This is a genomic window from Leptospira kmetyi serovar Malaysia str. Bejo-Iso9, assembly GCF_000243735.2.
Classification (GTDB): domain Bacteria; phylum Spirochaetota; class Leptospiria; order Leptospirales; family Leptospiraceae; genus Leptospira; species Leptospira kmetyi.
On record NZ_AHMP02000003.1, the window covers coordinates 2165001 to 2222671 of the forward strand.

Annotated in this window: 54 protein-coding genes and 1 pseudogene (2 of these 55 cut by a window edge); 28 read left to right on the forward strand and 27 right to left on the reverse strand. The window is 45.0% G+C overall.

From position 1 onward, the window contains the following. Positions 1–607 carry the 3' portion of a DsbA family protein gene (locus LEP1GSC052_RS12450; RefSeq protein ID WP_010573909.1) on the forward strand. The gene continues 44 nt to the left of window position 1, outside the view, so only the last 607 of its 651 coding nucleotides appear in the window; its start codon lies beyond the left edge, outside the window; the stop codon is at positions 605–607. 51 nt (positions 608–658) lie between these two features. On the opposite strand, the gene LEP1GSC052_RS12455 is transcribed toward LEP1GSC052_RS12450, so the two are convergent. Then, positions 659–1045, reverse strand: a complete 387-nt coding sequence (locus tag LEP1GSC052_RS12455; RefSeq protein ID WP_010573908.1) for a phage holin family protein — start codon at positions 1043–1045, stop codon at positions 659–661. A gap of 12 nt (positions 1046–1057) precedes the next feature. Continuing rightward, positions 1058–1246, reverse strand: a complete 189-nt coding sequence (locus LEP1GSC052_RS12460) for a hypothetical protein (RefSeq protein WP_010573907.1) — start codon at positions 1244–1246, stop codon at positions 1058–1060. 137 nt (positions 1247–1383) lie between these two features. Between LEP1GSC052_RS12460 and LEP1GSC052_RS12465 the strand changes: the two genes are divergently transcribed. Further along, positions 1384–1989, forward strand: a complete 606-nt coding sequence (locus LEP1GSC052_RS12465; RefSeq protein WP_040913533.1) for a tetratricopeptide repeat protein — start codon at positions 1384–1386, stop codon at positions 1987–1989. A gap of 242 nt (positions 1990–2231) precedes the next feature. Then, on the forward strand, positions 2232–3563 hold the full coding sequence (leuA2, locus tag LEP1GSC052_RS12470; RefSeq protein ID WP_010573905.1) for a 2-isopropylmalate synthase LeuA2: 1332 nt from the start codon (positions 2232–2234) through the stop codon (positions 3561–3563). A 175-nt stretch (positions 3564–3738) separates the two neighbouring features. On the opposite strand, the gene LEP1GSC052_RS12475 is transcribed toward leuA2, so the two are convergent. The 4 genes from LEP1GSC052_RS12475 to LEP1GSC052_RS12490 all read right to left on the reverse strand — a co-directional run bounded on the left by LEP1GSC052_RS12475 (position 3739) and on the right by LEP1GSC052_RS12490 (position 9315). Next, positions 3739–4347 carry a TetR/AcrR family transcriptional regulator gene (locus LEP1GSC052_RS12475; protein ID WP_010573904.1) on the reverse strand — a complete coding sequence of 203 codons (609 nt, stop codon included), beginning with the start codon at positions 4345–4347 and terminating at the stop codon, positions 3739–3741. A gap of 42 nt (positions 4348–4389) precedes the next feature. Then, complete coding sequence (locus LEP1GSC052_RS12480) at positions 4390–7662, reverse strand: efflux RND transporter permease subunit (RefSeq protein WP_010573903.1); 3273 nt, start codon at positions 7660–7662, stop codon at positions 4390–4392. A 183-nt stretch (positions 7663–7845) separates the two neighbouring features. Next, positions 7846–8544, reverse strand: a complete 699-nt coding sequence (locus tag LEP1GSC052_RS12485; RefSeq protein WP_020985860.1) for an Lcl C-terminal domain-containing protein — start codon at positions 8542–8544, stop codon at positions 7846–7848. Between the two features lie 18 nt (positions 8545–8562). Then, positions 8563–9315, reverse strand: coding sequence for an LIC_13076 family protein (locus LEP1GSC052_RS12490; RefSeq protein ID WP_010573900.1), 753 nt, complete (start codon positions 9313–9315; stop codon positions 8563–8565). 199 nt (positions 9316–9514) lie between these two features. Between LEP1GSC052_RS12490 and LEP1GSC052_RS12495 the strand changes: the two genes are divergently transcribed. From LEP1GSC052_RS12495 to LEP1GSC052_RS12505, 4 genes are all read left to right on the forward strand, one after another. After that, on the forward strand, positions 9515–10504 hold the full coding sequence (locus LEP1GSC052_RS12495) for a YheT family hydrolase (protein ID WP_010573899.1): 990 nt from the start codon (positions 9515–9517) through the stop codon (positions 10502–10504). Between the two features lie 122 nt (positions 10505–10626). Beyond that, entirely contained in the window at positions 10627–11103 is a 477-nt protein-coding gene (locus tag LEP1GSC052_RS21805) for a DUF1564 family protein (protein WP_084492227.1), read from the forward strand. Between the two features lie 376 nt (positions 11104–11479). Next, on the forward strand, positions 11480–12691 hold the full coding sequence (locus LEP1GSC052_RS12500) for an acetyl-CoA C-acetyltransferase (RefSeq protein WP_010573897.1): 1212 nt from the start codon (positions 11480–11482) through the stop codon (positions 12689–12691). 188 nt (positions 12692–12879) lie between these two features. Beyond that, on the forward strand, positions 12880–13812 hold the full coding sequence (locus LEP1GSC052_RS12505; protein WP_010573896.1) for a hypothetical protein: 933 nt from the start codon (positions 12880–12882) through the stop codon (positions 13810–13812). Between the two features lie 74 nt (positions 13813–13886). Here the strand turns inward: LEP1GSC052_RS12505 and LEP1GSC052_RS12510 are convergent, their stop codons facing one another. From LEP1GSC052_RS12510 to LEP1GSC052_RS12520, 3 genes are all read right to left on the reverse strand, one after another. Beyond that, complete coding sequence (locus LEP1GSC052_RS12510) at positions 13887–14987, reverse strand: acyltransferase family protein (protein WP_156892150.1); 1101 nt, start codon at positions 14985–14987, stop codon at positions 13887–13889. An 81-nt stretch (positions 14988–15068) separates the two neighbouring features. Beyond that, a complete protein-coding gene (locus tag LEP1GSC052_RS12515; RefSeq protein ID WP_010573895.1) occupies positions 15069–15296 on the reverse strand; it encodes a hypothetical protein in 228 nt (75 codons plus the stop codon). Between the two features lie 32 nt (positions 15297–15328). Next, positions 15329–16348 (reverse strand): DUF2804 domain-containing protein, encoded by a 1020-nt coding sequence (locus tag LEP1GSC052_RS12520; RefSeq protein ID WP_040913535.1) that lies wholly within the window; start codon positions 16346–16348, stop codon positions 15329–15331. Between the two features lie 126 nt (positions 16349–16474). Between LEP1GSC052_RS12520 and LEP1GSC052_RS12525 the strand changes: the two genes are divergently transcribed. Continuing rightward, positions 16475–17359 (forward strand): LIC_13029 family protein, encoded by an 885-nt coding sequence (locus tag LEP1GSC052_RS12525; RefSeq protein WP_020986481.1) that lies wholly within the window; start codon positions 16475–16477, stop codon positions 17357–17359. A gap of 60 nt (positions 17360–17419) precedes the next feature. On the opposite strand, the gene LEP1GSC052_RS12530 is transcribed toward LEP1GSC052_RS12525, so the two are convergent. Further along, entirely contained in the window at positions 17420–18010 is a 591-nt protein-coding gene (locus tag LEP1GSC052_RS12530) for a hypothetical protein (protein ID WP_010573892.1), read from the reverse strand. 186 nt (positions 18011–18196) lie between these two features. Between LEP1GSC052_RS12530 and LEP1GSC052_RS12535 the strand changes: the two genes are divergently transcribed. After that, a complete protein-coding gene (locus LEP1GSC052_RS12535; protein WP_010573891.1) occupies positions 18197–19027 on the forward strand; it encodes an aldo/keto reductase in 831 nt (276 codons plus the stop codon). An 80-nt stretch (positions 19028–19107) separates the two neighbouring features. On the opposite strand, the gene truD is transcribed toward LEP1GSC052_RS12535, so the two are convergent. After that, a complete protein-coding gene (gene truD, locus LEP1GSC052_RS12540; protein WP_040913536.1) occupies positions 19108–20334 on the reverse strand; it encodes a tRNA pseudouridine(13) synthase TruD in 1227 nt (408 codons plus the stop codon). 104 nt (positions 20335–20438) lie between these two features. On the opposite strand from truD, the gene LEP1GSC052_RS12545 reads away from it, so the two are divergent. Together LEP1GSC052_RS12545 and LEP1GSC052_RS12550 are read left to right on the forward strand one after the other, a co-directional pair. Beyond that, complete coding sequence (locus tag LEP1GSC052_RS12545; RefSeq protein WP_010573889.1) at positions 20439–20888, forward strand: MarR family winged helix-turn-helix transcriptional regulator; 450 nt, start codon at positions 20439–20441, stop codon at positions 20886–20888. Between the two features lie 216 nt (positions 20889–21104). Further along, positions 21105–21551 carry a DoxX family protein gene (locus tag LEP1GSC052_RS12550; protein WP_010573888.1) on the forward strand — a complete coding sequence of 149 codons (447 nt, stop codon included), beginning with the start codon at positions 21105–21107 and terminating at the stop codon, positions 21549–21551. A 76-nt stretch (positions 21552–21627) separates the two neighbouring features. Here LEP1GSC052_RS12550 and LEP1GSC052_RS12555 read toward each other — a convergent pair whose 3' ends face one another. Next, on the reverse strand, positions 21628–23367 hold the full coding sequence (locus LEP1GSC052_RS12555) for a GMC oxidoreductase (RefSeq protein WP_010573887.1): 1740 nt from the start codon (positions 23365–23367) through the stop codon (positions 21628–21630). A 113-nt stretch (positions 23368–23480) separates the two neighbouring features. On the opposite strand from LEP1GSC052_RS12555, the gene LEP1GSC052_RS12560 reads away from it, so the two are divergent. After that, positions 23481–23756: a GNAT family N-acetyltransferase gene (locus LEP1GSC052_RS12560; protein ID WP_010573886.1), complete on the forward strand. Its 276-nt coding sequence runs from the start codon at positions 23481–23483 to the stop codon at positions 23754–23756. Continuing rightward, positions 23756–24091: a VOC family protein gene (locus LEP1GSC052_RS12565; RefSeq protein WP_010573885.1), complete on the forward strand. Its 336-nt coding sequence runs from the start codon at positions 23756–23758 to the stop codon at positions 24089–24091. The genes LEP1GSC052_RS12560 and LEP1GSC052_RS12565 overlap by 1 nt, the downstream gene beginning before the upstream one ends. Here LEP1GSC052_RS12565 and LEP1GSC052_RS12570 read toward each other — a convergent pair. The 3 genes from LEP1GSC052_RS12570 to LEP1GSC052_RS12580 all read right to left on the reverse strand — a co-directional run bounded on the left by LEP1GSC052_RS12570 (position 24088) and on the right by LEP1GSC052_RS12580 (position 26997). Next, positions 24088–25326, reverse strand: a complete 1239-nt coding sequence (locus LEP1GSC052_RS12570) for a BaiN/RdsA family NAD(P)/FAD-dependent oxidoreductase (RefSeq protein ID WP_040913537.1) — start codon at positions 25324–25326, stop codon at positions 24088–24090. The two genes, LEP1GSC052_RS12565 and LEP1GSC052_RS12570, sit on opposite strands and share 4 nt — an antisense overlap. A gap of 195 nt (positions 25327–25521) precedes the next feature. After that, positions 25522–25950, reverse strand: a complete 429-nt coding sequence (locus LEP1GSC052_RS12575) for a DoxX family protein (protein WP_010573883.1) — start codon at positions 25948–25950, stop codon at positions 25522–25524. Positions 25951–26112: 162 nt separating this feature from the next. Continuing rightward, entirely contained in the window at positions 26113–26997 is an 885-nt protein-coding gene (locus LEP1GSC052_RS12580; RefSeq protein ID WP_010573882.1) for a pirin family protein, read from the reverse strand. A gap of 72 nt (positions 26998–27069) precedes the next feature. On the opposite strand from LEP1GSC052_RS12580, the gene LEP1GSC052_RS12585 reads away from it, so the two are divergent. Continuing rightward, complete coding sequence (locus LEP1GSC052_RS12585; RefSeq protein ID WP_040913005.1) at positions 27070–27543, forward strand: LIC13081 family protein; 474 nt, start codon at positions 27070–27072, stop codon at positions 27541–27543. Positions 27544–27584: 41 nt separating this feature from the next. Continuing rightward, the gene (locus tag LEP1GSC052_RS12590) at positions 27585–29297 is read left to right on the forward strand and encodes a GAF domain-containing hybrid sensor histidine kinase/response regulator (protein WP_010573880.1); all 1713 of its coding nucleotides are present in this window, start codon (positions 27585–27587) and stop codon (positions 29295–29297) included. Positions 29298–29305: 8 nt separating this feature from the next. On the opposite strand, the gene LEP1GSC052_RS12595 is transcribed toward LEP1GSC052_RS12590, so the two are convergent. Genes LEP1GSC052_RS12595 through ilvB form a run of 4 tightly spaced genes read right to left on the reverse strand, consistent with a single transcriptional unit; the run spans position 29306 to position 33253 of the window. After that, positions 29306–29911, reverse strand: coding sequence for an anthranilate synthase component II (locus LEP1GSC052_RS12595; protein ID WP_010573879.1), 606 nt, complete (start codon positions 29909–29911; stop codon positions 29306–29308). Next, complete coding sequence (locus tag LEP1GSC052_RS12600; RefSeq protein ID WP_040913007.1) at positions 29908–31290, reverse strand: anthranilate synthase component I family protein; 1383 nt, start codon at positions 31288–31290, stop codon at positions 29908–29910. The genes LEP1GSC052_RS12595 and LEP1GSC052_RS12600 overlap by 4 nt, the downstream gene beginning before the upstream one ends. Then, complete coding sequence (locus tag LEP1GSC052_RS12605) at positions 31208–31534, reverse strand: hypothetical protein (RefSeq protein ID WP_010573877.1); 327 nt, start codon at positions 31532–31534, stop codon at positions 31208–31210. Before LEP1GSC052_RS12605 ends, LEP1GSC052_RS12600 begins: the two co-directional genes overlap by 83 nt. A gap of 36 nt (positions 31535–31570) precedes the next feature. Continuing rightward, positions 31571–33253 (reverse strand): biosynthetic-type acetolactate synthase large subunit, encoded by a 1683-nt coding sequence (gene ilvB / locus LEP1GSC052_RS12610; RefSeq protein WP_010573876.1) that lies wholly within the window; start codon positions 33251–33253, stop codon positions 31571–31573. Between the two features lie 332 nt (positions 33254–33585). Between ilvB and tpx the strand changes: the two genes are divergently transcribed. Further along, positions 33586–34101: a thiol peroxidase gene (gene tpx, locus LEP1GSC052_RS12615; protein ID WP_010573875.1), complete on the forward strand. Its 516-nt coding sequence runs from the start codon at positions 33586–33588 to the stop codon at positions 34099–34101. A gap of 75 nt (positions 34102–34176) precedes the next feature. Here the strand turns inward: tpx and LEP1GSC052_RS12620 are convergent, their stop codons facing one another. Together LEP1GSC052_RS12620 and LEP1GSC052_RS12625 are read right to left on the reverse strand one after the other, a co-directional pair. Beyond that, positions 34177–35082: an alpha/beta hydrolase gene (locus tag LEP1GSC052_RS12620; RefSeq protein ID WP_010573874.1), complete on the reverse strand. Its 906-nt coding sequence runs from the start codon at positions 35080–35082 to the stop codon at positions 34177–34179. Between the two features lie 126 nt (positions 35083–35208). Further along, entirely contained in the window at positions 35209–36690 is a 1482-nt protein-coding gene (locus LEP1GSC052_RS12625; RefSeq protein WP_020985812.1) for an aldehyde dehydrogenase family protein, read from the reverse strand. A 643-nt stretch (positions 36691–37333) separates the two neighbouring features. Between LEP1GSC052_RS12625 and LEP1GSC052_RS12630 the strand changes: the two genes are divergently transcribed. From LEP1GSC052_RS12630 to xrtN, 8 genes and pseudogenes are all read left to right on the forward strand, one after another. Next, entirely contained in the window at positions 37334–38860 is a 1527-nt protein-coding gene (locus LEP1GSC052_RS12630) for an HDOD domain-containing protein (RefSeq protein ID WP_010573871.1), read from the forward strand. A gap of 252 nt (positions 38861–39112) precedes the next feature. After that, a complete protein-coding gene (locus LEP1GSC052_RS12635) occupies positions 39113–40405 on the forward strand; it encodes an LruC domain-containing protein (RefSeq protein WP_020985956.1) in 1293 nt (430 codons plus the stop codon). Between the two features lie 89 nt (positions 40406–40494). Continuing rightward, positions 40495–41590, forward strand: a pseudogene (locus LEP1GSC052_RS12640) (sensor histidine kinase). Continuing rightward, the gene (locus LEP1GSC052_RS12645; protein ID WP_040913009.1) at positions 41553–42221 is read left to right on the forward strand and encodes a response regulator; all 669 of its coding nucleotides are present in this window, start codon (positions 41553–41555) and stop codon (positions 42219–42221) included. The pseudogene LEP1GSC052_RS12640 and the gene LEP1GSC052_RS12645 overlap by 38 nt, the downstream one beginning before the upstream one ends. 263 nt (positions 42222–42484) lie before the next feature. Further along, positions 42485–42940: a MarR family winged helix-turn-helix transcriptional regulator gene (locus LEP1GSC052_RS12650; RefSeq protein ID WP_040913010.1), complete on the forward strand. Its 456-nt coding sequence runs from the start codon at positions 42485–42487 to the stop codon at positions 42938–42940. Between the two features lie 12 nt (positions 42941–42952). Next, a complete protein-coding gene (locus LEP1GSC052_RS12655; RefSeq protein ID WP_010573866.1) occupies positions 42953–43618 on the forward strand; it encodes a hypothetical protein in 666 nt (221 codons plus the stop codon). A gap of 282 nt (positions 43619–43900) precedes the next feature. Then, positions 43901–46534, forward strand: a complete 2634-nt coding sequence (locus LEP1GSC052_RS12660; protein WP_010573865.1) for an XrtN system VIT domain-containing protein — start codon at positions 43901–43903, stop codon at positions 46532–46534. Between the two features lie 65 nt (positions 46535–46599). After that, positions 46600–47988 carry an exosortase N gene (gene xrtN, locus LEP1GSC052_RS20960; RefSeq protein WP_020986634.1) on the forward strand — a complete coding sequence of 463 codons (1389 nt, stop codon included), beginning with the start codon at positions 46600–46602 and terminating at the stop codon, positions 47986–47988. A gap of 68 nt (positions 47989–48056) precedes the next feature. Here the strand turns inward: xrtN and LEP1GSC052_RS12670 are convergent, their stop codons facing one another. The 5 genes from LEP1GSC052_RS12670 to LEP1GSC052_RS12690 all read right to left on the reverse strand — a co-directional run bounded on the left by LEP1GSC052_RS12670 (position 48057) and on the right by LEP1GSC052_RS12690 (position 54096). Further along, positions 48057–48794, reverse strand: coding sequence for a DUF1554 domain-containing protein (locus tag LEP1GSC052_RS12670; RefSeq protein WP_244265297.1), 738 nt, complete (start codon positions 48792–48794; stop codon positions 48057–48059). Between the two features lie 17 nt (positions 48795–48811). Then, complete coding sequence (locus LEP1GSC052_RS12675) at positions 48812–49630, reverse strand: fibronectin type III domain-containing protein (protein WP_020985909.1); 819 nt, start codon at positions 49628–49630, stop codon at positions 48812–48814. A gap of 4 nt (positions 49631–49634) precedes the next feature. Further along, entirely contained in the window at positions 49635–51281 is a 1647-nt protein-coding gene (locus LEP1GSC052_RS12680) for a hypothetical protein (RefSeq protein ID WP_010573861.1), read from the reverse strand. Continuing rightward, a complete protein-coding gene (locus LEP1GSC052_RS12685; RefSeq protein ID WP_010573860.1) occupies positions 51278–53506 on the reverse strand; it encodes an adenylate/guanylate cyclase domain-containing protein in 2229 nt (742 codons plus the stop codon). Before LEP1GSC052_RS12685 ends, LEP1GSC052_RS12680 begins: the two co-directional genes overlap by 4 nt. A 155-nt stretch (positions 53507–53661) precedes the next feature. Continuing rightward, entirely contained in the window at positions 53662–54096 is a 435-nt protein-coding gene (locus LEP1GSC052_RS12690; RefSeq protein ID WP_010573859.1) for a YHS domain-containing (seleno)protein, read from the reverse strand. 104 nt (positions 54097–54200) lie between these two features. On the opposite strand from LEP1GSC052_RS12690, the gene LEP1GSC052_RS12695 reads away from it, so the two are divergent. Beyond that, on the forward strand, positions 54201–55238 hold the full coding sequence (locus tag LEP1GSC052_RS12695; RefSeq protein WP_010573858.1) for a mechanosensitive ion channel family protein: 1038 nt from the start codon (positions 54201–54203) through the stop codon (positions 55236–55238). After that, positions 55235–56074, forward strand: a complete 840-nt coding sequence (locus LEP1GSC052_RS12700; RefSeq protein ID WP_010573857.1) for an LA_0991 family prenyltransferase-like protein — start codon at positions 55235–55237, stop codon at positions 56072–56074. Before LEP1GSC052_RS12695 ends, LEP1GSC052_RS12700 begins: the two co-directional genes overlap by 4 nt. Here LEP1GSC052_RS12700 and LEP1GSC052_RS12705 read toward each other — a convergent pair. After that, complete coding sequence (locus LEP1GSC052_RS12705) at positions 56061–56780, reverse strand: fatty acid desaturase CarF family protein (protein WP_010573856.1); 720 nt, start codon at positions 56778–56780, stop codon at positions 56061–56063. The two genes, LEP1GSC052_RS12700 and LEP1GSC052_RS12705, sit on opposite strands and share 14 nt — an antisense overlap. 125 nt (positions 56781–56905) lie before the next feature. On the opposite strand from LEP1GSC052_RS12705, the gene LEP1GSC052_RS12710 reads away from it, so the two are divergent. Then, a complete protein-coding gene (locus tag LEP1GSC052_RS12710; protein ID WP_010573855.1) occupies positions 56906–57304 on the forward strand; it encodes a DUF2721 domain-containing protein in 399 nt (132 codons plus the stop codon). A 166-nt stretch (positions 57305–57470) separates the two neighbouring features. Then, positions 57471–57671, forward strand: partial view of an SDR family oxidoreductase gene (locus LEP1GSC052_RS12715; RefSeq protein WP_010573854.1) — the start only. 606 nt of this gene lie beyond the right edge of the window; the window shows 201 of its 807 coding nt (coding positions 1–201); the start codon lies at positions 57471–57473; its stop codon lies off the right edge, out of view.

Sequence of the window (57671 nt, forward strand, 5' to 3'; positions counted from 1 at the left end):
CGATCCGCTTTGCCCTTGGTGTTACGGATTCGGGCCGGTCGTAGAAAAAATCCGAGAAACCTACAAGGATAAGATTCGATTCTCCCTCGTCCTGGGAGGTCTTCGGTTTGAGGACAGCTCCGAATTCTTAACACCGGAACTTGCAAGAATCTTAAAACACGAATGGAAGGACGCGGAATCGATCACAAAACAACCCTTCAACACGGACTTCCTCAACCGAAAAGATTTCAAATACGATTCTTTTCCTTCTTGTAAGGCGGTGATCAGCGTCCAAAAAATCGATCCGCTGATCGCATTCAATTATTTGAATGCACTTTCCAAGGCTTTTTATCTCGAGAATTCTGATCCGACTTCGTACGAAACCTTCGAAAATCTCGCCGAAAAATTCGGAATTCCCGCGGCGACATTCAAAACGGTTTTCGAAGACAAAGACACCGATCTGGAAACGAGAAACGATTTTTATTTCGGTTTTTCTTTGGGAGTGGGAGCGTTTCCGAGTTTGGTTTTTTCGGACGGAACGGAGAACGGAATCCTAACCAGAGGTTATTGCACTTACGAGGAAGTGGATTCCATTCTTAAGGATTATTTCAGGGCCGCGAGAACTTAAATTAGAATTCTCAAATATTCCAATTTACGCAAGAACTGTCGCGCGCACCCCTTACGTGTTTGCCTTTTCCTTTTTTCTATCCTTGGCTTCGGTCTTACCTACGTAATTCGCGAGAACCAAAAGAACTCCTCCCAAAAACGCGGACCAAAAACCGGGAACGGATAAGGTTCCGGGAAACCAATCTCCGATGATGAGAATCACCCAAGCGTTGATGATCAGACCGATCAAACCCAAACTCAGATAATAAAAGACGATTCCGATTCCGAGCGTCATGATGATCAGAATCAAACGCATCACCGCGTTGATGATTACGAACGCGACTACCACGATGATCGAATTGATCCAGCCGCCTACTACGTGAAAATCGGGATGAATCAAGGGAAAGATAAACTCGACGACAAGGGACATCAATATTAAGGAAAATAAAAAATGGGTCATAGCGCTCCCGCGTTAAACGTATACGTCGATATTATTTCCGATCGAAGGCGGAGGAGAACCCGGAGAAACCACCTGTGTATCCGGACTTTTGGTTTGGTTGTCCTGAGCGGCTACGATTTCCCTCGGAGAGGAACCGGTCGATACCGGCGCAATCGAATCTGAAAACAGAATTTGTCTGGATCCCACCGCCATGTAAGACATTGCCTTCCTCCTTTACGGATCGGAACGATTCTTTCGGTTATTTTATCGAGACGCGTCGAATGTTAAAGGTAAAAATAATCGGACTCAGGAAAAAACTTTCCAAAATCGGTGAATCCGATTTCATTGAAGTAGATCCCATGACACTGCAACAAGCGCTTGAATTCGTTAAAAAGGGAGATCTTCCCGGAGCCAAAGCGGCTCTTATACAATATCTTCAAAACGATCCGGAAGATCCGATCGGAAACTATCATTTAGGGATGTGCCATTCTCACTTGAACGAATTGGAACCCGCCGAGGAAAAACTGCTCAAGGCGATTTCCTTAAACGAAAGTTTTGTGGCCGCGAGAGTCGGGCTCGGCGTTTTATACGCGAAGAAAAAGGACAAACCCAAGGCGGAGATTCAATTCACGAAGGTCTTGGAAATCGACGAGAACAACGTAAACGCAAAAAAGAATCTGGCCTCTCTTTATACGGGAACCGGCAATTATAAAAAGGCGATCGATCTTTATTTGTCCGTTTCGATCGAAGAACGAAAGGACATCGTATCTTTGTATGCAATTTCGTTTTGTTATCTCAAATCGGAAAAACTTGCCGAAGCCAGGGAATTCTTTCGCGAATTGGAAAAACTTCCCGTTCCGGAACCTATGAAAAAAGAAGTCGCAGAACTCAAAACCCTGATCGAGGATAAGAATATCGAGTCCGAAGGAATTTGGACCCTGATCCAAAAACCGGAACAGAATTGATAAACGAATTAAAAAATTCTTGTATTTTTTCGGATTCGTTCCGAGTCTGATAGTATATGTTTCGCAACGTAACTCTACTACCGCTCTCATCAGAGCTAATTCTCCTCCTTAGTTAGGGGGAGCCGGTAGAGTTGTAATAAAAACACACGAGCCTGCTCCTCCTGGAGTGGGCTTTTTTGTTTCCGGGGAATTCTCCCCGCTCGGAAACCCACTCCTGAAGCCGGCCGGTTAAGGAGAAAACAATGAAACAAGATTCGGAATCGGGAAACGTGCAAGCGGCGCATAACGCGATCGCTTTCGGCAATTCAAAAGAAATACAATCATTTTCTGATATTCTTCAGAACCCTCTCCCCAAACATCCGCCCTTTTTTATGGACGTGACTTTGAGAGACGGAAACCAAGCGCTTCGCAAACCTTGGAACCTCGATCAAAAGGAAACGATCTTTAAACAACTTTTGAAACTCGGTGTTCAAGGAATCGAAGTTGGTTTCGCTTCTTCGAACGATCAGGAATTCGAAGCCTGCAGTTATCTTTCTTCCATCGCTCCGGAGAATGTTGTGATCTCTTCCCTTTCTCGCGCGGTTGAAAAGGAAATCGAAATTTCTTGGAAGGCGATTCAACGAGCGCCTAAGCCGAGAATTCATATCGTATATCCGATCTCCGCGTTTACGATTCAAAACGTTTTGAAAACGACCGAGGAAAAAGTTTTGGAAAGAATTTCCGAATCGGTCGCGTATGCGAAAAGTCTCGTCGGTTCGAGAGGAGAGGTTCAATTCTCCGGTGAACATTTCGGAGATTCTCTGGAGAATTTGGACTTTGCCGTCGAAGCGTTCCGAACTGCGTTGAATTACGGAGCCGACGTCGTCAATCTTCCGAACACAGTGGAACGTTATCGTCCTTGGTTGTTCGTTTCCATGGTCAAGGCGGTGACGAACGCGTTGCCGGAAGATTCTAAGATTTCGATTCATACGCATAACGATTTGGGAATGGCGACAGCGACGACCGTTGAATCTTATTTTTCAGGCGCCGTTCAACTCGAGACCGCATTAAACGGACTTGGTGAAAGAGCGGGTAACACGAACACTTACGAGGTTGCGATCGCTCTTCATAACTGCGGAGTCAACGTTCCTCTGAACTTTTCCGCGATCTATGAAACGTCCCGTTTGGTTTCTTATCTTTCGGATATTCCTATTTACGAAAAGGCTCCTCTGATCGGCGAAGACGTGATTTCTCATCGATCCGGAATTCATCAGGACGGCGTCGCTAAAACGCGCCATTTACAAAAGGGCGCCTATCGCGCGTTTGACGCCGCGTTGATCGGTAGACCCGAAGGAGATCGAATCGAGTTTACGAGTCAATCGGGTAGAAGCGCGGTGTTTTGTATTCTCCGAGACGCGGGCGAAGACATCAGCTTGGAACAAGCGGGAAGACTACAACCGATCTTGAAAAAAATCTCCGAAGAATCCGGAAGGGGAGAATTGTCTCTGGATGAAATTCAAATCGAGTGGAACAAGATGAAAGCGATTTCCGTTGCAAGCGATTTTCATTCGAAAGATTTGTCGGAACAAGTTTAGAAGGGGAAAGTTCTTTTCGGATGTGGGGACCGGGTATGGAAGGCAAGGTTTTCCGGTGAGGCCCGGCCTTCGAGGGGGAATTTGCGGGAACTCTTGCGTTTGAGATCAGGATGGAACGGAAAAAAGCCCGGTGTTCCGACAAGACTTCCAGGAAATTGCGGGAACTCCCCAATCTTCAGGATGATTTAGAGGACATCGGGCAGGTCATGATTCCATAAAACAGAATTTCATGAATCTCGCCCTGCAACTGCGCCATCGACAACGGAGAATTCAAAAGAAGTTCCGGAGTCGCGGTCATCTCGATCGCGGAATTGAGAAGCGCGGCGAAAATCGTAGGATTGAGCTCCTTACGAATTTCACCCTTTTCGATTCCTTGTTTGATCAAGGCCTGCACCGATTTGGAAACGGATTCCATTCTCACTTCCTTGATATACGCGTAGTGATCGGGGGCCTGATCCCGGATTTCCAAAATGAATTCGTTGGCGCCCGAAGGGAACTGGCAGATCTTAAACTCGTTGATCGCTTGGATCTTTTCGTGAACGGAAAGAGAATCGTCCTCGCTGATCTCCTGAATTTTAGAACTCATGATTCCGTGTTTGCGGGTGAGAATTTCGAAAAGAAGATGATTCTTATTTTCGAAATGTTTATACAAAGTTTTGCGCGAGATTTTCAGGATTCTTGCGATCTCCTCCATCTTGGTTTTCGCATAACCGTATTTTAGAAAAAGCTCAAGCGCTTTATCCATAATCCGATGTTTTACATCATCCTGATCCATCGCACTCATTCTCACCCGCTTACTCTATTTACGAAACTCTTTTTTGATCCCTTATGCGTCCGGATTCGGAGAATTTCTTCTCACGAACTGATTCAATCTTTCTATATAAGAGAAAGCCGCCGGAACCACCACTAAGGTAAGAATGGTGGAAGAAATCAAACCTCCGATGATCGCAACCCCCATACTCGTTCTTTGACGGGAAGCCTCGTTGAGACCGATCGCGATCGGAAGCATACCGGCGATCAGAGCAAAGGAAGTCATAAGAATCGGCCTAAGTCTTTCTCTGCCCGCTTCGACGATCGCTTCCTTCATCTCCTTGCCTTGATCCAAAAGCTGATTGGTAAAATCCACGAGAAGAATGGAGTTCTTCGTCGCGACCCCGATCAACATGATCAAACCGATCATCGAAAAGATGTCCAAGGATTTTTGGGTCAAGAAAAGCGCGATAAAGGCGCCGCAAAGCGCGAGAGGCAATACGAGCATGATCGCGATCGGAGTGATAAAACTTTCATAAAGAGAAGCTAACACCATGTAGATGAATAGAACTCCGAGTCCCATCGCGATCGCCATGGACGTTCCCATCTCCTTAAAGCTTTCCGCTTGTCCGGAATATCCGATCTTAACGCCGGGAGGCAAAGGAAGTTCGGATTGACTGATCTTTGCGACCTCTTCCATCGCACCGCCCATACCGGGACCTTTCGGATTCACGTCCGCATAGATCTCCACGGATTTGTTTCGATTGAGACGATTGATCGTGGCAAGACCGGTTGTTTCTTCCGCCTTCGCTACGTTTTGAATCGGAATCAAACGGTTGTTGAAGTTCGGAACGAAGGAGTTGTAAAAGTTATCCTTCAAATCTCTTTGAGAATCCTTGAGTCGAACGCGGATATCATACTCGACTCCATTCTCCCTATAAACCGCGGGCGTGGTTCCTTCGACAAGAGTTCGGAGCTCCGTTCCGATCGTAGTTCCCGGAACGCCGAGCAAAACTTCTCTTTCACGATCGGGAACCACTCTAAACTCGGGAGCTCCCGCTCTGTAACTCGTATCCACGTCGAGAAGCGCGGGGGATTTTTGAAGACGTGCGAACAACTTCTTCGCATAGTCTTCCACAACGTCTCCCCTTTGTCCGCTCACGGTAAGAGTAAACGGTCTTTGACCGCCGCCCACGTTGTCGATGTCCTTCACGATCGGATTCGCAAAGGAGAATTCGGTCAGCTCCTTACGAAGAAACGCTTTGAACTGAGTCGTGTTCATCGTTCTGTTTTTAGAAGGCACCATCTCCACGAACATATTCGTGTTGCGGTTCGTGTTGAACATCGCGACGAGTTTGATTTCCTTATAAGAACGGATTTTTTGATCCACTTGTTGCGCGACCTGTGCCATCTTTTCCACGGAAGTTCCCGGAGGCATATCCAAGGTTACGGAGAATTTTCCCTCGTCCTGCGCGGGAAGAAACGTTTTCGGAATGAACTTGGTAAGAACCAAACTCACTACGAAGATCAAAACCGCGCTGGAAAGAATAAACATCGGTCTTTTTAAGGTGAACTTGAGAATAGAAGCGTATTTCTCCTCCAGCCAAGATTGAAACACATTAAATATGCTTAATATAGAATCCAGACCGCTTTCCAGTTTTCCGAGAACGGTAAGGATCGGAGAGAAGATTTTGGAAAGAATACCTTTGGAAGCGTTATTCTGAGAACGAATTTTGGAATATGCGATTTCCTCCAAAGCCGTAGTCGCCGCCGCACCTTTTGTCTTTGTTTTTCCTTTTGCGGACTGTGTCGTGATTTCCGGAATTGCATCGTGTCCGTGACCGGGTTTATTTCCGTGATTTCCGATCTTTCCCCCGAAATACGCGGACAACATCGGAGCGATCGTAAGAGCGTCGTAGAGGGAAATCAAAAGAGCGAAACAAACGGTCAAACCGAATTCTCTTAAAAACTGTCCCACTACCCCGCTGATGAACGCGATCGGCATAAACACTGCGATCACCGTCATCGTGGTTGCGATTACGGCTAACGTTACCTCTTTGGTTCCTTCGATGGACGCTTCTCTCGCCGTTTTTCCCATCTCCCTATGTCTGAAGATATTCTCCCGAACCACAATCGCGTCGTCGATCAGAAGACCTACCGCAAGACTTAGCGCGAGAAGAGTCATCACGTTCACGGTGAAACCCGCGATCGCCATAAGAATAAACGCGCCTAAAAGAGAGTTCGGAAGTGCGAGTCCGGTGATCAACGTGGATCTTACGCTTCCTAAGAATAATAATACGACAATGATCGTGAGAATGATTCCGATGATGATCGTTTCCTTAACGTCGTAGATATTGTTGTCGATCGTTATGGAAGAATCGTTCGCCGCAGTCAGCTCGGGAGATCCTTTTCTTTTCGCAAGATCAAGATTGATTTCAGAAACCTTCTTCTTAACCGCTTGTGCGACCGCGACCGTGTTCGATCCGGATTGTTTATAGACTAAAAGGAAGACCGCCTTCTTACCGTTAAAGTATGCGCGAGAAGTTTCGTCTTCCACTGTGTCCTTCACTTCTCCGAGTTGTCCGATCTTGATCGGAACCTCGTTTCCGAAAAGCGATATAGGGGTATCTCTGATTTCTTGTGGAGATTGGAATTCGTTGATCGTTCTATATACGAGTTCTTTATCGGTCTTACTTACTTTTCCCGCGGGGATGTTCATTCCTCCCGATGCGAGTCTGTTCGCCACGACAAAAGCGGGAATCATGTGTTCTTTGAGTTTGTTTCGATCCAACTCTACGTGAATTTCTCTTTTGCGTCCTCCGTAGATGTTTACGTTTCCAACGTCCTTAGTCGTAAGGAGAATTTGTTTTACTTCTTCGTTTGCGATGTCGTAAAGTTCCGCTTCCGGTAGATCGGCTCTCAAAGCGATGATTAAAATCGGTTGATCGGCAGGATCGATTCTTCGAATGACCGGTTCTTTTGCGTCGTCCGGTAGTTTCGGTTTTACGCTGGAGACTTTGTCACGAACTTGTTGCTCGGCGTATTTGACGTCGGTTTCGAGTGTGAACTCTACGACAACGGTTCCCACGCCTTCGTTACAGATCGACTTGACTCTTTTTACTCCGGAGATTGTGGAGAGTTCGTCTTCGACCGGCTTGGCGACAAGGGTTTCGATTTCGTTGGGGGCCGCTCCCGGATAAGGAACGGTCACCGTTACGACCGGAATCGTTACGTTGGGGAATAAATCGACCCCGAGTTTGTTTAATGAAAGATATCCCGCAACTAGGATGAGCAAGACCGTACAGGTAATAAAGATGGGTCTTTTGATCGAAAGCGATGCTAGGTTCATTTTAGAATCTCCTGCTTTTGGGTCGGTTTGTTTGAGCCCGGAAACAGTAATGGTATTTATTGTTTCCTATTAGGAAACAATTTTTGATTTAGCTGTTTCCTGTCAAGAGAGAATTTTTAGAAATAAGGAAGTTTCGCGGGGAGTTCCCGCGATTTTCAAGTCATTGGCTGGGAGACTGTGTTTTTAGCGGGAACTCACGCAACGGATATTGCCGGACGAAACCTTCACGATACTCGTATTTGTGATCCCGGTGGTAAAATTAACTCTCCAAGCGATCGTTGGGTCCACAGGATCGCTCGTGCTCGACCAAAATTCAATTGGGTTATTCGCCGGATTACCGGGAAACCAATCTTTACGGATTGTCGGAACGTCAAAACCCGCTCCTGTCGAAGAACAAGCCTTCGTATTATCCTTTGAATTCGCTAAGTCCGTTCCATTGGAACAATAAACTAATCCCTTCAATTCCGCATGCGTGGGAACTCTCCATGTCATGGTTCTACCAGCAATGCTAAACGTTGAACAAGAATCAAAAGCGGGGCCTGAACTCAAAGTTCCACCAAGCGATCCGTTACACTGATTGTCGGAAGTAGTGCAATATTGAGGAGCAACCAAAGATCCAGAGCAAGAATCAGAAGCCGCATCATAAGTTTGACCTCGAGAACATCGCATCCAAGTAAGACCAGACAAAGGAAAAAATATCGTTTCACCCTGAATCACTGGAGTAGTTCCCGCAATCAAAAGAATCAAAGCGGGAATCGGAGAATCTTCTTCTTTCTCAGGAGAAACAAGATCCTTAAAATATGGATTCAAATAACAAGAAACATTCAAAAAAAGAAAACACAAAAGAAAGATTCTGAAGAAGAGCAATCGAAAACGTATCATACTTAAAATCCTGAACCCTTAATCCTGAAATCGGACTCTCTGAACGTCTGCGCGTCGGAAGATTCTTTCCTTACCCTTAGAGAACAGCTTTACGCCATCGCCGTCGATCCGAGTCACAGTTCCTTTTACAATCTCACCCGATTTCAAAAAAAGAATCGAAAGATTTTTCGAATGTTTAATTTCTTTATTCCAAGCGCTTTCAAGTTCTTCGCTCAATGAAGAATGGATTTTCTCCTGCAATTCTTCCTTCCACTGTTTTTCATTTTGTTTGATAAATTCTTCTTTAATTTTTACAGCATCAGCCTTGGAAAGTTCTTTCTCAGTTTTTTCGACACCATTGGGAGTTGAATTTTTCAACGACGAAGAGTCTCGTAGATCGCAGTTCTCTACATCGATGGTTTTTCGAGTGATTGATGCCGCTATTCCTAAAAATGTGCTGAGGATCCCATCCAGCCAGGAAGTTCTTAAAATCACTCTATAACTGCGATTGCTGTCGGGTAAAAGTTCGACAGTGTCAATTTTGTTGATCGGAACCGATCCGAAAAGGATATACCATTGGTATTTCTTGGCGGTTGGTTTGCAATTTGCGGGAACACTTTCGTTTACGTTAGATTCTTTCTGAGAATTCGACGCAAGATTTAGACTTTCACCTCCTTTTACGGAATTCAATTCCAAAGTTGTGCATGAATAAAATAAGAATGGAATCAAAATGAAGTATCCAAGCCGTGAATTGTTAAAAAATGAATAAAAAAAAGAACGTTGATTCTTCACTTTAAGATAAACTCCTAATTTAAGAAAATATGTGCTGTTCTTATATTTTTTGAAACGTCCTCTAAAAGCCAGTTTTTTTCTCCATTAATTTCAATATAAAAGATCGAGTTATAATTGAGCAGATTCTTTCGAAGAAATTTCTAAGAGTTCCCGCGTTAAAAAGACTTTTCCAGGAAATTCAATCTTGCGAAATGTTATTATGTTCAAGAATCTCACGACCCCCCAATTTAAGCCTGCGGGAATTCTGAAATTTCCTTTTATCCAAACTGCGCTTGCCTCTTTAGCTTGGAATTTACCGGACGAAATGCCTTTTTTAACTAATTCGGAAAGAATGATTTTAGATGCGGGGCGAGGAGTGAAGTTAGAAGGATCTTTGAGTAAACAAAAGAGTCAAAAATCAAAAGGATTTATAGTTTTATTGCACGGTTGGGAAGGAAGCATTAATTCAACTTATATCTTGAGAACTTCTCACTACTTTTATGAAAAGGGCTACGATATTTTTCGTTTAAATTATAGAGACCACGGGGATACCCATCATCTCAATCCTGGGCCATTCAATGGAAGCCTTATAGACGAAACCTATGAAGCAGTTCGAAAGGCAACGTTTCTTGCTGATAAGAATGTTCCGGTTTACGTTGCCGGTTTTTCTTTAGGCGGGAACTTTACACTGAGAGTTGCACGAGTTCATTCTCAATCTAGACCCGAAAAGAAACTCAATCAACTAAAAGAATGCATTGCAATTTCTCCAGCAATCCATCCGAAAGATGCAACAATTCTAATGGATAGTAAATTTATCATCGGCAAATACTTCCTTAAAAAATGGAAACAGTCGATTGAAAAAAAGCAAAAACATTTTCCTACATTAGTTCCTTATGAGAAAATACTTAAGGAAAAATCCGTAATGAAAATGACGGCGAGACTCATAGAATCCACCGACGACTTCAGCGATCTTGATCAGTATTTTGGGACTTATACTCTTGGAGAAAAAGAACTTTCTCAAATTTTAATTCCAACGACCATCGTTACTTCTAAAGATGATCCGATCATTCGAGGTGAGTCTTTTCTATCTCTTCATCCTAACAGGAATGTCCGAGTTTCGATTCAGGAATTCGGTGGCCATAATGGGTTTCTCGAAGATTGGAAAGGCACTTGCTGGTATTTCCGCGTCTTAGATGAGATTTTTTCGTAATTTCAGTGATTGTGGGAACTCTTAAAAAAACAAATATATGATAAAATTTAGAATTTCTTCTCAATCATAAAAAAAGATTACTTTTTCGGCTTTCGCTAACTTCTCGCAGAACTGTACAGAGCATGAGAAGTTCCATATATTCCGTTAATCGTTCCATCGCTTTTTCTTTAAACATTTCTAAAATTACCTGTACATTTTTAGTTCCGCTCAAAATTGTAAGACAACTACCAAATTCAGAGCGAAAGAAAATTGGAAAGAACCTTGGTAGCTTACTCAAAACACATGCGCATCATTTAACCCGCAGGAAGAGATTTAATAATCGAGCACTTACGATTAAGTATCAAAAGCAAGGCAATTCGCTAATCAAATTTAATGCGCGCATTCACGCTGAAGAATGGGCTCAACTAAGTGTTCTCGCGGCTTCGCACGGTATTTCTAGATGTTTGCTCTATTGTTTTCTCATTCAACTACAACTTTCTAGCCTATCTAAACGTTACAAAAAATCGAAAGGAACCTACGGTTATAAAGTTAGATATTATTCTTTTGTATGGAGTTTGAATTTAAAAACCAAAAAAATCCAAAGAATACTGTATGAATAATATTGAATGCTAAGCTGGGTTTGATTTTTAGTAAAGAGGTTCTGTTCATTATAAATTTAAGTATTAAAGAGTTCCCGCAGAGATTGAACATTACTGCCTGGCACGCCGCAGGGATGCGGAGGGTTTAGTCCGAAGGACCGAGCGGGACTCCGCGAGCCCGTAGAAGCCCGACCCTCCTGCGGATAATCCGAATAGTGTTCACTTTACTTTGAAATATGCAGGAGGGTGCGGCCCCCCAAACTGATTCCCACGAAGAGTTCCCGCAAAAAGAATTGCAAACTCCCGTAGATTCCCAAAATAGAAACCGGAACACCCAAATTCACTAAACAGCTGTTCAATTTGATCCTAAAAGACGAATCGACAGCGAGGTAATAAGATGTCAAACGCCTATGTAATCGACGCAGTTAGAACCCCGAGAGGAAAAGGAAAGAAGCGCGGCACACTTGCCAGCATTCACCCGCAGGAACTCTCCGCAGCGACCCTAAACGCAATCCAAGAAAGAAACGGAATCAAACCTGAAATCGTAGAAGAAGTCGTAATGGGATGCGTATCCCAAGTGGACGATCAAGCTGCATGTATCGCGCGTTATGCGGTAATGGCGGCGCTCTGGCCGAATTCAGTGCCTGGATATACCGTGAACCGTTTTTGCGGATCGGGACTTCAAGCGGTAAACAACGCAGCAAATCACGTTCAATCCGGATCCATGCAAATCGCACTCGGAGGCGGAGTGGAATCCATGTCCCGCGTAAAGATGGGAGCCGACATGAACGGAAGGGATTTTAATGTAGGAAATCCGAATATTCAAAAACACTACAACTTGGTTCCTCAAGGAATTTCCGCGGACTTAATCGCGACAAAGTTCGGAATCTCCAGGGAAGAAGCGGATCGTTTCGCGGAATCATCACAGATCAAAGCGGACAAAGCGATCAAAGCCGGTTATTTCAAAAAATCCATCATCCCCGTAAAGACGGAAGACGGAACGTTAGTGGATACCGATGAAAATCCGCGTATCGAATCCACTTTCGAATGGCTTTCCGATCTCGCTCCCGTTTTTAAAACGATCGGAGAAAAAGAATTGGATGCGATCGCACTCAAGTCTTATCCTGAAATCGGTAAAATCAATCACATCCACACGTTAGGCAACTCTTCCGGGATCGTGGACGGAGCGGCTTCCGTTCTTCTCGCATCGGACGAAGGAATCAAAAAATACGGATTAAAACCGCGCGCGAGAATCGTAGCAATGGCTTCCACCGGAGAAGACCCGACGATCATGTTAACGGGACCCGTATCCGCCTCTAAAAAAGCGTTAGCGATGGCAGGATTGAAAGCGGACGATATCGACATTTGGGAAATCAACGAAGCGTTCGCTTCCGTGGTTCTTTACACTCAGAAATCACTCGGAATTCCGAGCGAAAAAATCAACGTAAACGGAGGATCGATTTCTCTCGGACATCCGCTCGGAGCGACCGGAGCGATTCTTCTCGGAACCGCGTTAGACGAACTCGAAAGAACTCAGAAACGTTATGCGTTGATTACCCTTTGTATCGGCGGCGGAATGGGAATCGCAACGATCATAGAAAGAATGTAAATAATTTCCTTTCATCCGGGCCTTCTTTAGGCTCGGATGAATTCAACCTTCCGTTCATTCCTCCTTTTTTACCTTTGGTACTTCGCTTTTTTTAAAAAAATAGTCAATAATTTCCGTCCGCCAACGTTATCCGTTTAGATAGAAAAATTTTACTGAGATTAAGCTCTTTTGTAAAACGGAACAAAACGATGGAAGATATCACTTTAGCGCAAATCATCCTGGACAAAATCAAAAAGGAAAACGAGAATTTTCAGTTACCGACTAACACGGATTTGTTCTACCATTTCCGTTCGACTCTCAACCTCTCGGACAAGAAAGTTGTAAAAATTCTCAACTTCCTCAAAGACTCGAACTGCATCTTCGTATTAAATCTTAAAAAGCAAAACCCGAACTTCTCTTTGCCGGGTTTGGACGCTTATGTGGTCGCCGATTCCTTTTTGGCGGAAAGTCTTTTTTCCAAATTCCAAAAGGATCTCGAACTTCAATACAACGCGATGTATCGCAAATCCTTAGGATATCAACAGATTCTATCGAGAGTTTTGGATGAGATCGCGACGATCCAAAACCAATCCGTTTTGGAACTTTTCTCTTCCTGCATTCTTCTCGAAGACATCCGTAAAATGATGAAGGCTCATCCGGAACGTTACGAAGAATCCAAAAAAATCCAAATTCTCAAAGATACGATCCGCGATTCGGAAACTCCCCTTTCTTTCAACCCGGAACGGAATTATACGACTGCGGAACCGGTTTCGATCTCCACGATTTACGAAGTGGAATCTCATCCTGAAAACGATTCCTACGTCGCAAATGCTGAAACCGTTAAATCGAAGGCAAAGACGAAATGGGAACTGATGGCGGAACTCTATTCCGTGCCGTTTCTTTTGAGAATTCACTTTAGAAAAAAAGAATATTCCGTGATCCAACAGCTTCTTCTTTCTTCTAAGATCAAATCCACGGAAGATCTGAAGATGGTCGCGGTGAATTGCTCGAATCTTCTTTCCAAAACTTCTTTGGAAGGCAGTTTAAGAATGGAATTGAACAATCTCCGCAATCTCGCAATGAAAAAGATCCTGGACGAAGTGAAATCACCCGTATTCAGCGATCTGGAATTGGTGATCTAAAAAAATCCGAACTTCGGGACGGCGATTGCAAGACAAGTCCCGAAGTTTTTTCATGCGTTTCTTTCTTTTCGATTCTATACTTTGAAATAAATTTTCTTTCGATCCAGAAAACTCAAGATTCCCCACCAAACGATCAAATGGAGAATGGCGTAAAACAGTGACGCCAAATACGGATCCGCGATCAACGTCGTCAGTTTTCCGTAAAACCAAACCTTAACGCTGATCGACTTTCCTTTGTCTCCGATCGTGGTCCAAAGATTCAAGGTTCTTGCTACGATTCCCGAACCTACAAAAACCAAAATCGCGTTTTTTCCGAATACGAGAAAGGGCTGAAATACGATTTCCAAAACGGATCGATTCGAATCGTCTTTTTTAAAACCGACGATTACATGCAATAATTCGAATATTCCAACGCATAAAAAAGCGAGCCCCGAAGTATAAACCGCGTAACTTCCGGTCCAAAGACTTTTATTCATCGGTAGGCTTCGATCCCAGAACAAACCGACGAACGCAAACAAGACGCCGAATCCGAACAGAGAAACGATCCGATTCTTGCTCGTCCGTTCTTTCGAAAAAAGAATCAAACCGCAAAGAACTCCGAACAAAGAACTCGCGATCGCGGCAACTCCGCTAAAAAATCCTTCCGGGTCCCAGGTTTTGGAAAATTTCCAAAGATGTTTTTCGCCGAAGATCGTTCGATCGATCCAAGCTCCGATGTCCTTTCCTTCTTCCAAAGAAACGATCGATTCTCCCGGAGGCGGAATCTGAATCAAAAGCCAAGTGTGAACGAAAAGAATCGGAATCAAAAAAAACAAAACCTTCTTTCCCGGAAACAAAAGATACAAAGACGCCGCGGCAAAGTAAACAAAGCCGATTCTTTGCAAAACTCCCGGAATTCTGAGTTCCGAGAGGGACCATTCTCCGAAAAAACTCAGAAACAATCCGATCGCGACGAGCAGAATGCTTCGGATTAAAATTCCGAGAAACACCTTACTTCGATTCATTCCATTTTTAGAATACAATGAAATTGGAATGGATGCCCCCACCGCAAAAAGAAAAAAGGGAAAGACGAGATCAGTCGGAGTACATCCGTTCCACTTCGCGTGTTTTAAGGGAGAATAAATGGACGACCAAGAACCCGGGTTGTTTACGAGAATCATCCCCGCGACGGTCATCCCGCGGAACAAGTCCAAGGATAAAATTCGATTCTTACTTTTGGTTTTTTCGGTTTGCAAAAGAGGTCCGGCGAAATCGTTTTACGATTCTATTTTCAGGATCTTATCCAGTCGTATTTTTTCCCCGCCTTCCAAAACGGCGAATTCTTCCCTGTTAGCCGATACGAGGTCCAAAATTCGGATCTTCGGAGTTCTGACGGGTTGTGTTTCGTTTTCTCCGATCCATTCCAGGGAAACCTTTCTTTTTCTGAGAACGATTTCCTCCAGACGATCGTAAAAATCGCAGGCGACGGGAACATAAACATTCATAAATTATAATATTCTCAACCGATTTCGGGTTTTTACCAAAGCGATCTGTGGAATTCGGTGAAGCCATAGACGTCCTTAAAAACGACGTCCTTTCCGTCCGCGTCGCGGAACTTTCCGGAGAATTTTCCCACAAATTGTCTGAAGTATAACTTGGTCAGGATCAGATTCATCTTATCCTTTCTTTCTCCCTCGGGTTTAAACTCGAGTTCGACCAATCCTTCTTCGTCGTAGATTTTCCAAGGTTTATACGGATCTTTCTGTGAAAAATCGAAAATCAACCGAGGAACCCTTCTTCTTTGATGATTGATCCAATATGCGTTTTCGGAAAAGAACGTTTCGTTTACGAGCGCGGCGAAGTTCGCACCGATCGAAGTTTTATCGGGAAGAATGGCGCTGAACGCCGCCCAATACCAGTTCGTTTCCCTTCTGAGATAACCGCCGGACCAATCGTAAACGATCGTCGTCTTTTTCGGATCGAAAACGAGAGGTCTGTCCTGATACGAAAGTTCAATCGAATTCGGAATCAAAGGAGAACATTTCTCGGTGAACGTCCAGTGAGTCGGCTCGGACGGATTCACTACCCTTAAGGGAGAATGACTTTTTAATGCGAAGTCCGTGTTAAACCGAAATCGAAGTTTTTTTCCCAAAAAGGCGTTCACTTGGAGTTTGCCTTTGGAATGCGATTTATCCACGGTTAAAAAGGAAGAACCGCTTTTGAACTCGATCTTATATTCGTCCGGATCGGCCGGAAACCGCAATCCGCTTCCTATATCGAGCCCTTTCGTGTCGAACTCGTATAAAATCCCGTCCTTATAATGATACAGATACGCGAATACGTTATACACATATCCGAGGCTGACCGCGGCGAATCCGATTAAGAATTCTTCCGTGATAACGCCGATGTAATTGAACCTTTTAAACGCAAAACGCTTCTTTAATCCGCGAATTTCTTTTCCGAAGAAATCGAGCAGTTGAAATTCTTTATAGTTAAATTCAACCGGACCGTCGAAAACCCCATAGTTGACTTTATTTTCGGAACCGATAATTTTCATCTCGATCGGGTAAACTATGAGAGAAGGTTTAAAAAGCAATGTAAATATATGCCTTCCGTCAATTTCGCTTTACTTTTCCTTTTTTCAAATCAGCATTGGCATACCAATTGTTCCAAAAAGAAGCCTATGGCAGAAGCGCAAAGCCAGAACCCGCTCAAATCCACGAATCTCGACGAGTCCGATCTAAAGATTCTTAAATCCAAAAAAACATCGCGTGAACTTTCCGTTCTTCTGTATCGCGTTCTTTATAGAACGGACGAAGTCAGACAAGGAGCCGTTAAGGTTTTAAAGGAAACGTTTTTAAGAACTCATACGAATCATCCCGAGTTGTTTCCGATTCTCGATCGTGCGAAATTCACCAAGGACATGATCAATCTTTATAAGACTTCCACGACTTTATCCCAGGATAAATTGGAAATGTTCTTCAGCGCGATCCACGCTTCGTTTCAAAACGAGATCCGTTACTTGGTCGGTAAGTCCACACAATTCTCATTCGACATCATCTTTCTCGTGATCGAAACGATTTTAAACGAGATGAATCTTCCCGAAAACGAAAGAACCGTGAACATGAAGGATCGGGAAACGATTCTGAAGAATTTCAAGGCTTACAATGACTTATCCAAAATTTTCAACAAGATCGGAAACACAAAAGTTGTGATCGATAAAAAGGACGAGATCATCACGGAGATTTCTATTCTTCATAAGGACATCACGATTATTTCCATAGAAAGTATGTTCCGTCATATTTTGGCTCAGCTTCTGCTTTCCAAAAAATACAACTGCGGAAGTTTGATCGAAAAATGGGCGCAGGAATACGGAATGGAAGAGAACGCGCCTTCCATGAAACGTGTGATCGTGGAAACGACGCCTTTGACGGAATTCAGACTTCAGTTTACGAACGCGGTAAAAATCCTCAAAGACGAAAACGAATTGGATCTTATGTTTTTAAGAACGCTCGCGAACTACTACGCTTCCTGGGTGACCCAGGTTTCGGAACAAATCCCTTCTTAACATTCGAATATTCCAGATACGGAATATTCGAATGTTTTAATCGGATCGCGACTGCGGAGATCAGCCCAATCGTTTGAGAGAAACACTCAGGGAATAAACAGCGACCGCGAGAACCACGTGAAAGATATCCACGTTTAAAATCGGCCCTCTCGAACCGGTCGTTCCGATCACGAGCCCCGCGAGAATAAAAAGAATCGCGCCCAAAATTCCGTAAAGAGCCGCGACCTTCGTTCCTCCCGAATTCTTGCGGATACAAACGAGAATCACGGTGACCATCGCAATTCCGCCTAACGCGGTCGACAGAAGCGGGAAAGGGAAAACGTATCCAAAAATCACATAAAGAAGAAATAATATTCCCGCGATCGGATAAAGGGAATTCTTTTCCAACTTCTTGATTCCGATGTGAAAGAAACCGATTCCGATCAAGGGAACTCCTACAAAGGAAGCGAGCCCCACCGAAAAACGATAAACCGGATCCAAGATTCCGATTCCTAAAAAGTGAATCACGCCTAAACCGGCGGAGACTCCGATCGTTAGAAATCCGAAAAACCCCGCTGTTCTCGCGTAAGAAGCGGCGCTTCTGATTTGAAACGCGACGAAAAGGGCGACAAGACTTAGAATTAAATCGGAAAAAACTGTACTCAATTGCATGGTGGTTGATAGTTCCCAAAGAAATGAATTTTGCAATTCTTTCCCAAAGAGAAATCGAAAAAAGATCCACGTTCGGGGAGCGCATTCTTCCCAAGGTTCGAAAAAGAAGAAAGAATTTATTCCCTATTTTTATCTTTAAGAACTTAGTTCCCGTTTGAGAATCGTCCAAGGATCATAGGAAATTTTATGACAGAAAAAGCTCTCAATCAATCGGTGGTTCTCAACAACGGAATTTCGATGCCGATCTTCGGACTCGGAGTTTGGAAAACCAAATCCGGGAAAGAATGTACGGAAGCCGTTCTAAACGCTTTGGAAGCGGGTTATCGACATATCGATACCGCGAAAATTTATTCCAACGAAGAGGACGTGGGCAAGGCGATTCGGGAAAGCGGAATTCCGAGAAAAGAAATTTTCATCACGACCAAACTCTGGAACGCGGATCAAGGATCGGATAAAGCGAGAAAGGCGCTCGAGTCGAGTCTTGAAAAATTAGGAATCGATCAAGTGGATCTGTATCTCATTCACTTTCCGGTCACTTCCAAAAGAATGGATTCTTGGAAAGAATTGGAAAGAGCGTATCACGATAAACTTTGCAGATCCATCGGTGTTAGTAATTATACGATAACCCATCTTGCGGAGTTGTTGAAAGATTCTCAGATCACTCCCGCGGTCAATCAGGTAGAATATCATCCTTTTCTAAATCAGGTGGACTTATTCGATTATTGCAAAAAACATAAAATTCAACTCGAGGCTTATAGTCCTCTTGCGCACGGTCAAAAGATCGAAGATCCAAAGATCGCCAAAATCGCGAAACAATACGGTAAAACACCGGCGCAAATTTTGATCCGCTGGGCCATAGAACAGGATATAGTCGTGATTCCGAAGTCCGTCAAAAAGGAAAGAATCATCGAAAACTCGAAGGTTTTCGATTTTAAAATTTCGGAAGCGGATATGAAAACCTTAAATTCTTTGGATGAGAATTTTAGAACCTGTTGGGATCCTTCCGAGGTCGCTTAACAATTTAGAATTTCTGCATATTCCAGATCGGAAATTCTCCCCTGATTTCGGAGGCTCCGGCCTCCGAACAAAACGTCTCGTTATATATCGGCTCGGAGAGTCAAACGTTTGACGAGCATGGTTGCATAACAACCGGAAGGAAATCGAAAGGAAATTTTTACTTTTTTTCTTCCGGGATTTCGATCGTCTTCTTCGAAATTTTCCATCTCTAAATTTTCGGGGACGACGTTTATATTTCTCTCGAAAGAATTCATTTTAACTTTCGGAAACGGAGATCGGTCGAAATCCGATTCTTTTAGACCATTGGAGCTCAATACGGATTTTAACGCGTCCATTTCATTTTTAGAATATTCTAACTTTTGAATGCCCGGACTTCCGGGAACGGAAAGGTTGCGAGTAAGGGACAAGGATTTTACCGAAGATTGGCTCGGAAAAAACAAAGGGCCCGTCGTGGTTTTGATCCACACTCCGGAAATTTCTTCCGACGAAATCAAAAGTTCGGATACGAATTCGTTCCAAACGAGGGATTGCATCGAAGACAACAACATCAACAATTCTTCTTCGGGAAATTGTTGGATCATATCGAAGTATGTTTTTGATGTCGGAACCCCTGCCCTTTTGAATGTCGAGAAGATTCGATTCTCCAGTTTACTTCCCGAAAGTTTTTCGCATTGGGACCAATTTCCCCAAGCGGCTTGTAGATTTTTCTTTCGATCGCGGGCTTGTTTTTTTTCTCCCGGATACGGATCGGTCAAAAGAAGCTTAAGACAGGTTTCCGCGTCGCCTTTTAGGAACGGAAAAACGGGAAGTCGGAACTCCGTATGAAATCGACTGAACCTCTGCGAATCGTAGTAGTTGATAAAACCGGTTTCACGGACTTTTTCGAAATTGGTTTGAAGGGCTTTGAGTTCCTTATCGACAAGATTCCTGAGAATGAGAACAAATCGATTTCCTTCGTTTGCTTCCGGGGTGAGCGGTTTGTCGGAAAAACCTGCGGGCTCCAAGTGTAAAACTTGGGAGAGTTCCCGCGGAACCTTCAAAGGTTTTTGACAGCTGAGGAATTGAACCGTGGTCGCGTGCCGGTCCTTTTTCCCTGCGTATCCGATTTCGTTTTGAGAAACCTTGGATTCTTTGGAAATTCTCAAAAGGGCATCGAGTGTATTCCAACCCGATTTTCGAAGTCGGAAGACCATCCATTTTCCTGTTTTTCGAAGGAAATCGGAGGAAAGAATCTCCTCCACTTGAAAATCTTCGGGGTTTTGTTTGAGATCGTAGACCAAAAACCCGCTGAAAGGATGCTCTGACACGATTTCCAAGGTGCGGGAACTCTTCCCAGGAACAATCTTGAAATAAAAAAACTCGTTGACCCAAAATCCTCGTCTAAGAAATAATAGTTCAAGTTTGAAGTATTATGGGAACCCACTACAAAGGAAACAGTAGAGAAACGGCGGTCTTGAACGCATTTATCAAACTAAGCCGTTGTTCCGACTCGATCCGTCAGTTGGAAGAAAAGGTTTTCTCAAAATACGGCCTAACCACGGGCCAATTCGGATGTTTGGAAACGCTTCACCACTTGGGTCCGATGTGCCAAAAGGAAATCGGTCAAAAGATCTTTTCCTGCGAAGGAAACATTACCCAAATCATCGATAACCTCGAAAAACGAAAACTCGTGCAACGGGTGCGGAGTGAAGAGGATCGTCGTTATATCATCATTCACTTAACGCCGGAAGGAAGCGCGATCGTGCAGGAGGCGTTTCCCGACATTCTCAATTCTTTAGTCGATAAGTTCGATCCGTTGTCGGAGAATCAACTTTTAGATCTCGGTGATTATTGTAAGGAGATCGGGTTGAAGACTTTATGAGATTTCTTTTTCGTCTTTATACTTTAAATATAAACTATTTATCGTCGAAACCTGAATCGGCCCTGGATTTGCACCGAGGAGTTCCCGCACTTTCATGAAATCTACAAAATACCCAATCGTTTGGAGTTCATTCCCAAATACTTTAAATTCAAATCATTTAGCATTAAAGATTGTCGAATGATAAATACATTACCGGAATCATTTAGGAGGAAACAAATGCTTCAAAAATTTTTTAAAACGGATTCGGATCTCGGATCCCTCATTCTCAGAGTAGTTGCGGGAGTCGTAATGTTCCCACACGGTGCACAAAAACTTCTCGGTTGGTTCGGCGGTTACGGTTTCACGGGAACCATGGGATATTTGACCGGAGTGGGAATTCCTACACCGATCGCATTCCTTGTAATCATCGGAGAATTTTTCGGCGCAATCGGATTGATCCTCGGATTGTTCACAAGATTATCCGCTTTCGGAATCGGGATCATCATGCTCGGAGCGATTTTTGTCGGCCACTTGGAAAACGGTTTTTTCATGAACTGGGCGGGAACTCAGAAGGGAGAAGGTTACGAATATCACATTCTCTTGATCGCAATTTCGGTCGTTCTTTTTATCAAAGGTGCGGGAAAGGCTTCCGTGGATTCTTTGATCGAAGAAAAACTCGATTAATCAGAGATTCTTCCGGAAATCCGTGGAGCGACAATCCACGGTTTTCCGGAAACATTCGTATTTTAGAATATACTGATTATCTTTTTTTCTTCGCCTTCGCTTTTAGGGAAGTTTTCTTCGAAGCCGGTTTGACGACCGAGCCTTTGAGTTTTCCGAAAAGACCCGTCACTCCCCACTTCTTCTCGAATTTAAAACTATGGATTTCCTTTTCTTTGGGAGGAACAAAAGACATCGCTCGTTCCGAAAGCGCGGTGATCGTCAGACTCGGATTCACCCCCAGGTTGGCGGGAATCATAGAACCGTCGCAGATCGTCAGATTTTGATAACCGAATACCCTGTTTTGAAGATCGATCACTCCCTCGTCCGGGGTTTCTCCAATATTACATCCTCCTAATATATGAGCGGTCGCCGGAATATCGAGCAGAGCTTCGTTGATACTGCTTCTCGCAACGCCGTTCGTGATTTTCGCGAGCCTACGAGCGAACTCGTTCGCGATCGGGATATAAGTCGGAATTTTTTCTCCGTTTTTCTGCGTGGAGGAAAGCGTTCTTTTGAAAGGCCAGATCCATCTTCTTTTACGAACGATCTCTATGCTGTTGTCCACGGTTTGCATCACGAGAAGAATGATCGTCCTTCTCGCAAAACCGATCGGATTCATCAAACCGATGCTATGAACCGGATGTTTTAAAACTTCGATCAAAAATCGAAGTTGTCTCGGAATACTTCCTCCTCCGTCCACAAGAACCCCCGCGGCCAAGCCGTTCATCGCGTCGGCTCCGTCTGAATAACGAACGGGTTCGATATGAGTATGTTCGTCCGGGAAGACGCTGGAAGTGATCGCAACTCCGTGAGAAAGATCGGCCTTCTTATCTTTTAACGTTACTCCGATCAAGGATTCGCTGTTGGTTCGAACGACCTCGCCCAATCGTTTCGAAAGTTTGGGGAGAATTCCCTCTTCCTTCATCTTTAACAAAAGCCCCAAGGTTCCGAGAACTCCCGCAGAAAGAACAACGGACTTCGTTCTATAAATTCTTCGCGGTGATCCGAAAAACGAAGTTGTAGTTTCCGTATGAATCTCGTAACCATCGGAACCGTCTTCACCCATCGGAATCAACTTCGAAACTTTCGTTTCGGGCAGAACGGTCGCGCCCGCTTTTTCGGCAAAGTATAGATAATTCTTATCCAATGTATTCTTCGCGTTGTATCTGCAACCGACCATACAACCGCCGCAGTCGTTGCACGAATTTCTTTCGGGACCTTCTCCTCCGAAGAAAGGATCGATTCCGCTTTTTCCGAAATGAACCCCGACCGGAGTTTTGTTAAACGAATTCTCGATTCCGAATGTCTTTGCGGTCTCCTTCATATATCGATCGGATTCCCAGGTGCGAGGATTCTCCACTACGCCCAACATTCTTTTTGCAAGTTCGTAATAAGGAAGAATTCCCTTCTTACCTCCCATCTTCTGAACGAGCGTTTTTTTCCAAAACGGCTCGGGTGGAACATACAACGTGTTCGCGTAAACGAGACTTCCGCCTCCGACGCCCGCGCCGCTCAACACCATCACGTCGTTTAGAAAGTTGATTCTTTGAATTCCGAAACAGAAAAGTTTCGGGAACCAGAGAAACTTACGCAAATTCCAATTCGTTTTCGGAAATTCGGAACTATTCCAGCGTTTACCGGATTCCAGCACGGCGACTTTATAACCTTTTTGTGAAAGTCGAAGCGCGGATACGCTTCCCCCAAAACCGGAGCCAACGACGATATAATCGTAATCGTATATGATTTCTTTCTTTTTCGAAGTCGTATCTAAGCTCATTTACAGTCCTATCGAAGTTTTTAACGGCTTAGAATTTTTTATTTCCCGGAAATTGAAAGTCAAAATTCTTCCTTTCGTCTTGATTAAATCCTTTCGGATCTTAGAATTGAAGAATGAATACAGAAGTCGTTCACTCGGAACAGGAATCCAAATTCTACGCGGTTCTCGACGGTCACGAATCCCATCTTTACTATAGGGAAGAAGGCGATGTTTGGAATCTTCTTTCGACGTATGTTCCTTCGGAGCTGAGAGGGAAAGGGCTCGCCGCGGATCTGGTCCGCACCGCTTTGGACAAGGCGCGTTCGCTTAACAAAAAGATCATTCCGAGTTGTTCGTATGTGGTGACTTTTTTAAACCGACATCCGAACTACAACGATCTGGTGGCCTAATGATTCATCATATCGCGATCGGATCTCCGAACGTAAGTTCTTTGAGCGGATTTTACGAAACGCTTCCCGGTTTTCAAAAGTTGAAAGAGAATCGAAACGAGGACGGTTCCCTACGTTCGGTTTGGTTTCAAACGGGAGAATCGATTCTTATGCTGGAAACGGACGGAATCGCAAAAGGTCCCAAGGCCTTGATTTTGGACGCGTCGTCTTTGACTTCGGAGAGCGCGAAAATTCTTCCGCAATGGATTCAAGAAACGGAATATACGAAATACTTTAAGGACCCGGACGGGAATCTTTTGGGTTATTCTTCCTTTCCGAAACCCTGGCCGTTTTAAACCGAACTCAGAATTCCACGCGCGGCTATGTAGGACGTGGTCCATGCGTTTTGAAAGTTAAAACCTCCGGTCACTCCGTCCACGTCCAAAACTTCTCCCGCGAAATAAATTCCCGGAACGACTTTACTTTCCATGGTTTTAAAGTTCACTTCTTTGCGGCTGACCCCTCCGCAGGTGACGAACTCGTCCTTAAATTCTCCCTTTCCCGAAATTTTGAACCGGGCGTCCGTGAGTTCTTCCGTGATCGCGTGTAAATCTTTCGAGGACAAACCGGACCATTTTTTGGAAGAATCAATACCATGAATTTCTAATATTCTCTCCCAATATCTTCTGGGAATTCCGAGAACCGGCGTGTTCGAAATCGCTTTGGAAGGATGTAGCTCCTTTTCCTTTTCGATCTTTTTTCGGACCTCGTCCTTTTTCATTCCGAGAACGAGATTCACCTTTAGGATCGTATCGTATTCCTTATCGAAAAGTTCCCTGGCTCCTTTTGCGGAAAGTTTTAGAATCGCGGGTCCGCTCGCTCCCCAATGTGTGATGAGCAAAGGACCGATTTGGGAATATCCGAATTCGACGAGAGAACATTCCGTTTGTTCAAAGGCGAGACCGGACAAGTTTTCAAAGCGGGGATCTTCGATCTTAAACGTAAACAAGGAAGGAACGGGATCGAGAATCGTATGACCCATCGCCTGCAACCAAGTCCAAGCCTTTCTACCGGAACCGGTCGCAAAAAGTATTTTATGATATTCTAATATTTCTCCGGTTTTGAGCCGGATTTGAAAGGTGGAATCCGGCATCGGCGTCACCGAATGGATCTCCGTTTCCGTTCTGAGTTTGACTCCGACCTTTTTCGCTTCCTGAAACAAGGCCTGCAGAATCGTTTCGGATGAATCGGTGATCGGAAACATTCTTCCGTCCGCTTCGGTTTTCAAAAGAACTCCCCGTTCCTCGTACCAACGGATCGTATCCTTGGGCCCGAAGGTCTCGAAGGCCCAGCGCAATTCCCTTTCCCCTCTCGGATAATTCTTACTCAACGTTTCGGGATCGAGGCAATGGTGCGTAACGTTGCATCTTCCTCCGCCCGAAACCTTTACCTTGGAAAGAAATTGTTTTCCTTTTTCCAAAAGGGTAACGGAACAGTTTCCTTCGGATGCGATTTGAATCGCGCCGAAAAATCCGGCGGCTCCCCCTCCGATCACCGCGATTCTTGTTTTTGTTTCCGCTTTGGAACTCATAACGAAAAATTCTTTCCCGAAGTTGCGTGAAAATACATCTCGTTCCATACAAAATACGGCTTCCGATTTTGCACTCTGTAAATAAGGGATTTATAAACGAAAACGGACCGAAGAAATTCTTCGATCCGTCGTTAAGAACTTGCGGCGTTTCCGTTTTTAGATCGTTAAGCCGCGACTTTTACTCGATCTCGAATCTTATATGCTCTTATGAGTTTCGATATAATAATCCGCCGAAATTCTTCCCGATCCGTATAAGGAAAAATGGAAAAGCAGTAAAAGAATCATCGCGGCATAAGGCAGGTTCGATCCCGGCGCCATAAATCCTTCCTTACCGTGGATGAACAACACCGCTCCGATCAAAACGGGAACCTGAAGAAGCGCGGCGAAACGGGTCAACAATCCGGATAAAAGAAGAATTCCTCCGCAGATGTGAGCGATCACGATATAATGAGCGAGTAACGTGGACGCCATAGGCGCGTTGTTCATCTCCATCATACGAATCAACGCATCCGTATCGTATAGGAACTCCAGACCTTTATAGATTAAAACTCCTCCGAGATAAATTCGCAGGAAATCGACCAACCAATCCCGATGTTCTTGTAGCCAATGGTTCAAACGATCCATAGCTCACCTCCAGATTTTTAGGTTTGCAAACTCATCATATCCCTTTCGAAAACTTTTGCAAGGGGAGAATGGGTTTAAATTCCCTAAAAAAGATTCGCCGGCCGGCGTCTTAAACCGAATCGATTCGGTTTAACGAATTCGATAAAAAGAAATCCGCCCCGATTAGGAACGGATTTCCCCCATCTTTCCGGCCTGAAAATCGGTGAAAGCCTGATAGATTTCTTCCTGAGTGTTCATCACGAATGGCCCGTATCGCGCCACGGGTTCTTCCACGGGTTGTCCTCCGATCAGAAGAAATTCCCAAGCGTTCTTCGCGTCTTCCGGCAATGAGAATCGAACGTCTCCGGCGCTTCTTTCGAACCAAACCATATCGCCTTCTTTTACGGCTTGGGTTCCTTGGTCGGTGTGTAAAATTCCGTCACCCGAAAAAGGAAACGCGAACACGTTATAAGAATCGGGAACGGGAATCGTAACGTCCGCGCCCGGCGATAAATGAAAGTGATAGTATAAAATCGGAATCTTAGTTTCGATCACGGCCTTGGTTCCGTACACTTCACCCGCGATCACTCGAACCTTCCCTTTTCCGTCCGGAGTTTCCACTTCGGGAATTCTTTCCGAAGGAGTGTCTTGATAACGTGGGTTGCTCATCTTTTGAGAAGAAGGAAGATTGACCCAAAGTTGAAAGCCGTGCATCCAACCGCCGTTGTTTTGAAATTCTTTCGAAGGCATTTCGGAATGCACCAAACCCGAACCCGCGGTCATCCATTGAACGTCGCCGGATTTTAATTTTCCGTAATTTCCCCAAGAATCGCGGTGTTCCATTTCACCAGTCAATAAATAAGTGACCGTTTCGAACCCCCGATGCGGGTGATCCGGCGCTCCGATCGCTTTTCCGGGTTTGTATTCTACGGGTCCCATCTCGTCTAATAACAAGAACGGATCGAGCTGAATCAAATCTTGAACGGGGAACGGTCTGCGTACCGGAAAACCTCCTCCTTCGATCGCTCTCAGCGAAGGTCTGATCGTTTTAAGTTTTCTAAGATTCATAAATCAAGCGCTCCTCTCGCTCTCTGGTCATGGTGCAGATTCTTTTTTCGAATCGATATAACGGTCGCGACCATGATAACCACTACTGTAACTTTTTTAGTTTCATATTCTTTAGACGATGCATTTCGATTTGTGGCCGATTTTAGAAACTTTGTTTTTTGGGGAGAAGGCATTTGTAGCGTTTCTCCGATCACAACGAACAACGGAAATCATCTGCCCACATTCGAATTACTTTATTCTTTCGGGCCTTTCAAACTCAAGGCGAATTATTTCGCGAAAGAATGGATTCCGAATTCCAGAATGATCATGGAAACTCAGAATTCTTTTTTGGATCAGAGGGACATCTATACGTTTCAAAATTCGGACAAGGGAACGAAAATAACGTTCACGAACCATTCTAAACTTAAATTTCCGTATCATTTCGGAGAATGGGCGTTCGACGCGGGGATTCGCGGAAGAATCTGCAAGGAAATGAGACAGTTGCAGAATTGTTTATATCGAAACGGATGCGGTTCTCCAAAACATTTTCAGATCATACGGATTTAGATTCTCAAATTAATCTTGCCTAAATTTATTTTTTGAGAAGAATGTTCTCGGTCCGTGATTCCGTGGAAGCCGCAGATAAACAATCGTTACCCGTTCCCGCCAACGAAAAGGAAAGGCTCGTCGCATTAAAATCTTACCAAATTTTAGACACGGCCCCCGAGGAAAAATTCGATTCCCTCACTCAGATCGCGGCCTATATCTGCGATAGCTCCATCGCTCTGATTTCTTTGATCGACGTGAACCGTCAGTGGTTCAAATCCAAAGTGGGATTGGACGACGCAGAAACTCCGAGAAGCGATTCCTTCTGTCAATACGCGATCATGCAGGACGAGATTTTTGAAATCGAGGACGCGCACGAAGATCCGAGATTCAAAAACAATCCGAACGTATTGGGTCCGCCTTTCATACGTTTTTACGCCGGAACCCCCTTAAAAACTCCGGACGGATACAACATAGGAACGTTATGCGTCATCGATCAGGCTCCGAAGCGCCTCGATCAGAAACAAAGGGTGATCCTTAAGGTTCTTTCGAATCAGATCATCTCGAATTTCGAACTGATCAAAAAAAATCGGGAGCTGATCGTCATCCGCAAGAAGGAAGAGGAACTTCAAAATTCGAAAAGTCAGTTTTTCGCGAATATGAGTCACGAGATCCGAACGCCGGTCCACGGCATCTTGGGAGTCGCGGGTCTTTTGTCTGAAACGGATCTTCAAAACGAACAAAGGGAATACGTGGACACGATCCGAAGAAGCGGAAGCCTTCTTCTCAGTTTGTTAAACGACATATTAGATTTTTCTAAATTAGAATCCGCTCACATGACGATCGAAATTATCTCCTTCAACCTGATCGATCTTCTGAAGGACGTATTCTTCCTTTTCGAAGCGGACGCCAAACGCAAAAAGATAGAATTCAAACTCAAGGGAGAAATTCCGGAATCCCTGATCGTCTCCACCGATCCGCACCGATTCAAACAAATTCTCGTTAATCTGATCTCGAACGCGTTTAAGTTCACCGAAAAGGGAAGCGTTCACATCGAACTCGAGTTTGAAACGGACTCGGAGCACCACGATATCAGCATTCGAGTTCGGGACACTGGAATCGGAATTCCGGAATTAAAACTCAACGAACTCTTTCAGGCTTATACGCAAGCGGACACTTCCGTCTCCAGAAAATACGGAGGAACCGGACTCGGTCTTGCGATCAGCAAAAGTCTCGCGGAGATGATGAATCTAAAACTGACCGCACAAAGCGTGATCAACAAGGGAAGCGTGTTCGAAATTTCGGGAAAACTTCCGCTCGCCGAAAAACCCGAACTCAGTTTGGAACCTAAGAAGCTGAACTTTACGACGAACGGAAACCCGGTAGAGGATTTGCAAATTTTAGTCGCCGAAGACAACGAGATCAATCAGATGTTGATCCGAAGAATTCTCGAAAAACTCGGATATAAACCGATCGTCGTATCCAACGGGATCGAAGCGTTGCATCATATCGAAACGAACGAAACGGACGTTTTGTTTTTGGATATACAGATGCCGGAGTTGAGCGGAATCGACACCGCGAAAATTCTCACCCAACATACGAACCAATCCCTTCGACCCTACATCATCGCGATGACGGCTAACGCGAGTCCGACGGATCGGGAGAATTGTATCGCGTCCGGCATGGACGAATATATCAGCAAACCGTTTCGCAAAGAACAGATCGCCGATTTAATCAATCACTATCTTTCCAAAAAGAAATCTTCGAAGCGGTAAACGTTTTACTACATCAAAAAATTCTCGATCATCTTTTTACCGCACTCCGTCGCGAAGGATTCCGGATGAAACTGAACTCCTTCGATGGGAAGCGTTTTGTGTCTGACTCCCATAAGAACCGGGTTCTCTCCGTTTGTTTGAACCTTGGCGGTCGCTTCCAAACAATCCGGCAGAGAATTTTCCACACCTTCCAAAGAATGATAACGCATCACTCGGATTCGATCGGGAATCTCCGAAAAAATTCCGAGACGATCGTGCGTGATAGCGGAAGTTTTACCGTGATACGGGACCTTGGATCTTTGCAAACGTCCGCCGAAGGAAGTTACGATTCCCTGCATTCCGAGACAAACTCCGAAAATCTTAATATAAGGATTTCTTAATCTAAGAATCGATTCGGAAACGCCGAAATATTCGGGATCGTCCGGATGTCCCGGACCCGGGGAAAGAAGAACGTGCGTCGGGTTTCGGGAAAGAATCTCGTTCAACCCGACCTCGTCCTGCCTAAAAACGATCAGCTCGAAAAGCCCGGAGGAATTCTCCAGAGTTTCCTCCAGAAGATGTACGAGATTGAACGTAAAGGAATCGTAATGGTCTATCACTATACATCGTTTCATCTTACGAACTCCTCCAAGGATTTTTTTACTGCCTTGAGCTTATTTAGAATTTCTTGATATTCTAATTCTTTCTCTGAGTCCAGAACGATCCCCGAGGCCGCCCTCGAATACGCCTTCGTCCCCGATCTGTAAAGACTTCGGATTAATATGCAGAATTGGGAACTTCCGTCCAATGAGAAATATCCGAGAACCCCTCCGTAAGGCCCGCGATCGTCCCCCTCCGTTTTGCGGATCAGTTTTACGGATTCCACCTTCGGCGCGCCAGTCAACGTTCCGGCGGGAAACACGGATTCGAGACCTCCGAAAGAATCCTCGTTCGTCTTTAAAATTCCGAAAACCTCGCTGGTGATGTGTTGGACGTGCGCGAACTTCAGAATTTCGAATTCTTTTCTGAGTCTTACCGTTCCTCTTTCGCAGACGCGGCTTAGATCGTTTCGATGGAGATCGATCAGCATCGAATGTTCGGCGATTTCCTTTTGGTCGCTTAACAATTTTCCGGTCAGAACCTTGTCTTCTTCGGGACTCGCGCCTCTCGGATACGTTCCGGCAAGCGGATACGTTTCCGCGATTCTATCCTTATGAGAAAACAAAAGCTCGGGACTCGAACCGAACATTTCGATTTCTTCGTCCTTGTAAAAGAAAAGATAAGGGGAAGGGTTTCCCTTTTTTAAATTTCCGTAAATCGGAACGAGACTTCCCTCGATCTCGAACTTTTCCTCGAAACCGATCTGACACTGAAACGTGTTTCCTGAAAGAATCTCCTCGCGCGTTCGATCGAACATATTCAAATATTCTTCTTTTGTTTTGGAGAATCCCAAGGATCGCACCTTCGTATCGCGAGGAATCTCTTCCTTCGATTGCAACAAGAGGGTCAGCTCCTCGATTCGATTTTGGGCATAGTAAAAGTATTCCGCGGAGCCCGTGAGATGATCGATCACGATCCCGTCGAGATACAAACCGAAAGAAAAGAGAGGATAACCTTCGCGTTGTCGCAGATCGGTTACCGGTTCGAAAAGAACCGAAGAATCGTAACCGAGATAACCCACAAGACCGCCCCGGTATTTTTTAGAATCCCGTTTTGCGGGAAATATCTCACGAAGCGTTTTGTACGGATTGGAAACGGGAACGGTTTCTCCGTCGAGGACCAGCTTTCCGGGATAACCCCGAAAACGAAAGGAAGGTTCAAAACCTAAGATCGAATAACGGTAGTTATCCGGATATCCCGGATGACTTTCCAAAAGAAAACATCCGGAATACTTTTTTGTTAAGCGAAATAGAAAGTTTTCGATCTCCTCTTCACATAACGGAAACGGGTTGCTCTCCGGTTTTTCCGGCAGAGAATTTAGGTATTGTTTCAGATTCGAAATCCGATTCGACATAGTGGACCCCTATGATTTCCGGAATACTCCGGAACAGGTTCAGTATTTTTTCCGGTTCCCCGGTTTGAATGACGATAAGAATATCCTGGGTTTTGTTCTCTATGTTGCGCCAGAGGCGCCAATCCTTCCAATCGATCGACTTGCGCGATAAAATCCCGATCAAACGCAGGATCGCTCCCGCGCCTTCTTCGGACGCGATATTATAAGTATAATTCTTTTCCTTTTTGTTTTCCTGAAGCGTCATATAAACTCCTATTCTATGTTTTAATATTCTAATATTTTAATGGATCATTTCTCGATTCGGTTTTCCGGGAGGAACCATGGGAAGAACGTGCAGCTCGGGCGCGACCTGCAACATCACGAAGGAAGGTCCTTTGCGGTTCAAAGCCTCCTCCAAAACTTCGGACGGGGAAAATTCTCCGTTTAAAGAGAACGAAGGAATTCCGAAAGAGGATGCGATCTTCAAGAAGTTGGTCGGCATCAAAAATCGGGACGCGGAGAATCGGGACGAGAAAAACAATTCCTGTTGTTGTCTTACCAAACCCAAATGTCCGTTGTTCACCAGAAGAATCGTAACGTCCAGATCGAGTTCGCGTAACGTGTCGAGTTCCTGAACGTTCATCAGAATCGAACCGTCTCCCGAAATACAAACGATTCTTTTTCCGGGAGAAACAAGAGCCGCTCCGATCGCGGTGGGAAGACCAAAGCCCATCGTTCCGAGTCCGCCCGAGGTCAGCAAGGATCCCTGTTTTTGAAACGGATAATATTGAGCGGCCCACATCTGATGTTGACCTACGTCCGTGGTTACGATCGCCTTATCCTTTAAAATTTCCCCCACTTCCTTCAGAATCTTAAAAGGATGTAAGGAATCTTTTTCTTCGGGCATCGGAAACGCGTATAACGTCTTCAGCGTTTGAACGCGATCCAACCATTCTTCCTTTGCCGCATGTACGGAAGAATACTCCTCTTCCAGAATCTGTCTGATAAAATCCTCGATCTCGTGTTTCAAATATAAATTAGGATTTTTTAATTTACCGATTTCGGTCGCGTCTATGTCCACGTGAACGATCTTTGCGTTCGGACAGAATTCGTTCAATTTGCCGGTGGCGCGATCGTCGAAACGAACTCCGAGCGCGATCAAAAGATCGGCCTCTTCCAAAGCCAGATTCGTGGCTCTGGAACCGTGCATTCCGAGCATTCCCAAAAAGCCGGGATGATCGTCTTTGCAGATTCCCAGTCCCATCAGCGTGGAAACCACGGGAAAGTTCAATCGTTCCTGAAGAACTCCGAATAGCTCCGCGGACAAGGGACGATTGAGACCGCCTCCGATGTAAAAAACGGGTCGTTTCGCTTCGGACAACATTCTCGCGAAATCGGCCTTCCAACTTTTTTCGATCCTCAAAATAAATTCAGTTTTTTGAATATTCCAATATTCTTTTTCTTTTTGCTCGTCCCATTCTATTCTTGCCAAAGCGACATCCTTGGGAACGTCGATCCAAACGGGACCGGGCCGTCCTTCGATCGAGGTTTTCCACGCTTGGGGAAGAATCGTAATCAAATCCTCCGCGTTTTTTACGAGATAACTTCTTTTTGTGATGGGAATCGACAGACTCAAAGTGTCTATCTCTTGGAACGCATCGGTTCCGATTAGGGAAACGGGAACCTGACCTGTGATCGCGATGAGCGGAATCGAATCCATCTTCGCGTCGGCAACCGCCGTAATTAAGTTCGTAACTCCGGGACCGGAAGACGCGATACAAACCGCGGGTTTGCCGCTCGCTCTCGCCATTCCTCCCGCGATAAAACCCGCGCCTTGTTCGTGTCTCGCGAGAATATGACGGATCTTACTTCCGTGTAACGCGTCGTAGATGGGAAGACTGGCGCCTCCGGGAATTCCGGCCACAACTTCGACGCCGGCATATTCCAAAAATCGAATGATCAATTCAGCTCCGTTTAAATCCATATCTCGTTTCCTTCCGAACTTTTTGATTCCGATCTCATTCCAAACGACCGCCTTAAAATAAAAAAGCCTCCCCCGGCTTTACACCGGAGGAGGCTTTTCTTAGGATTGCGCCTGAAGTAAATCTCTACAGCGTAAAGCGGGGTCCCGGTGGCCAGACGACCACCACAAGCACGAGCCACACCACGACGGTGACGCTTAGAGATACTTGTTTTGCGATACGGTTGAGATTCATAAAAATGAGTTCTGCCTCCAACTTGCTGGAAACTTCTTTCCTTTTGCAAGCAATTTTTTAATCTGATGTATTAAATCCAATCTTACTTAGGAAAACCCCCATGGCACAAGTCACTCTCAAAGGCAATCCGATTCCGCTCGAAGGCAAAATTCCTTCTCCAGGCGATAAGGCACCCGACTTCAAAGCGATCAAACAGGATCTTTCCGAATTCGGTCTCAAAGACTATGCGGGAAAAGTGAAGATTCTCGTGGCCGTTCCGAGTTTGGACACTTCCGTATGCGCGATCGAAACCAAAGTATTCAACGAAAAGGCGGCGGGACTTTCCGGCATCGCGACCTTAATCATCTCGGGCGATCTTCCTTTCGCGATGAAACGTTTTTGTTCCACCGAAGGAATCGATTCTCCGAATTTGGTTACCGGTTCACAATACAGGGATTTTTCCTTTTCCAAAGCGTACGGAACTCATATCGCCGACGGTCCGTTAAAAGGACTTTCTGCAAGAGCGGTGTTCGTTGTGGATAAAACCGATACGGTGCGTTATGTGGAATTGGTTCCGGAAATCGGGTCGGAACCGAATTACGCTGCGGCGCTTGCGGCGGCAAACGCGGCGCTTTAAGAACCGTTACAAAAACAGAATTCTCTTTCGAACAAGATTCTCCGCTTCCGATCGGTTGCGGAGAATTTTAGAATATCATAATTTTTGAATTAACTGAAGAATTTTCGAAGATACGAGCTTTTCGTCTTTCTGCCAGAGTTTCGTGTGTTCTCCGCCGACTACCGTCACCAATTCTTTCGGCTCCTTGGCGGCCTTTTCCAAACGAAGTCCGTGTTCGTAAGGAACTCCGTTGTCCGCGGTTCCGTGAAAGATCAACACGGGTCTCGGAGAAATCAAGCCGATCGCTTTTTCGGGAGAAAGATCGTCCGTTTCCAGATTTCCCCTCGTTTCGTAAAAGAAGATCACGAAAGGAAGCAAAGGATATTTCGGTAAACCGAAATCGCGTTTTGCGACAAAGGAAACCACTTCGACGAAATCGGCGAAACCCGAATCGAAAATTCCGATCTTAATCTCGGGTTGTTCCGCCATAAAAAGAACGGAAGTCGCGGCTCCCATGGAAAAACCGAGAATTCCCGTGGACTTCATTCCTTTGCTCTTCACAAAATCCAAAGTCGCTTGCAGATCCTTTCTTTCGTGAAATCCCATCGAACTAAAGGACTTTTGACTTTCTCCGCAGTCTCGGAGATCGGGAAGAATCACGTTTATCCCCTGATCGTGAAACAATTTCACATAACGTAAGCCTTCCCTTCTCGTGGCGCCTCTTCCGTGAATCGAAATCATCACCTTGTCGCTCGGACGGTTCGCGGGAACCCACCAAGCGGAGATTTCCATTCCGTCCGAGGTTTTGTATTTTACGTTTTCGTAATTCAATCCGAGATCCGCTTTCGGATCGTTGCAAAAAATATAATGTTCTAATTTGCATTGATGAGGCGGTCTCGGATGCAGAAGAACTTCCGCGAAATACCAAGCCCCTCCGATACAAACGATCAAAAGAAAGAATATAAATCCTAAAATTCCCTTCAGCAAAAAACGTTTCGACATAAACCTCCGATTCTCCGTTCCAATAAAAAATCCTTTGAAACAAGGCCCGAAGGCAAGGTCTCAAAGGATTTTAAAATCGAGGGAACCCGCTCGAAAACGAAACGAATCCCCGCTGTTCTTATCCGATCAAACGAGAAACTTTTTCGTCAAAGAAACGAGACGTTTCACAAAATTCGTGTAAGGCGGATACATCAGATCGATCGAACTCAAAGCCGCTTGTCTGAGAACGGAACGTTCGTGAGAGAAAGCCTTGAATCCGAAATAACCGTGATAACTTCCGTGACCGGAATGATTCACGCCGCCGAAAGGAAGATTCGGATTGGCGAGGTGAAGAATCACGTCGTTGACCGCGGCTCCTCCGGAAGAGGTTTCCTTGAGAATCTTTTTGATCGCACGATCCTTTTTACCGAAGATGTAAAGAGCCAAAGGTTTCGGTTTTGCGTTGATCTTTTCGATCGCTTCGTCCAGGTTCGTGTAAGGAATCATAGGAAGAACCGGTCCGAAGATTTCATCTTCCATAATATTCGAATTTTCTGGTACGTTGCTGAGAAGAGTCGGTTCGATGTAGTTTTGGGAAGCGTCGGTATCGCCGCCCATTTCGATCTTCGCGCCCTTCTCCACCGCTTCGTGGATATAACCGGAAACGCGGTTGAAGTTACGATCGTTGATGATTCTACAGAAGTCCGCGTTCTCCTTCAGAGGTTTTCCGTCCTTACCGTAAAATTCTTTTACGACTTTCTTCGCTTCGTCCACGAAAGGTTTTACGAGGTCGTTCGGAATCAACAGATAATCGGGAGCGACGCAGGTTTGACCGGCGTTCAACACTTTTCCCCAAACGAGTTTTTTAGCGGCCTTTTTCAGATCCGCGCTTCGATCGATGATCGCTGGAGATTTACCGCCTAACTCGAGAGTAACGGTGGTAAGATGTTTCGCCGCCGCGGTCATCACGATCTTTCCGACCTGAGTGCTTCCGGTAAAAAAGATATGATCCAAAGGAAGTTCCATAAGCGCGCCGGAAACCTGATAGTCTCCCGCAAAAACCGCGACTTCTTCCTTAGGAAAAACTTCGCTGATGATCTTCTGAGTGATTTCGGTCGTAGCCGGAGTGAACTCGGAAGGTTTGATCAGAACCGTATTGCCCGCCGCAATCGCCGCTGCCAAAGGAGCGAACGTAAGATAGAACGGATAATTCCAAGGTCCGATGATCAACACAACTCCGCGGGGTTCGTATAGGATTTGGCTTTTCGCTCCGAACAATGTCATCGGAGTTTTCGCGTTCACGGGTTTCATCCATCTGCGGACGTGTTTGATCGCGTCGTTGATTTCGGAAATCGAAGGCATAATTTCCGTGATGTCCACTTCTCGTTCGTGTTTGCGAAAGTCGGAATTCACCGCTTTTTCGATTTCGGGAGTGTATTTGAAAATCGCCTGTCTCAGTTTTTTCAAACGATCGATCCGCTGGCTTGCGGAGGTGAGTTTCATAACTTTATGGAAGTGCTGTTTTTGAAGTTTGAACACACGTTCAATCTCTGCCTTGTCTAAAGGCGGAAAGTTTGGAGTCTGGTTAGAATTCGGTATTTTTACCGGAGATTCCTGTAAAGTTGGCATCGGAAGTAGCTCCTTAAATCTAGTTACAGAGATTTTTTCGGGAAATGCGCCCGGATCTGGGGCGGCCTCATTCTATCATCGCGGAATCGGAAAGCAATTCTTTTTATAAGGCCGATTTCTCTGTCCCTTAAGAGACCCAAGACGTTTCCAAGGACGTTCCTAAAATCCCTTTTTTAGGGGAGAATCGAAAGTCGTCCAAAGTCTTCGTCGAATCCGTTTAAGAATTCAGCAAATCTCGCATACGTTAGACGGTATTGTACACTTTTTAATGAGACATGAATCGATATAGGAATTTCGAAAGAAGTTCAAGACGTTTTCGGCTTGAATGGAGAACGGGAAACGAACGCCAAAGAAAAACGACCTGAAATCAAGGAAGACAAACGTGTTTGAGTGGAAGTGGTTCGAATCTCTCGGGAAAAGTTAGTTGAGGCGCGAGAACTCGGTAACTCACTTCCTATGGATCGAGAGTTAGAACGCGAATTGAGATTGAAATGAGACGGAATAAAATGTTAAAAATTAAACAAAGAATTTATTTCCTAAATCGAAAAAATAGAATAGAATTGGAAATATTTTTCCAAGATTTTCTACGAAGAATTTCCGATGACTTGACAAGAAAAGAACGCACCCGGAAGAATCAAAGTATATGAGTCAGAGCAAAACGTTAGAGCTCCACCATCATAGAGACCTCGGTCTCTACAGCAATCTGAAAGATCTCAATCATCCCGTACTCGAAAATTCTCCCGTTCATTATAGATTTCACAATCTTACGGAGAACGTAGATTCGATCATCAGCAGAACCTTGGATCGTTATCTGTTACAGCTCGACATCATCTACGTAAGGGATTCCGTTTTCGCGACCTTGAAGGAAACGATCGCAAACTCGATCAAGGCGAACATCAAACGGATTTATTTCCGCGAGTTGGAAGCGGACATTCACAACCCCGAAGTTTATAAACAAAAGATTTTGGGATTTAAAAAGAAGTATATCGACAACAAGGAAAAATACGAGGAACTCCTTTTTAAAAACAACTTCGTAGTTTTGGTTTCCTTTATCCACAACAAGGACATGATTCGGATCCGAGTGATGAACAACGTAAAACTCAGTCCGACCGAAGTGGAAAGAATCAATCAAAGAATCGAGAAGGCCAAAATCTACAACGATCTCGCCGAGGCTTTTTTGGAAGCCGGAGACGAAACCGAAGGCGCGGGACTCGGACTGATCATGTCTCTGATCATGTTGAAGAACGACGGACTCTCCGCGACCTCGTATAAGATCGAAAGCCAAGGAAACAACACCAGCGTAATCATAGATATTCCCCTCAACATCACGAAGGAAAATCTTCAGTTACAAAAAACTCAGGACATCATCAAGAACATAGACGGACTTCCTACGTTTCCGAAGTCGATCCAAGACATCCAAGCGATGATCGAAAGACCGAATTCTTCCATCGGACAAATCGCGGAAACGATCAAAAAGGACGTGGCTCTTTCCGCGAATATTCTAAAACTTGCAAATTCGGCCGCGTTCATCCGCGCGAACAAAGTGGAATCCTTGGACAGAGCGATCCAGCTCATCGGACTCAAGGAACTCAATCAACTTCTTTATTCTCTCGGAACCAAACAGATTCTCGAGGATAAGTTTCCTGCCTTTCTTACCATCTGGGAAAAATCGAATCAGTGCGCGTTCTATTGCAAGTTGATCGCGAACAAGATGAATCTTCCCAAGGATACCGTGAGCAATCTTATGTCCGCGGCTTTGTTGCACGATATCGGAGAAATCATTCTTCTTTCCTTGGAAGAAAGAACGATGAAGAGCATCGGAAAAATCTCCGCGTCCAAGGAAATCGCTTCCGCCGTTTCTATGGAAGAAGCCGCATTAGGAATCACTCATACGAAAGTGGGCGCGCTCATCGCGGAAAAATGGAACTTCCCGGATATCTACGCGAAGGCGATGGAATATCATCACAGACCTTTGATCGTTGATGAAGAATTCGCGCCCTATATATATCCGATCTATATTGCCGATATGATGATCAAGATCAACAACGAGGAAGCGAAGTACAGCGAGATTCCCGAAAAGATTCTTCAGTTCTGCAAGTTCGGAAGTTCGGGAGATTTCCATTCTTTCCGAACTAAGGCGCTCGAAAACTTTCTCGCGAGCACGAGATAAAATCCGCGAACGAGTTGAGTCGACTCAAACGCCGAAGAACAACGACGATATAAAACGTTTTTTGAATACGTTCTTATAAAAAGTCGTATTCATTTTTTCGGAACTAAAAGCCAGCTTTTCGTCAGTTATGAAATAAATTTCTCATTTCGCTTTATACCTGTTCGCTTAACAAAATACACCCTTCGGACTATTGTTGCATCTCGGTCCCCGTGCGAGAATAAAACTCGTTAAGGCGACATGCCGGAGGGATCGATGAAAGGCTTTCGAAAATTAGCGAGTGTGGTTTTGGTGGGGGGAGTTCTTTTTTTCGGAGCGAATGCCTGCACGAACTCGCAGGATCCCAATCTGCTCTGGCTTTTGAGCGCGACGCAGGCGAATCCTTCTCCCGCGCCGGACGGGGAACAACCCTTTAGCATTGTGATCAACGACGAAACCGCTCCCGTGGATTTCGTTTTCGATACGACTAAAACGGTGAACGTCAACATTCAGGTTTTAAGCCCGGAATCTCCGATCTCGGGAAGTTTAGTACAAATCTTTAATATAGATAATACCGCGCAGAAGTCCATCTTCAGAGCGGCCACTTCCGAAAACGGGGAAGTAAAGGGAAGTTTCACCATCGACGAAGCGACTCGTAAGGTTTTTCTGAAAGTGGAAGCCTTCGGACAACTCTACGAAGCGGAAATCGAAATCATCAATTCTTACAGCATTTCCAGAAGAATCACCGTGGTCATCAAGGGAAACAGCAACGTCGCCTTCCCCGATAGCGACGGGGACGGAATCGCGGACAAAGACGACGCCTATCCGACGGATGCGACCCGTGCGTCTACGTTCCGTTATCCGACCGAAGGATATTATACGATTTCTTTCGAGGACTTATATCCCGCACAAGGGGACGCGGACTTTAACGATTACAACGTAAGAGCGGTCTTTGAAGAGGATTGGAACGCAAAAGGAGAAGTTTCGAGAGTACGAGCAAACTTCGTTCACGTTGCGAAAGGCGCGGGTTACAATCATACGCTTCATCTTACGATTCCCGGAATCGTCGCATCTTCGTACGCTTTGACAAGATACGGTTTTGACGGAACCACGGTGGAATCCAATACGAGCGGAAACGGCACCGCGATTTCTTCATTGGAAATTCTTTCCAGATCCAATACCACGATCCAAAACTCGAATTCTTCCCGATCCAATACGGTTTTCAAAAAAGGAAAATCCGCAAATCTCGAAGTGATCTTACAAAACGCGGTCAATCGAGTGGCCCTCGGACCCGCACCGTATGATACGTTCGTAAAAGTCATCAATACCAATAAGGAAATTCACTTTCCGAGAAGATACTTTGACGCAAACGGAAAGGACATCTATTTGGATTCTACCGGATTTCCATGGGCGCTTTTGGTTCCCGGAAATTTCCTCTGGCCTTATGAAAGCACGGATATTCGTAAATCGTATCCTTCTTTCAAACCTTGGTATGAATCCGCGGGCAATACCAACCAAGATTGGTATCTGAGTCCCGTTACTTCCGAAGTTTTTCCTGCCACGAATTGAACTTTGAACTCATTTCCCCGGGATTTTCTTCCCGGGGCTTCTTTTTTTCTTTTCTTTCTTAGCGGCGCATGAGATTGTTTTAACCTCTTATGCGGGATTTGAAACCTAAGAATCGAAAACTTCCTTCCTCTCCGGCAATCTTAGAATCGGGTCTTTCTCCCAAATTCTTTTTGAATCTTCTGAAAGAGATTTCTCCGATCGTTGCGATCGACGACAAACAAACGATTCTTTTTGCGAACGAATCCTTTCGTAAGGAGTTCGCGGGGAGTTCCCGCAATTTAATGGGTAAGAATCTATTTCGAATCTTCGGACTCAATCCGGTCGATCAGGAAGAAATGGAAACCAATATCAATCTTTCCAAAAGAGGAAAGGTTCAAAACCAGGAATTCAGAAAGCAGAAGATCTATTACGGTTATTCCGTGTTCCGTTTCGGAGAAAGCACGGGGATCATTCTCAAGAACATCACCGAAAACAAAAGGTTGGAAAGGAAAATCGCCAATCTTCACACAAAGCTCCTACAATCTCAAGAAGAGGAAAGAATCCGACTTTCGCGGGAACTCCACGACGGCGTGGGACAAACCATTCTCGCGGCCAAACTCAACTTCCAAGCCTACAGTAGAAATCCGAAAATCTACGAAGCTCAGTTCGACACCGGGCTATTGTTGATCGATAAGGCGAGTCAGGAACTTCGAGATATTTATACGAACCTTCACCCTTCCACTTTGCGGGAAATCGGTTTGGAAGCCGCGATCCGAGCGCTGAGTTCCGACTTATTTCCTCCGACCGACGTGATCGCCGATTTGGATCTCAACCTAAAACCGGATCTTCAACCGACGATCGCCAATCAGGTATTTAGAATCGTCCAGGAAATCTTTCAGAACGCGATCAAACATTCTCAAGCGAGAAAGATCTCTTTGAAGATCCACGTCAAAGGAAGGCAATTATCCTTGGACGCAAAGGACGACGGAATCGGTTTTCAAGAACGAAAGGTCAGAGCAAGGTCTTCCGGTTTTGGACTTGAAAATATAAGAAGAAGAGTGGAAGATTTAAACGGAAAATTTAAGATTGATTCTTCCGCCGGAAAAGGTACTAAGTTCATCATTCGAATTCCTTTGGAAAAAAACAAAACAACATCCACCAAAAAAATATGAAACCTGCTGTGACAAAAATATTCTTAGTCGATGATCACGCCATTCTCAGAGAAGGGCTTAAGATGATTCTATCCGGACAAACCGGTTTTGAAATCTGCGGAGAATCCGGAGACGCGGAAAAGGCGTTGGATCAAATCGGCAAATTGAATCCAGACTTGGTGATCACCGATATTTCCATGCCGGGCTTGAGCGGAATCGATCTCGTAAAAAATCTGAGAAAGTATTATCCGAACATTCGAACCATCATTCTTTCCCGCCACGACAACAAAGAATACGTTCAAAAATTATTGGAACTCGGAATCAACGGTTACGTTTTGAAAGACGACGCTGGCAACGATCTTCTTCGCGCGATCGAAGCGGTTCACAAAGGGGAAACGTATTTGAGTCCGGGAATCACCGCTCATTTCTTATCCGGCTTTGTGGGCGGTAAACCGGGAGAAGAAAATCAAGACGCCAAAAAAGCGTTCTCCGTTCTTTCGGATCGTGAAAGAGAAATTTTAAAACTCGTCGCCGAAGGAAATTCCAACGAGTCGATCGGAAAGATCCTGAGAATTTCTCCCGCAACGGTAAAGGTTCACCGCGCGAACATCATGAAAAAATTGGATCTTCATAAGGTGGCCGATCTTGTGATGTATGCGATCCGCGCCGGCTTGATCGAATCCTAACTCGCGATCCATAGAGAGCGAGTTGCTGAGTTCTCGCGACCCATAGGAAGCGAGTTGCTGAGTCTATCCGAACGCGATCCGTAAAGAGCGAGTACTGAGTTTATCGATCGCGACCACGCTCAAACACGATTCCACAAAGAACCCCACTCGCCTCGAGCTCTTTCGAGGTGAGTGACACTTCAGAAAATTTTCGTTTTCGGTTTAAAAAACTCGATAAAAGAATTTGACTGCGTCCCATATAGTTGTATTATACAACTATAAATATGAGCGAGTTTCGAATAGAAAACACTTTGGGATATAGGGTCAATCGTTGCGGAATCGCGATGAGACAGGATTTACGACGTCGGTTTAACGAACAAGGTCATTCGATCACACCGGAAGAATGGATCATATTAAACCGACTTTGGGAAAACGACGGCCTCACCCAAAACGAAATCTCCCAAAAGACCATCAAAGACAAAACTACGGTGACCCGTTTTTTGAGTAAAATGGAAGAGGACGGATTGATCCAAAGAAAATCTTCGAAAGAGGATAAACGGGTCAATCACGTGCATCTTACCGCGAAAGGGAAAAAGCTGAAAGAACTTCTCATTCCGATCGCAAAAGAACTGATGTCGAACGCGGCGGAAGGAATTTCGCATGAACATCTGCGAATCACTCTCGAGACATTGAAGCAAATCGAAACAAATCTATCCAATCTTGATTCTTTACAGGATTGAAGGAGACAAATTATGAATCATGAAAAGAAAATCGGTTTTTTAAACGCGGGAGTAGCCCTCTCGGTTCTTATTTTTGGATGCGTTATGTGCTATCGCACCATTGGAATACCTCCGCTCATCATCATCGGCGGCTCCGGAACCATCGGATTTATCCTATGGTATCGTACATATCTTTGGAATCCGATCGAACCTAAGTTGATCCTTCCCTTATTCGTTTTAACGGTCGCGGGTTTACAGGTTCACTTAGTGGAGGAATTTTTCAGCGGTTTCGGTCCGGCCATGAGCCGATTGTTCAACATACCCTGGACCGAAAGCGGCTTTATGCTGATTTTTATGATGGTCGGTCCGATCATTTACACGTTAACCACATTGGGTCTGTTTTATAAGGTGAGAATCGCTGGTTTCGTCGCTTGGTTTATCTTCATCGGTCCCGGTTTCGCGGAGTTCACACATTTCATCTTTCCTTTGATTCCTCCGGCTATCGAACCCGGAAATTTGGCGAACGTGGATCAGGTGATAAAAGGTACGCTCGTGACGAATATGCCGAACTACTATCTTAAAACCACGGGAGTATATTACTTTTCCGGAATGTGCACCGCGATCCTTCCGATGATCCCCGGAGGTTACGCGATCTATCGTTTGATCCGAGAAAGTAAAAACGCAAAGGTGATCCGATAATTTTCCGCGTAACGACTCGACGAAAAGAATTCGTGATCGGCGATCTTATCGCAGATCGTTCCACGCCGTTTGGACCCGTTTCAAGCGGCGTTTTTTATTCTTTTCTTTTTCTATAAAAACGGGAAAAACTGACTCCGTTCGTACATGCGGAGAATATCTCGTATATACGAACTCCGATCGTCAAGCACCTGAGTGCTTTTCAAAGAACACTTAAGTCGGAGACGAACGCGGATTTTTAGGATACATTCCTGACATCTCCGACCAAGGAAGAACAAAAGAACTATGAGCATACAAAGTAGGATTCAGAATTATTTTTTAAGAAACGTGCAGATTTTTAATTTCGCCGCACCCGCGTGGCTTTGGTTTCTTTCTTTGGTCGGAGCGATCGTCGTATTGGCCGCGTTCGCTTACGCAATCTTGGATCTTGGCATGAGACAAGCCGGGCCCTCAGAGTTTATGGTGTACTTTTTTTTCGGAGGGATCGCGGTTCTATTTCTGCTACTGTTTTCTCTTTTGATCTATTCCCTATTTCCGAATTATAAACCTTTTCTAATATTCACTTTGATTATCTCGGCGATTTGTTTTTCGACGAACTCATACGTTCTCAATCACGAAGTATTTCCTCCGTTTACGGAGAGGACGGTTTGGGTTCTTTGGATATCCTTCTTCGTTCTTACGCTTTCCTTTTTTATGGATAAGATTCCTTCGATCGTATTGCCGTTCTTTCAGCCGATTCTGATTTTGGGAGCATTCGTTTCGACTTCGTTCGCTTTGGTTCTTGCCCCTTTGATGATTTTTAGTTGGGCTCTGGTTTGGATGGCCGGTTTGGGTTTTCTTCCCTACGGTCCGTTGTTCGCGATCACCGCGTTCGGTCGGGCGATTTTTAAAATCCATTCTTCCCTGGAGAACAGTCACAAGAAAATCTCCTCGGTCCTGATCCTGACGACGACCGTTTTGTTTATTAGTTATTCTGCATATTATTTCGTTCAGTGGAATCACGCGGAACAAATTCTTTCCAAACCGGAAACGATCCAAGGAAACAATCGGATCGACGGAGATCTTCCGAGTTGGGTGCAAAAGGCTTCGCGTCTCAGAGTCAATCACGTCACAGAAATGGTTCTTCAACCCGATCGAGGATCACAACTCGGTTTGTTCGCGGCTCAGACTCAGTTCGACCCGCTCGCCTATTTCGCGTCGCAAGGATTCGTTTCGATGTTCCGAACCCGATCCGAAAGAATTTCGGGGGAAGACGCCGGAAAAATGTTGCATCTTCTTTTCGGACAATCACACGCGCACTTGGAACGATTGTGGAGAGGAAACTCTCTGATTACGACGGATATCGATTCTCACGTTCAGATTCATCCGGAACTCAGAGTGTCTTATACCGAAACCACCTTGTCCGTTTATAACGAGAATTCTTCCTCGAACAGACCTTGGATCGGTTTCGGTTCGGCGTTTGCAACGCCCGAAGAGGCGATCTATACGATCACGGTTCCCGAAGGAAGTATCTGCACGAAACTTTCGCTTTGGATCGACGGAGAAGAAAGACCGGCGCGACTTACGTTTCGATCAAAGGCGCATAACGCGTATCGAACGATCGTGGGAACGGAACGAAGAGATCCTTCTTACGTGGAATGGTTGGACGGAAATCGACTTCGTCTTAAAATTTTTCCGGTCGATCCTCAGAACTATAGAATGGTGAGAATCGGAATCGTCTCCCCTCTCAAAGCCGAAAAAAATAAACTCATCTACGAAAGAATCCGTTTCGAAGGTCCTGTCTCCGACTTTGCCGATCAAAACGTAAACGTGGATTTGTTTTCCAAGGCGCCGATCGAGTTGGATACTTCGGGAATTTCCCTCAAAGAAAAAATCGTTTCGGATTCCCAGGTTCGTCAATGGACCGGAAGCGCGGGTTTTAGAGGTTGGTCCTTTTCCATTCCGGCCACGGAACCGTCGGGAACGATTTCGGCCGCAGGTGTGACGTACAACGTGTCTCCCTTGAAAAAACAAGCCGCGCGGTTCGAACCGGATAAAATCGTTGTCGCATTAAATTCCGCGCTTCCCCGATCGGAATGGAAGAACGCGGTTCGTAAGATATATTCTTTCGGAATTCCGGTCACAATCCTGACGAACGAATGGTTTCAGACGAACGACGTCGAAAAAGCGATTCGTTATTTGGACGAATGTGAAATTCCTTCGTTCAATCTTTTTCCGATTCACTTGGAGCAACTTTTGACCGCTAAGGTTTCGGGAAAAAATCCCCTTTGGGTCACGGCCGGGGAAACACAATCGATTCCTTTGGGAGAATTGAGAGGTTCCGAACGTTTTGAAGGAATTCAAACTGCTTCGTCAAAACGATCCGAACCCGTAAAGATCGCCGTATTGAACGGAAAACATTCCGAATACGTAGCGAGCCTCATAGATATCAATCAAGTCGTGTCCGTCGCGGAAAACGAAGAAGAACTTTATAATGTTCTAAAGTATAAAAGCGTAAACATTCCCGTAGACGACGAAAACGAAATCGCGCTTCCCTATTCCGGTTTGACCCTGGAGAAATCGGACAAAACCAAAGAAACGCGACCCGGCTCCGATCTTTTGATCCGAATGGCGATTCAAAGAAAAATTATGAAACAACTCGGAAAACGTTTTTTCGATCGCGATTTGGAAAACGGCGATCTCGTCGATCTCGCAAAGGATGCGATGGTTGTTTCTCCCGTTTCTACGTTGATCGTTTTGGAAACGGAACGCGACTACACGCGTTTCGGAATCAACGCGAATTCTTCCGCACTCGGTCAAAGCAAACTGGAAGCTCCGGGCGCGGTTCCCGAACCGGAAGAATGGTTGTTGTTTGTTTGTATCGTTTTCGGCGCGATCTTCTATTGGAAAACGAAAAAGCGCTATTCGCTTAACAATTAACGGCTCGGTAAAAGAACGGAATCGAAAATAAATAATCGAAGAACGGAACGAAGGTAAAAAAAAATATGACGACTACCTTATTGACGACTTTCGATGCGAGCGCGAAGAGACGCGCGCTTTTTTCGATCGGAATTCTTTCGATCCTCTGTTTGATTCCGATGATTCGAGTCGGACAGGATCTTTTGAGTGCGCGTTCCGTTTTTGAATTGTATCCGATTTTGTTTCTTCCTCTTTTAATCCGATCCCGAACCGAAGACGAAACGATTTCGAATTTCAAAAAAACGATTCTTACGTTTTTGCCGGGAACTCTATTCGTGATTTTCGGAATCGTATTTCAAAGACTCAGCCTCGTATGGATCGGTTCTTTTTGGAATCTTCTTTGTGTGTTTCATCTCGGAGGAATCCGATTCGCATGGCCCGCGCCGTTTTTGATCTTTGCAATTCCTCCGATCACCGGATTCGGCTCCTTGTTTATCGGCTACAAACTTCGTTTGATCGTGACTCAGATAGCGGTTCATTTCATTCAACTTGTGGAAAAGGGATCGATCGCCGTCGGCAATCAAATTCTATTTCACGGAGAATGGTTTTTAGTGGATCGGGTCTGCGAAGGTATGAAGATGGGGCTCGCTTCGATTCTCATCGCAGCGGCGTTTGCGCTTCGATCCGATCGAAGGGGCGCGATTCTGATCGGAATGATCGCGCTTCCACTTTGGTTTTTTTCCAATCTTTGCCGGATTTGTCTCTTGGTTTTATTTCAGATCCCAGCGGCAACTTGGAGACACGAATTCGTAGGAGTCGTTCTTTTTATCTGCGGCGTCGTAATTCCTCTCGCGATCTTATCCTTGATCTTTCCGAACTCCGATCCGAAAGAATTCAATTTTTCGAATATAGTTTTACGTTCTCCTTCGAAAATTCTTTGGTCGATTCTTCCGTTGTTGACGATCGGCTTTTTATTTTCGAACCGTTTGATTCCGATCAACACCCGCTCTTGGCCGTCTCAAATCCACTCGTTTCGATTGGATTCGGAGTCTACGTTGAAAGATCCTCGGATCGCGGTGTATCGTTCGGGCGAGAATTATCTGATCTTAAAAAGGGAATTGTTCGCGATCGGCACCGGTCACGACCCGAGAATCTGCTTCGAAGCCGTGGGATTCTCGTTTACGGAACAAGGCGGAGACAACGGAATCAACCGGGGACAACTCAAAAGTCCGTCCGGGGCGAATCCGATTCTTCTTTGGTGGTTTTCGATCACCGAAAATAATACGTTAGACGAAACTGGATTGGCGAACATAGAGAATCATACGCCTCGGAGATCGACTTCCGAATTGGATTGGAGATGGAAACGTTTTCTGGGAGCAGATGTGATTCAGTGGAATTTATACGGTCCGAACGAAAAAGAACTCTATCGAATTGCGAAAACGATTTCTAAAGATCCGATCGGTTTTGGAATTTGAAAGAGAAGAAACCCAAAACATCATCGTTGTCGCTTATCAAAAACCGATTGCTTTCTTTTAAAACGAAGTCATTGCCGAACACAGACAAGTTTTCGGCTACTATTACAAGGCTGAGTAAAGCCGGCCGCAATGGAAGTATCCGCAGTGGAATTTCCGACTCCGTATTGAGCACTACTTCCCGCGGTTCCATCGCCCCAACTCGAACAATGATCCACGCTCGTAGTCCAATCCGCTTCGATACCGGTCCACCATGAGACCGCCCCGGGATCAATTACACTGAGAGTCGGAAAAACTACAACCCCTCCGGCATTTGTAGTAAACACTTTTACGGGAGAAGCTACGGTTCCTTTATAGTAATCCTGATTGGGAAGAAGAACCCAACTTATATTTTGTGCGGTCGTTGTACAAAAAGCGGTCGTACACGCCCTTCGGGTCGGAGACGCAATCAAAGCCTTGTAATCCGTTCCGGTTCCGGGCAAAGAAGCAAAGTTCGCATTCTTTTCGTTCGCGCATTTCGTATCCGCACCGGCAATGTTTCCTAACGCACCATTGGTGGAAGCGGTTGTTACAAAAATATACTTAAACAAAAGATTCGGATTCGACGGGTTGTTCGTTCCGTTATCGGCCGTGTTGTTTTGATTGAGAAGTCCGAGTAAAAGAACGCTCGAGTTCACATCGGGAAATGGGGTCGAACAGGAAAACAAGAGCCCGACCAAAAGTAAAGAAAATGCCGATTTCAGAATATTCTTACCCGAAATAGAAGCACAAATTTTATCACTTTTGAATATACTAGTTTCATGATGCACAAAATCGTTCTTAAAAATCACTCGAACTCCTTTCGAAAGCTGAGTTCGATCCTTCCCAGGGAAAGAAAAGAATTCGGTTGTATGTTCGGCTGATTCCATCGGGACAATCCTTCCGATTTTGATTCTATCAAAACCGTCGTGGATTGAAAAGAACGTTTTTCCAACCACACGTTCAAGCCGTAACTCAAAAGGGCTAAGACGCCTATTCCCACTTGATTATTTTGATGCGTTTTGTATTCTTTTTTATCCTCGTCCCTTTGTTGAAACAGATAAAAGGAAACGGGAAGCGGAGTCGTCAATGCGGCTAACGTTAAGAATGCGGGATCGTTCGAAGAGGATTGAGAAAGGGAATTTCCGGCCGTTCTTTCCGCGTTACCCGCGATCGCGAGCGCCCCGAACCATAAAAAGATCAAAGAAGCCTTTTTGTGTTCCTTTCTTTCGATCGGAAGCAAACCTGGAACCCAGACCTTCCAAGTGGACACTCCGGTTATGGCCTGTTTTTTTTCGGCTTCGTAAACGCTTTTGGGCCGATCGTGTTCGACAAGAAACGAAGACCACTGACTCCAAGAGGAAGGTTTTCCGAAACGATTGAGCGCCGAAATTCGAAACTCGTATTCTCCGGCGGGAATCAGAAATTCCAAGCTGTTCGTGGCTACCTTTTCCTCCGCGACGAGAGTTTCGGGGTCCGAAATTTTACGGACTTCCACCTTGTATCCGTTGTTTCCCTTTACCTCGTTCCATTCTATGTAAAAGGTGTATTTCTTATCTTCCGAATATGCAGAATAACTAATAAACAAACAAAGCAGAAGTAGAATTTTTCCCGCTAAAGATTTCAATCGTCTATTCCCCTTTTTTACCGGTCGTTTTCGTTTCCGGCGCCGCTAAGTCTTCTCTCAATACGATTTTAAAATCCGCTTTGATTTGATTGGCTTCGTTCCCTTCTTGGATCAAGGTCCAGGAGAATTTTCCCACGTCCAACACGCTTAGATCCGTTAGACGAAACGATTCTCCGTTTACCGAACGTTTGAGAATGGATTCTCCACCCGCCCCGTAAAGATTTAGACTCCATTTTTCGTTCTTGGAGTTCGAGTTGTGTTTCCATCGGAACACGAGCGAATTCTGCCCCGTCATATCCACGGTTCTTCCCTTGATCGGAAACACGAGCGTCGGAATCGAAGAATTTTCCTTATCGTTTTTTATACCGTTCGCATTAGCGGAAGTCGTATTAACTCCGCCGTTCTCCGTATTGTTTGCGGACGACGCGGAACTTTCTTCCGGTTTCGGCGATGTCGCATTAGCAAGGGAAGAATTTTCGGGCTCGACATTCTTTTGTGCGATCTCCGTTTTTTCCACCTGAAAGGAACGCGCTTCGGAAACCGATTCGGTTCCGGGAAGATTGGAGAACGACTTCACTCTCCAATGATATTTTCCGCCGGACAAGGGAATCGATATCGAAGTTTTAAAAACGGTAAGTTGTCTCAGGCCCGTTTTAAAATCGGCGGACTCGGAAATTTCAAGAATATAACCGGTCGCCAATCGGGACGGTTTCCAACGAAAGGATTGCAGGGAAGTTCCTTCGAGGTTCGTGTTCTTCAAAGGAAAAAGCAAGGTGACCGGAGGATTGGGAAGAATTCTAAACTTACGAACCTCGGAGATTTTTTTCTTATCGGCGGAAACAAGTCTCCAGTAGTAGATCCCTTCGGGAAGATTTGCGTCTGCGTATTCTCCCTTAAATTCCTTTTTGAGAATGATCGGATTAAAACTTCGATTTAACGAAATTTCCAATAATCCGACTTGGGAACTCGGATCCGATTTCCATTTGAATCCGATCTTCGCTTCTCCCGTTTCCGGAAAAATCCTATAGTTGTCTTCCGGTTCGATCAGTTTCCATTCTTCCCGAATCGGTATTAAAACGTTTTCTCCGACCTTCGCCTTTTGACCCTCTTGGATTTCTCCGCCCGTTTGATCGGAGCCGATCCATTTGAGTTTTCCTTTGGCGAGTTCGACGAGATTTTCACCGGTCGCTTCTCGCGTTATGCGAAACAGGCTCGGTTCGCTGGAGGACTTTAAAGTTGTCTTTGCCGAAATCAAACTCACGGATTTGCCGGATTGAACCCGCACGGAACCTTCCTCCAATTCGATCAATTCCTCTTCTTCCTTGAGATTGATTACGATCATGGATCTCGGATCCAGTTCGAACTTGGTTCCCGACGTTAAGGTGACGACCGCTTCCGAAAGTTCGTCCGTTCTTACGGAATCGTGATTGAAGATCGGAAAATTCTGTTCCACGTCCTGCCAGATCATTCTATCCGAGAATTTTCTCTGAGCGGTTCTGTATTTGAACGTGATGTTCCCGACGGTTTCCTTTCTTCCTTCTCCGAAATCCGCCGCGCCTTCTCTCCAAAAAAGAAAAAGCGACGCGACGAGCGCGAGAAGGGACAGAACCCCCACGTGAATCTCCTTTCGAAATTTTGAATATAGATTCATGCCAAGGACCGGGAAGGCGATTCGGGATCCGGAATTCCGCACAACACGCGCAATTCCTCCAAAGACTTAGGGCAATCCTGATCGTCTTTCCAACCTAACACCGCGTAGATGGACTGAGGTTTTTCCTTTCCCCGAATCCAAACGGGAGGAAGTTCCACGAAGTTGAAATGATCTTTTCCTTGTTGATAAGTGCTTTCGGAAATCAGGATGTCCGTTCCGAATTCCTTGTTTAAGTATTCGATTCTCGACGCGAGATTGACCGTGTCTCCGATCACGGTGAATTCCAATTTTTTTTCGGAACCGATCTGCCCCACGATCACCGGACCGGAGTTGATTCCGCAACCGAAACGGGTAAACGGTCTTCCGATTTCGTGACCCTTTCGATTGAACTCGATCAAGGCTCTTCGCATTAACAAGGCGGCGTTGATCGCGTTTTTCGGTTCGTTTCCGTCGTGAACGAGCGCGCCCCAATGCGCCATAACCGCGTCCCCGATAAACTTATCCACGATTCCTTGCGTAAGATGAATACATTCCACCATTTCGGTGAAGTACTGATTTAAAAATTCGACGACTTCTTCCGGTCTCATCTTTTCGGACATTCCCGTAAAATTTCGAAGATCGGAAAAGAACACGGTGACTTCCCTGTTTTCTCCTCCGAGTTTCAGATCGGAAGATAACGCGCGTTCGGCGATCTCCTTGTTCACGAACTTACCGAAGGTGCTTTTGATTTTTTCCCGTTCTTCGAGTCCTCTCGCCATTCTTAAGAACAAATTGGTGAGAACCCCGACTTCGTCGTGTGTGGTCGGACGTATGTCTACGTGATAATTTCCCTGCTCGACCTTTCTCGTCGCGGTAAGAAGTTGAATGATCGGAATCGTAAGAGTTCTCGAAAATACGAACACGACGAAAAACGCGACGGACAAAACCGAAATCATGATGAGAAGATTCTGTCTTCGGATTTTATAAACCGCTTCGAACGCGAGATCGGCGTCTAACGTGGAAAGAATTCCGAGCCCGCCGACTTCGAGCTGTTGATACGAACCGAGCATTTCCCTTCCTTCGAAGTCGAAACGTTGCGAACCGTTGTCGGAAGGACTGCGGAGCATATTCTCCACAAGAGGATGTTTTTTATAATCCTTGCCGGAGATCGCCTCCTTATCGTTGGAATGTGCGATCAGATTTCCGGAAGAATCCACCACGAGCATTTGAAAGAAGTCGGTTTGTCTCACGGCAAGAAAGGAATCCAAAAATTCCGTGGCGGAAAAAACCAAACCCGATATTTCGGTTCCGTTTTCGACGGGAAGTAAAACCGCAACGGCCGGGAAACCAAACTCGGAAGAAACATTCAAAACTTCTAATGTACCGGACAAACGAGAGGACGCTTTTTCCAAAGCGGTTTTCAGAGTTTCGGGATCGGGAACTCCCGAAACGGAATTGTTTTTTAGGAATTTCAAATTCCAAAACAAGGAACTGATCTCGCGGACGGATTCTCCCGGTTTGGATCGGAAACGCACGTAAGCGACCGCATTCGAGTTTGCCCGGAAGAATTTTTCGGATTCGGCGGGACGGAAATCCTGAATCTTGCGGGTGGTTTCCTTGAGTTGTCCGCTTAGTTGAAGACCGGTCATTCTCGCCAAAGAAAGGTTGTATTCCTGGATGAGAATCTCGCTGTACTTTCTGAAAAAATACGTGGCCATCGTAATCATCAAACTCATGCTGATCATGATGATCGCTGAAACGATGGAGAGAAGTTTCACGCGGATCGTAAAACGGGAAGGACGAAACGGCTCGAATTCCTGTCCGTGAATCCGATGAGGATACTTTAGAAAATCATGATATTTTGATTCTATTTCGGATGCGATTCCGCGACGGGTCCAAACGAGACAAGGAGCGTTGTGGGAACGGTTTTTTAAGAATTGAAAAAACTTTTCGGAGGATTCTCCCGTGCCGGAAAGAATCTTATCGCTGTCCGCGGACGAAATCGTAAAACCGCCTTGTTTCAGATCGCGCACGAGTTTTAAAAAGTCGTGGGACTTTTTGAGGGACTCGGCCTCTTTTCCCGGAAGACAAAAAACGACCTCGCGGATTCCGAGCGAAAGTTTCTCGGAAATCAGACTTCGGATTAATAAATCGGGGTCTTCCGAATCGGAATGCAGATTCGGCAATTCTTCCCAACGAATCGGTTGATCGTTCTTCCTTTTCAATAAATCAAGCAGGCTGGACATCCGTTCCCTGTTCTCCTTAATTCTGGAGTAGAATGAAGATGTTTTTTATCCTGTCATCCTAAAATCGAAAATTTAAACAGAAGACATAGTTTTACGGGAACGATTTGAACGAAAACGGACACAAATAGGACAAAGAAGAACTCCCGTTCCGCGTTTTATTTTAGTTTGATCGCGCCCCATTTTTCCCGAGCTTTTTGAATCCAACCGGAAGTGTCCTTTTCCCAAAGAACTTGGACGTCGTGATCGTAGTTGAGATACAACTTTCCGTCTACGATCTTCCATTGATTCGGATCGATACTTACCTTTTCACCCATCGCGATTCCGTACGCGCAATAACCTCCGAACTGAGGGGCGTATTGATCCGGACGTTCGCGAAAGAGTTTTAGATTTTCGGCCGAGGAGAATCTCCAATCGGCTTCCTTCCAACGAAACGAAAATTCCTTTTTACCTTCGACCGGTTTCCCCAAAGTGAAATACGCGACGGGATCATAACCGTTGAGGGCGAGATCCTTCCAAAACGTCTTATTGATTTCGGAAGCGTTTAGGGAAAGAACCGAAAAAAGGACGGCGATCGAGAAAAACTTTTTCATTTTGACCTCGTTTCTTAATTCGATTTAATTTTTCAAATGTTACGCGAAGTGAACGAAAACGATTTGGCCTTGCACGATTGGGATTCGACTGAAAACTATGTTTCATGGATTGGAACTTTCCGCAGATCTGGTTCTCGAAGGAATTTCTGACGGAGCTCGGAACGGCGACGGGAATTTTTCTGTTCGTATTATTTTTCGGTTATGTATTGGGCGATCGAATCGTTCCCCGATTGTCCGGGGTTTTATTTCAGAATAAAATTCCGAGTTCGCATCCGCTCTACAAAGCCGGAAGAAGAATCATCCGTTTGCTTTTCTTTCTGCTCGCGTCCTTTTTGTTTCTTAAATTCTTAAAACCGATTTCCGTTTCCGGAGAAGCCTTCTTTTTGGGGTTTAGAATTCTTTCGATCATCCTTTTGACGTTCGCGCTCGTTCATCTTTTTTCGGCGGTGTTCGAAACGTATTCCGAAAAAACGGACGGTTTGATCTCTTCCGCGTCCATCATCAGCAACGTGATCCGAATTACGTTATTCGCCATCGGGGTTCTTTTGATTTTACAATCGCTCGGGATTTCGATCGCGCCGATCCTGGGAGCGCTCGGAGTCGGAGGTCTTGCGGTCGCTTTGGGTTTACAACCCACTTTATCGAATTTGTTTTCGGGTTTGAGCATTCTGCTCGGCAAACAACTCAAAAAAGGTGATTACGTTCGGCTTCAAGGGGAGAATCTGGAAGGTTACGTGCAGGACATCACCTGGAGAAGCACCACGATCCGGAGATTCAACAACAGCACGATCGTAGTTCCGAACTCGGTGATGGCGTCTTCGGTTTTTACGAACTTCGATCTTCCCACGAAAGAATTTTCGATTCAGATAGAAGTCGGCGTCGCTTATCAATCCGATCTGGAAAAAGTGGAATCCCTTTCCGTCGAAATCGGAAAGGAAGTTCTCGGAAAATTCTATAAGACGACTTCCGCGCCCGAGGTTTCCTTCGCTTATCAAAAGTTCGGGGAGAATTCGATCGACTTTAAGGTCGTTCTTCCTTCGCTCGAGTTCACGGATCAATTTCCGATCAAACACGAATTCATCAAACTTCTTCATTCCCGTTTTCAAACGGAAGGAATCGAACTCCGTCTTCAGAAAAAATGATCCGCGGCGTCTTCAAAAGAATATTCTACTATTGGAATGTGCTGAGCGTCGACATAGTATGCGGTTCGGTCGCTTCGGCGTGGTTCGCGTCCTCCATTCTCCATACGAAAATGAGAACCGCGTTTTGGTTTTTATTACCGGCCGCCGTTTGGGTGATCTACAGCGCGGATCATCTCGTGGACGGCTGGAAACTGCGCGAAAAAAGCGAAAATCAACGCCACGAATTCCATTATAAAAATAGAATATTCTTAAGCATTGTCACCTTGTTCACCGCGATCGTTTGTTTCGTTTGCGGAATCCTGTTTCTTCGGGAATGGGTTTGGACCGTCGCATTGATCATAGGAAGTTTCGTATTTCTGCACATGGCATTTGCGTATTTGCAAGTTTCCTTTTTTTGGAAGGAATGTTCGGTCGCGGTTCTTTATACCGCCGGGATTTGGTTCGGGCCGATCCTATTGACCGAAAACGCGTCCGATGAAATCTGGATTCCCTGTTTGTTGTTTTTTATCGCGGCCTTATGCAATTCTTTCGTGAATTCTTATATGGAAAGGGAAATCGATCGAAAGGAAAACGCGGAATCCATTCTAAGACAAGTTTCTCCGGGCGCCTTGAAAAAATCCGTTTTCACGTTAGGCGCAATCGGAATGGCTTTGAATCTTTTTTGGCTCGGGAAAAATAGCGGATCGATTCTTCCCGAATTTCTGTTTCTGAGTTTAGGTTTTTGGATTCCTACGCAGATTCTTCTTTTTGAAAATTCTTTTCAGAAAAATCAAATGTATAGAATTTTCGGAGAAGGTTATTTTATTCTCGCCTGCCTTCCGGTTATGGTTCGGTGATCGTTTCCGCTTTGACTGCGGGTGGGATCCGTAAAATCCAACGAAGCGCGTCGTAAAACTTCAGAGTTTTCAGAACGGGATTCAACCAACCCGTAGTGATGCAAAAATACGTGTCGTGCGGCGGAGTATGATGCACCTTGTGATGCGCCGGACCCAAAATCAATTTATACTTTTGTAATGTTTTAATAAATGCGTTCGGAGAATCCTGATGCGCCCATTTGTGGATCTGATTCGTCGCAAAAATTCCCCACAAAAGAAAAAACCAAAACAAAGCGATCAAAGAACTTACGACCCCTTCGGACTCCCAAAAGAAAACATAATATACTAATATAGGAAGGGAAACCAGACAGTTATTTCCGTTGGTTTCTATAAAATCGTGTCTTGTGATTCCCTTAGGATCGACGTGATGATCTCGGAACGGGAAGATAAACGCGGGACCGAAAATCGGAGTCGTTTCGGAACCGACGCTGTCGCCTAAAAAATGAACCAAACCCGAAATGAAATCGGCTCCGAGCCAGGACAACAAAACGACCGAAGGAATCGCCCAAAGAAGATAGGAATTCGAAACGGAATCGTTCTCAAGGATTTGAAAAAGTCGAAAACCCAAATAGACGGATAAAAAAACGAAAGCGATGACGCTGAGAGTTTCGAAAATTCTATGAATCGTAAGATCCGGTCTTTGAAGCGGAGTTGGTTCTGGTTTCATACGTTTGCCTTTTGTATTCTTATCATAGATAAGAATTCAGGCGAGATTTTTTCGACGAAGAATGCGTCCGTCGCAAAAAAAATGAAACTTTACAGAGAGATCCTTCGTTCGATTCTAAGTTTGAGATGACTCCTCTTTCGTTCAATACTCCCGGCTTATTGTTTCCGGCGATTTCGCTTTTGATGCTCGCATATACGAATCGTTTTTTGGGTCTTGCCAATCTTGCGAGACAACTCATCGGAAAGTATCAGGAGAATAAAAATCCGGATCTTCTTTCCCAGATTCGAAACCTACGCTTTCGTCTTTCTTTGATTCGACATACGCAAAGCATGGGAGTTTTGAGTTTACTTTCCTGCACTTCTTGTCTGACCGTTCTCGCCTTCGATCTTCAACAAACGGCTTGGATTCTTTTCGGGGTCGCCCTTCTTTGTTTGGTCGCGTCTCTTTGTATTTGCCTTTTGGAAATTCATCTTTCGGTTCACGCTTTGGACATAGAAATGCACGCGTTGGACAAAAACGACTGATCGATTTATAAATCCGATCGACGAATCTTTCTTCCCCGCAAAAGTGCGTTCCGAATCGTCTTCGTTTGGATAGGCGATTCTTCGCATTAAAATTCCGTTCGGCACGGAAGAATTCTTGAAATCCTTTTCCGTTCTTAGAAAACGTTTCCTTTTGTGAGGAATTATAATGAACGAAACATTTTATAAGGACAAGGTCGTTTGGATCACGGGAGCCTCTTCCGGGATCGGAGAGGAACTCGTAAAGGAAGCGGCCAAAAGGGGCGCGAAGATCGTCCTTTCCGCAAGAAGAACCAAGGAATTGGAACGGGTCAAAAAAGAATGCGGACTTACCAAAACGAACAGTTTGATTCTTCCCTTAGATTTAGAA

Coding starts and splice junctions, on each gene's coding strand:
- LEP1GSC052_RS12455 (WP_010573908.1), bottom strand. CDS start 1,045: ATGACCCATTTTTTATTTTCCTTAATATTGATGTCCCTTGTCGTCGAG.
- LEP1GSC052_RS12460 (WP_010573907.1), bottom strand. CDS start 1,246: ATGTCTTACATGGCGGTGGGATCCAGACAAATTCTGTTTTCAGATTCG.
- LEP1GSC052_RS12465 (WP_040913533.1), top strand. CDS start 1,384: ATGACACTGCAACAAGCGCTTGAATTCGTTAAAAAGGGAGATCTTCCC.
- leuA2 (WP_010573905.1), top strand. CDS start 2,232: ATGAAACAAGATTCGGAATCGGGAAACGTGCAAGCGGCGCATAACGCG.
- LEP1GSC052_RS12475 (WP_010573904.1), bottom strand. CDS start 4,347: ATGAGTGCGATGGATCAGGATGATGTAAAACATCGGATTATGGATAAA.
- LEP1GSC052_RS12480 (WP_010573903.1), bottom strand. CDS start 7,662: ATGAACCTAGCATCGCTTTCGATCAAAAGACCCATCTTTATTACCTGT.
- LEP1GSC052_RS12485 (WP_020985860.1), bottom strand. CDS start 8,544: ATGATACGTTTTCGATTGCTCTTCTTCAGAATCTTTCTTTTGTGTTTT.
- LEP1GSC052_RS12495 (WP_010573899.1), top strand. CDS start 9,515: ATGTTCAAGAATCTCACGACCCCCCAATTTAAGCCTGCGGGAATTCTG.
- LEP1GSC052_RS21805 (WP_084492227.1), top strand. CDS start 10,627: ATGAGAAGTTCCATATATTCCGTTAATCGTTCCATCGCTTTTTCTTTA.
- LEP1GSC052_RS12500 (WP_010573897.1), top strand. CDS start 11,480: ATGTCAAACGCCTATGTAATCGACGCAGTTAGAACCCCGAGAGGAAAA.
- LEP1GSC052_RS12505 (WP_010573896.1), top strand. CDS start 12,880: ATGGAAGATATCACTTTAGCGCAAATCATCCTGGACAAAATCAAAAAG.
- LEP1GSC052_RS12510 (WP_156892150.1), bottom strand. CDS start 14,987: ATGACCGTCGCGGGGATGATTCTCGTAAACAACCCGGGTTCTTGGTCG.
- LEP1GSC052_RS12515 (WP_010573895.1), bottom strand. CDS start 15,296: ATGAATGTTTATGTTCCCGTCGCCTGCGATTTTTACGATCGTCTGGAG.
- LEP1GSC052_RS12520 (WP_040913535.1), bottom strand. CDS start 16,348: ATGAAAATTATCGGTTCCGAAAATAAAGTCAACTATGGGGTTTTCGAC.
- LEP1GSC052_RS12525 (WP_020986481.1), top strand. CDS start 16,475: ATGGCAGAAGCGCAAAGCCAGAACCCGCTCAAATCCACGAATCTCGAC.
- LEP1GSC052_RS12530 (WP_010573892.1), bottom strand. CDS start 18,010: ATGCAATTGAGTACAGTTTTTTCCGATTTAATTCTAAGTCTTGTCGCC.
- LEP1GSC052_RS12535 (WP_010573891.1), top strand. CDS start 18,197: ATGACAGAAAAAGCTCTCAATCAATCGGTGGTTCTCAACAACGGAATT.
- LEP1GSC052_RS12545 (WP_010573889.1), top strand. CDS start 20,439: ATGGGAACCCACTACAAAGGAAACAGTAGAGAAACGGCGGTCTTGAAC.
- LEP1GSC052_RS12550 (WP_010573888.1), top strand. CDS start 21,105: ATGCTTCAAAAATTTTTTAAAACGGATTCGGATCTCGGATCCCTCATT.
- LEP1GSC052_RS12555 (WP_010573887.1), bottom strand. CDS start 23,367: ATGAGCTTAGATACGACTTCGAAAAAGAAAGAAATCATATACGATTAC.
- LEP1GSC052_RS12560 (WP_010573886.1), top strand. CDS start 23,481: ATGAATACAGAAGTCGTTCACTCGGAACAGGAATCCAAATTCTACGCG.
- LEP1GSC052_RS12565 (WP_010573885.1), top strand. CDS start 23,756: ATGATTCATCATATCGCGATCGGATCTCCGAACGTAAGTTCTTTGAGC.
- LEP1GSC052_RS12570 (WP_040913537.1), bottom strand. CDS start 25,326: ATGAGTTCCAAAGCGGAAACAAAAACAAGAATCGCGGTGATCGGAGGG.
- LEP1GSC052_RS12575 (WP_010573883.1), bottom strand. CDS start 25,950: ATGGATCGTTTGAACCATTGGCTACAAGAACATCGGGATTGGTTGGTC.
- LEP1GSC052_RS12580 (WP_010573882.1), bottom strand. CDS start 26,997: ATGAATCTTAGAAAACTTAAAACGATCAGACCTTCGCTGAGAGCGATC.
- LEP1GSC052_RS12585 (WP_040913005.1), top strand. CDS start 27,070: ATGATAACCACTACTGTAACTTTTTTAGTTTCATATTCTTTAGACGAT.
- LEP1GSC052_RS12590 (WP_010573880.1), top strand. CDS start 27,585: ATGTTCTCGGTCCGTGATTCCGTGGAAGCCGCAGATAAACAATCGTTA.
- LEP1GSC052_RS12595 (WP_010573879.1), bottom strand. CDS start 29,911: ATGAAACGATGTATAGTGATAGACCATTACGATTCCTTTACGTTCAAT.
- LEP1GSC052_RS12600 (WP_040913007.1), bottom strand. CDS start 31,290: ATGTCGAATCGGATTTCGAATCTGAAACAATACCTAAATTCTCTGCCG.
- LEP1GSC052_RS12605 (WP_010573877.1), bottom strand. CDS start 31,534: ATGACGCTTCAGGAAAACAAAAAGGAAAAGAATTATACTTATAATATC.
- ilvB (WP_010573876.1), bottom strand. CDS start 33,253: ATGGATTTAAACGGAGCTGAATTGATCATTCGATTTTTGGAATATGCC.
- tpx (WP_010573875.1), top strand. CDS start 33,586: ATGGCACAAGTCACTCTCAAAGGCAATCCGATTCCGCTCGAAGGCAAA.
- LEP1GSC052_RS12620 (WP_010573874.1), bottom strand. CDS start 35,082: ATGTCGAAACGTTTTTTGCTGAAGGGAATTTTAGGATTTATATTCTTT.
- LEP1GSC052_RS12625 (WP_020985812.1), bottom strand. CDS start 36,690: ATGCCAACTTTACAGGAATCTCCGGTAAAAATACCGAATTCTAACCAG.
- LEP1GSC052_RS12630 (WP_010573871.1), top strand. CDS start 37,334: ATGAGTCAGAGCAAAACGTTAGAGCTCCACCATCATAGAGACCTCGGT.
- LEP1GSC052_RS12635 (WP_020985956.1), top strand. CDS start 39,113: ATGAAAGGCTTTCGAAAATTAGCGAGTGTGGTTTTGGTGGGGGGAGTT.
- LEP1GSC052_RS12645 (WP_040913009.1), top strand. CDS start 41,553: ATGAAACCTGCTGTGACAAAAATATTCTTAGTCGATGATCACGCCATT.
- LEP1GSC052_RS12650 (WP_040913010.1), top strand. CDS start 42,485: ATGAGCGAGTTTCGAATAGAAAACACTTTGGGATATAGGGTCAATCGT.
- LEP1GSC052_RS12655 (WP_010573866.1), top strand. CDS start 42,953: ATGAATCATGAAAAGAAAATCGGTTTTTTAAACGCGGGAGTAGCCCTC.
- LEP1GSC052_RS12660 (WP_010573865.1), top strand. CDS start 43,901: ATGAGCATACAAAGTAGGATTCAGAATTATTTTTTAAGAAACGTGCAG.
- xrtN (WP_020986634.1), top strand. CDS start 46,600: ATGACGACTACCTTATTGACGACTTTCGATGCGAGCGCGAAGAGACGC.
- LEP1GSC052_RS12680 (WP_010573861.1), bottom strand. CDS start 51,281: ATGAATCTATATTCAAAATTTCGAAAGGAGATTCACGTGGGGGTTCTG.
- LEP1GSC052_RS12685 (WP_010573860.1), bottom strand. CDS start 53,506: ATGTCCAGCCTGCTTGATTTATTGAAAAGGAAGAACGATCAACCGATT.
- LEP1GSC052_RS12690 (WP_010573859.1), bottom strand. CDS start 54,096: ATGAAAAAGTTTTTCTCGATCGCCGTCCTTTTTTCGGTTCTTTCCCTA.
- LEP1GSC052_RS12695 (WP_010573858.1), top strand. CDS start 54,201: ATGGATTGGAACTTTCCGCAGATCTGGTTCTCGAAGGAATTTCTGACG.
- LEP1GSC052_RS12700 (WP_010573857.1), top strand. CDS start 55,235: ATGATCCGCGGCGTCTTCAAAAGAATATTCTACTATTGGAATGTGCTG.
- LEP1GSC052_RS12705 (WP_010573856.1), bottom strand. CDS start 56,780: ATGAAACCAGAACCAACTCCGCTTCAAAGACCGGATCTTACGATTCAT.
- LEP1GSC052_RS12710 (WP_010573855.1), top strand. CDS start 56,906: ATGACTCCTCTTTCGTTCAATACTCCCGGCTTATTGTTTCCGGCGATT.